Origin of the sequence: Citrobacter sp. XY323 (genome assembly GCF_025106035.1) — a bacterium.
GTDB classification, from domain to species: Bacteria; Pseudomonadota; Gammaproteobacteria; order Enterobacterales; family Enterobacteriaceae; genus Citrobacter; species Citrobacter braakii.
In genome coordinates, this window is sequence record NZ_JANYUK010000013.1 from 115,134 (window position 1) to 172,804 (window position 57,671).

49 protein-coding genes, 1 tRNA gene, 1 other RNA gene and 1 riboswitch (2 of these 52 cut by a window edge) are annotated in these 57,671 nt (G+C 51.8%); of the genes, 29 read left to right on the plus strand and 22 right to left on the minus strand.

Annotated features, from left to right (window positions below; genetic code table 11):
- From N0B36_RS17980 to N0B36_RS18030, 11 genes are all read left to right on the plus strand, one after another.
- On the plus strand, window positions 1–96 hold the 3' portion of the coding sequence (locus tag N0B36_RS17980; protein WP_016154906.1) for an MFS transporter. It extends 1,107 nt beyond the left edge of the window; 96 of the gene's 1,203 nt are visible here — the last part of the coding sequence; its start codon lies beyond the left edge, outside the window; it ends in the stop codon at window positions 94–96.
- A gap of 210 nt (window positions 97–306) precedes the next feature.
- A complete protein-coding gene (eptB, locus tag N0B36_RS17985) occupies window positions 307–2,001 on the plus strand; it encodes a kdo(2)-lipid A phosphoethanolamine 7''-transferase (protein ID WP_016157716.1) in 1,695 nt (564 codons plus the stop codon).
- A gap of 91 nt (window positions 2,002–2,092) precedes the next feature.
- Window positions 2,093–2,169, plus strand: a tRNA-Pro gene (locus N0B36_RS17990).
- A 33-nt stretch (window positions 2,170–2,202) separates the two neighbouring features.
- Window positions 2,203–2,335: non-coding RNA, RtT sRNA (locus N0B36_RS17995), on the plus strand.
- 419 nt (window positions 2,336–2,754) lie between these two features.
- Window positions 2,755–2,991, plus strand: a complete 237-nt coding sequence (locus N0B36_RS18000) for a hypothetical protein (protein WP_137398959.1) — start codon at window positions 2,755–2,757, stop codon at window positions 2,989–2,991.
- On the plus strand, window positions 2,906–4,513 hold the full coding sequence (dppA, locus tag N0B36_RS18005; protein ID WP_016154904.1) for a dipeptide ABC transporter periplasmic-binding protein DppA: 1,608 nt from the start codon (window positions 2,906–2,908) through the stop codon (window positions 4,511–4,513). The genes N0B36_RS18000 and dppA overlap by 86 nt, the downstream gene beginning before the upstream one ends.
- Window positions 4,514–4,674: 161 nt before the next feature.
- Complete coding sequence (dppB, locus tag N0B36_RS18010) at window positions 4,675–5,694, plus strand: dipeptide ABC transporter permease DppB (RefSeq protein WP_016154903.1); 1,020 nt, start codon at window positions 4,675–4,677, stop codon at window positions 5,692–5,694.
- A 9-nt stretch (window positions 5,695–5,703) separates the two neighbouring features.
- A complete protein-coding gene (gene dppC / locus N0B36_RS18015) occupies window positions 5,704–6,606 on the plus strand; it encodes a dipeptide ABC transporter permease DppC (RefSeq protein ID WP_016154902.1) in 903 nt (300 codons plus the stop codon).
- Between the two features lie 10 nt (window positions 6,607–6,616).
- A complete protein-coding gene (dppD, locus tag N0B36_RS18020) occupies window positions 6,617–7,600 on the plus strand; it encodes a dipeptide ABC transporter ATP-binding protein (protein WP_019078085.1) in 984 nt (327 codons plus the stop codon).
- Window positions 7,597–8,601 carry a dipeptide ABC transporter ATP-binding subunit DppF gene (gene dppF, locus N0B36_RS18025; RefSeq protein WP_003827418.1) on the plus strand — a complete coding sequence of 335 codons (1,005 nt, stop codon included), beginning with the start codon at window positions 7,597–7,599 and terminating at the stop codon, window positions 8,599–8,601. Before dppD ends, dppF begins: the two co-directional genes overlap by 4 nt.
- Window positions 8,602–8,777: 176 nt before the next feature.
- Window positions 8,778–9,980, plus strand: coding sequence for a sigma-54-dependent Fis family transcriptional regulator (locus N0B36_RS18030; protein ID WP_016154900.1), 1,203 nt, complete (start codon window positions 8,778–8,780; stop codon window positions 9,978–9,980).
- Between the two features lie 33 nt (window positions 9,981–10,013).
- On the opposite strand, the gene N0B36_RS18035 is transcribed toward N0B36_RS18030, so the two are convergent.
- The gene (locus N0B36_RS18035; protein ID WP_103283339.1) at window positions 10,014–11,312 is read right to left on the minus strand and encodes an amino acid permease; all 1,299 of its coding nucleotides are present in this window, start codon (window positions 11,310–11,312) and stop codon (window positions 10,014–10,016) included.
- Between the two features lie 117 nt (window positions 11,313–11,429).
- Entirely contained in the window at window positions 11,430–12,626 is a 1,197-nt protein-coding gene (gene megL / locus N0B36_RS18040) for a methionine gamma-lyase (protein ID WP_003023295.1), read from the minus strand.
- Window positions 12,627–13,051: 425 nt separating this feature from the next.
- Between megL and N0B36_RS18045 the strand changes: the two genes are divergently transcribed.
- The 4 genes from N0B36_RS18045 (at window position 13,052) to N0B36_RS18060 (ending at window position 18,552) form a co-directional block, all read left to right on the plus strand.
- Window positions 13,052–13,159 carry a type I toxin-antitoxin system toxin Ldr family protein gene (locus tag N0B36_RS18045; protein ID WP_016154898.1) on the plus strand — a complete coding sequence of 36 codons (108 nt, stop codon included), beginning with the start codon at window positions 13,052–13,054 and terminating at the stop codon, window positions 13,157–13,159.
- A 226-nt stretch (window positions 13,160–13,385) separates the two neighbouring features.
- Window positions 13,386–15,392 (plus strand): biofilm formation regulator HmsP, encoded by a 2,007-nt coding sequence (gene hmsP, locus N0B36_RS18050; protein ID WP_032931922.1) that lies wholly within the window; start codon window positions 13,386–13,388, stop codon window positions 15,390–15,392.
- 157 nt (window positions 15,393–15,549) lie between these two features.
- The gene (dctA, locus tag N0B36_RS18055) at window positions 15,550–16,836 is read left to right on the plus strand and encodes a C4-dicarboxylate transporter DctC (RefSeq protein ID WP_003023301.1); all 1,287 of its coding nucleotides are present in this window, start codon (window positions 15,550–15,552) and stop codon (window positions 16,834–16,836) included.
- A gap of 222 nt (window positions 16,837–17,058) precedes the next feature.
- Window positions 17,059–18,552 carry a pitrilysin family protein gene (locus tag N0B36_RS18060; RefSeq protein ID WP_259688776.1) on the plus strand — a complete coding sequence of 498 codons (1,494 nt, stop codon included), beginning with the start codon at window positions 17,059–17,061 and terminating at the stop codon, window positions 18,550–18,552.
- 64 nt (window positions 18,553–18,616) lie between these two features.
- Here N0B36_RS18060 and N0B36_RS18065 read toward each other — a convergent pair whose 3' ends face one another.
- On the minus strand, window positions 18,617–19,546 hold the full coding sequence (locus N0B36_RS18065) for a sugar kinase (protein ID WP_016157709.1): 930 nt from the start codon (window positions 19,544–19,546) through the stop codon (window positions 18,617–18,619).
- A gap of 230 nt (window positions 19,547–19,776) precedes the next feature.
- Here N0B36_RS18065 and pdeH point away from each other — a divergent pair, with 230 nt between their 5' ends.
- Both pdeH and N0B36_RS18075 read left to right on the plus strand, forming a co-directional pair.
- Window positions 19,777–20,544 carry a cyclic-guanylate-specific phosphodiesterase gene (gene pdeH, locus N0B36_RS18070; protein WP_047415877.1) on the plus strand — a complete coding sequence of 256 codons (768 nt, stop codon included), beginning with the start codon at window positions 19,777–19,779 and terminating at the stop codon, window positions 20,542–20,544.
- A 77-nt stretch (window positions 20,545–20,621) separates the two neighbouring features.
- Complete coding sequence (locus N0B36_RS18075; protein WP_181629636.1) at window positions 20,622–22,682, plus strand: AsmA family protein; 2,061 nt, start codon at window positions 20,622–20,624, stop codon at window positions 22,680–22,682.
- Between the two features lie 93 nt (window positions 22,683–22,775).
- Here the strand turns inward: N0B36_RS18075 and N0B36_RS18080 are convergent, their stop codons facing one another.
- The 3 genes from N0B36_RS18080 to N0B36_RS18090 form a co-directional block, all read right to left on the minus strand.
- Window positions 22,776–24,098 carry an MFS transporter gene (locus tag N0B36_RS18080; RefSeq protein ID WP_003023312.1) on the minus strand — a complete coding sequence of 441 codons (1,323 nt, stop codon included), beginning with the start codon at window positions 24,096–24,098 and terminating at the stop codon, window positions 22,776–22,778.
- A gap of 294 nt (window positions 24,099–24,392) precedes the next feature.
- Window positions 24,393–25,421: an inner membrane protein YhjD gene (gene yhjD / locus N0B36_RS18085; RefSeq protein ID WP_016154892.1), complete on the minus strand. Its 1,029-nt coding sequence runs from the start codon at window positions 25,419–25,421 to the stop codon at window positions 24,393–24,395.
- Between the two features lie 47 nt (window positions 25,422–25,468).
- Complete coding sequence (locus tag N0B36_RS18090) at window positions 25,469–26,368, minus strand: LysR family transcriptional regulator (protein ID WP_049283134.1); 900 nt, start codon at window positions 26,366–26,368, stop codon at window positions 25,469–25,471.
- A 119-nt stretch (window positions 26,369–26,487) separates the two neighbouring features.
- Here N0B36_RS18090 and N0B36_RS18095 point away from each other — a divergent pair, with 119 nt between their 5' ends.
- Window positions 26,488–27,246, plus strand: a complete 759-nt coding sequence (locus N0B36_RS18095) for an SDR family NAD(P)-dependent oxidoreductase (protein ID WP_259688777.1) — start codon at window positions 26,488–26,490, stop codon at window positions 27,244–27,246.
- A gap of 548 nt (window positions 27,247–27,794) precedes the next feature.
- The gene (locus N0B36_RS18100) at window positions 27,795–28,397 is read left to right on the plus strand and encodes a response regulator transcription factor (protein WP_016154889.1); all 603 of its coding nucleotides are present in this window, start codon (window positions 27,795–27,797) and stop codon (window positions 28,395–28,397) included.
- Between the two features lie 18 nt (window positions 28,398–28,415).
- Here N0B36_RS18100 and N0B36_RS18105 read toward each other — a convergent pair whose 3' ends face one another.
- Window positions 28,416–28,766 carry a glycoside hydrolase family protein gene (locus tag N0B36_RS18105; protein ID WP_259688778.1) on the minus strand — a complete coding sequence of 117 codons (351 nt, stop codon included), beginning with the start codon at window positions 28,764–28,766 and terminating at the stop codon, window positions 28,416–28,418.
- 71 nt (window positions 28,767–28,837) lie between these two features.
- Window positions 28,838–29,392, minus strand: coding sequence for a GNAT family N-acetyltransferase (locus N0B36_RS18110; protein ID WP_200052005.1), 555 nt, complete (start codon window positions 29,390–29,392; stop codon window positions 28,838–28,840).
- Between the two features lie 167 nt (window positions 29,393–29,559).
- Between N0B36_RS18110 and N0B36_RS18115 the strand changes: the two genes are divergently transcribed.
- Entirely contained in the window at window positions 29,560–31,149 is a 1,590-nt protein-coding gene (locus N0B36_RS18115; protein ID WP_259688779.1) for an STY4199 family HEPN domain-containing protein, read from the plus strand.
- A 27-nt stretch (window positions 31,150–31,176) separates the two neighbouring features.
- Here N0B36_RS18115 and N0B36_RS18120 read toward each other — a convergent pair whose 3' ends face one another.
- Entirely contained in the window at window positions 31,177–32,826 is a 1,650-nt protein-coding gene (locus tag N0B36_RS18120) for an alpha,alpha-trehalase (protein ID WP_016154885.1), read from the minus strand.
- Window positions 32,827–33,251: 425 nt separating this feature from the next.
- Here N0B36_RS18120 and N0B36_RS18125 point away from each other — a divergent pair, with 425 nt between their 5' ends.
- Together N0B36_RS18125 and dinQ are read left to right on the plus strand one after the other, a co-directional pair.
- Window positions 33,252–34,646 carry a cytochrome-c peroxidase gene (locus N0B36_RS18125; protein WP_016157700.1) on the plus strand — a complete coding sequence of 465 codons (1,395 nt, stop codon included), beginning with the start codon at window positions 33,252–33,254 and terminating at the stop codon, window positions 34,644–34,646.
- Between the two features lie 381 nt (window positions 34,647–35,027).
- Window positions 35,028–35,111, plus strand: coding sequence for a damage-inducible type I toxin DinQ (dinQ, locus tag N0B36_RS18130; RefSeq protein WP_003837776.1), 84 nt, complete (start codon window positions 35,028–35,030; stop codon window positions 35,109–35,111).
- Between the two features lie 66 nt (window positions 35,112–35,177).
- Here dinQ and gorA read toward each other — a convergent pair whose 3' ends face one another.
- Both gorA and N0B36_RS18140 read right to left on the minus strand, forming a co-directional pair.
- Entirely contained in the window at window positions 35,178–36,530 is a 1,353-nt protein-coding gene (gene gorA, locus N0B36_RS18135; protein ID WP_046274489.1) for a glutathione-disulfide reductase, read from the minus strand.
- Window positions 36,531–36,634: 104 nt separating this feature from the next.
- Window positions 36,635–37,477, minus strand: a complete 843-nt coding sequence (locus N0B36_RS18140; protein ID WP_016154881.1) for a 23S rRNA (adenine(2030)-N(6))-methyltransferase RlmJ — start codon at window positions 37,475–37,477, stop codon at window positions 36,635–36,637.
- Window positions 37,478–37,691: 214 nt separating this feature from the next.
- Here N0B36_RS18140 and prlC point away from each other — a divergent pair, with 214 nt between their 5' ends.
- Together prlC and rsmJ are read left to right on the plus strand one after the other, a co-directional pair.
- The gene (prlC, locus tag N0B36_RS18145) at window positions 37,692–39,734 is read left to right on the plus strand and encodes an oligopeptidase A (protein WP_046274490.1); all 2,043 of its coding nucleotides are present in this window, start codon (window positions 37,692–37,694) and stop codon (window positions 39,732–39,734) included.
- A gap of 8 nt (window positions 39,735–39,742) precedes the next feature.
- A complete protein-coding gene (gene rsmJ, locus N0B36_RS18150; protein WP_049042429.1) occupies window positions 39,743–40,495 on the plus strand; it encodes a 16S rRNA (guanine(1516)-N(2))-methyltransferase RsmJ in 753 nt (250 codons plus the stop codon).
- 98 nt (window positions 40,496–40,593) lie between these two features.
- Here rsmJ and N0B36_RS18155 read toward each other — a convergent pair whose 3' ends face one another.
- From N0B36_RS18155 to N0B36_RS18185, 7 genes are all read right to left on the minus strand, one after another.
- Window positions 40,594–40,881: an HPr family phosphocarrier protein gene (locus tag N0B36_RS18155; RefSeq protein ID WP_029139725.1), complete on the minus strand. Its 288-nt coding sequence runs from the start codon at window positions 40,879–40,881 to the stop codon at window positions 40,594–40,596.
- Between the two features lie 2 nt (window positions 40,882–40,883).
- A complete protein-coding gene (locus tag N0B36_RS18160) occupies window positions 40,884–42,056 on the minus strand; it encodes a mannitol dehydrogenase (protein ID WP_019078100.1) in 1,173 nt (390 codons plus the stop codon).
- Between the two features lie 17 nt (window positions 42,057–42,073).
- Window positions 42,074–42,772 (minus strand): DeoR/GlpR family DNA-binding transcription regulator, encoded by a 699-nt coding sequence (locus tag N0B36_RS18165; protein WP_049283126.1) that lies wholly within the window; start codon window positions 42,770–42,772, stop codon window positions 42,074–42,076.
- A 39-nt stretch (window positions 42,773–42,811) separates the two neighbouring features.
- Complete coding sequence (locus tag N0B36_RS18170) at window positions 42,812–43,240, minus strand: PTS sugar transporter subunit IIA (RefSeq protein WP_047501384.1); 429 nt, start codon at window positions 43,238–43,240, stop codon at window positions 42,812–42,814.
- Window positions 43,237–44,685, minus strand: coding sequence for a PTS mannitol transporter subunit IICB (locus N0B36_RS18175; RefSeq protein WP_016157692.1), 1,449 nt, complete (start codon window positions 44,683–44,685; stop codon window positions 43,237–43,239). Before N0B36_RS18175 ends, N0B36_RS18170 begins: the two co-directional genes overlap by 4 nt.
- Window positions 44,686–44,715: 30 nt before the next feature.
- Window positions 44,716–45,525, minus strand: a complete 810-nt coding sequence (locus N0B36_RS18180) for a sorbitol-6-phosphate dehydrogenase subunit (protein WP_016157691.1) — start codon at window positions 45,523–45,525, stop codon at window positions 44,716–44,718.
- A 451-nt stretch (window positions 45,526–45,976) separates the two neighbouring features.
- Complete coding sequence (locus N0B36_RS18185) at window positions 45,977–47,176, minus strand: NAD(P)/FAD-dependent oxidoreductase (RefSeq protein WP_047501388.1); 1,200 nt, start codon at window positions 47,174–47,176, stop codon at window positions 45,977–45,979.
- Window positions 47,177–47,408: 232 nt separating this feature from the next.
- On the opposite strand from N0B36_RS18185, the gene N0B36_RS18190 reads away from it, so the two are divergent.
- On the plus strand, window positions 47,409–47,912 hold the full coding sequence (locus tag N0B36_RS18190; RefSeq protein WP_016154877.1) for an Rrf2 family transcriptional regulator: 504 nt from the start codon (window positions 47,409–47,411) through the stop codon (window positions 47,910–47,912).
- Window positions 47,913–48,112: 200 nt separating this feature from the next.
- On the opposite strand, the gene dtpB is transcribed toward N0B36_RS18190, so the two are convergent.
- Entirely contained in the window at window positions 48,113–49,585 is a 1,473-nt protein-coding gene (gene dtpB / locus N0B36_RS18195) for a dipeptide/tripeptide permease DtpB (protein ID WP_016157689.1), read from the minus strand.
- Window positions 49,586–49,865: 280 nt separating this feature from the next.
- Window positions 49,866–50,303 carry a universal stress protein UspA gene (uspA, locus tag N0B36_RS18200; RefSeq protein WP_003023368.1) on the minus strand — a complete coding sequence of 146 codons (438 nt, stop codon included), beginning with the start codon at window positions 50,301–50,303 and terminating at the stop codon, window positions 49,866–49,868.
- A gap of 393 nt (window positions 50,304–50,696) precedes the next feature.
- On the opposite strand from uspA, the gene uspB reads away from it, so the two are divergent.
- Window positions 50,697–51,032, plus strand: a complete 336-nt coding sequence (gene uspB, locus N0B36_RS18205; protein ID WP_003023371.1) for a universal stress protein UspB — start codon at window positions 50,697–50,699, stop codon at window positions 51,030–51,032.
- Between the two features lie 64 nt (window positions 51,033–51,096).
- On the opposite strand, the gene pitA is transcribed toward uspB, so the two are convergent.
- Window positions 51,097–52,596 carry an inorganic phosphate transporter PitA gene (gene pitA / locus N0B36_RS18210; RefSeq protein WP_016154875.1) on the minus strand — a complete coding sequence of 500 codons (1,500 nt, stop codon included), beginning with the start codon at window positions 52,594–52,596 and terminating at the stop codon, window positions 51,097–51,099.
- Window positions 52,597–52,825: 229 nt separating this feature from the next.
- On the opposite strand from pitA, the gene N0B36_RS18215 reads away from it, so the two are divergent.
- Window positions 52,826–54,019, plus strand: coding sequence for an NAD(P)/FAD-dependent oxidoreductase (locus N0B36_RS18215; protein WP_047415901.1), 1,194 nt, complete (start codon window positions 52,826–52,828; stop codon window positions 54,017–54,019).
- A gap of 38 nt (window positions 54,020–54,057) precedes the next feature.
- Here the strand turns inward: N0B36_RS18215 and N0B36_RS18220 are convergent, their stop codons facing one another.
- Window positions 54,058–55,071 carry a magnesium transporter gene (locus N0B36_RS18220; protein ID WP_016154873.1) on the minus strand — a complete coding sequence of 338 codons (1,014 nt, stop codon included), beginning with the start codon at window positions 55,069–55,071 and terminating at the stop codon, window positions 54,058–54,060.
- Between the two features lie 55 nt (window positions 55,072–55,126).
- Window positions 55,127–55,310, minus strand: a riboswitch (M-box (ykoK) riboswitch).
- Between the two features lie 411 nt (window positions 55,311–55,721).
- On the opposite strand from N0B36_RS18220, the gene N0B36_RS18225 reads away from it, so the two are divergent.
- Window positions 55,722–56,789: an HlyD family secretion protein gene (locus N0B36_RS18225; RefSeq protein ID WP_259688780.1), complete on the plus strand. Its 1,068-nt coding sequence runs from the start codon at window positions 55,722–55,724 to the stop codon at window positions 56,787–56,789.
- On the plus strand, window positions 56,786–57,671 hold the start of the coding sequence (gene rbbA / locus N0B36_RS18230; RefSeq protein WP_259688781.1) for a ribosome-associated ATPase/putative transporter RbbA. The gene runs 1,862 nt beyond the window's last position; only the first 886 of its 2,748 coding nucleotides appear in the window; it begins with the start codon at window positions 56,786–56,788; its stop codon lies off the right edge, out of view. The genes N0B36_RS18225 and rbbA overlap by 4 nt, the downstream gene beginning before the upstream one ends.

Genomic DNA, 57,671 nt, shown 5'->3' on the forward strand with positions numbered 1-57,671 from the left:
TTCTGCGTTATCTTTGCGCTGTTAATCATTTCGCTGGCGCTTTCTACCACTATTCGTCAGCCACAACGTAGCGTCTATACCGAGGCGCACGCCTAAATCTATTAGTAGTATGATTAATACCTGGCGCATATATTTACAAAAATTTATGCGCCATTTTCATTCTCTATAAGCACTTTTGCTCCCTCCTGTGGTCTACTTACCCGCGCCCGTAGACATTTCACCTCTGCTGTTGTCGCATTTTTCCTCTGTCAGGTCTGATTGATCGCTGCTCAGGGTTTTTTATCCCGATTTCCAGGGTTTGTTTGCATGAGATACATTAAGTCGATGACGCAGCAGAAACTCAGTTTCTTGCTGGCAATCTATATCGGTTTGTTTATGAACTGTGCTGTATTTTTCCGTCGCTTTAGCGGATATGCGCACGATTTTACCGTCTGGAAAGGACTCTCCGCGGTTGTTGAATTGGCCGGCACTGTGCTGGTGACCTTCTTTTTACTACGCCTTCTCTCTTTGTTTGGCCGCCGCGCCTGGCGTGTCCTGGCAACCTGTTTGGTGCTGTGTTCTGCCGGCGCCAGTTATTATATGACCTTCCTGAACGTGGTAATTGGTTACGGTATTATCGCCTCCGTAATGACCACGGATATTGATTTATCGAAAGAAGTCGTCGGCTGGCATTTCATCGTGTGGCTGGTTTCGGTCAGTATTATTCCCTTGGTGCTGATTTGGAGTAACCGCTGCCGCTACACGTTGATGAGACAAATTCGTACGCCGGGCATGAGGTGGCGTAGCGTAGCGGTAGTTTTACTGGCCGGCCTGATGGTATGGGCGCCGATTCGCCTGCTGAGCATGCAACAGAGAAGCGTAGAGCGAGAAACAGGTATCGATTTACCCAGCTATGGCGGGGTTGTGGCAAACTCTTACTTGCCGTCAAACTGGCTCTCTGCGCTGGGTCTGTACGCCTGGGCACAGGTGGATGAATCCTCAGACAACAAATCGCTGATGAACCCGGCGAAGAAATTTACCTATGTTGAGCCTAAGAACCTCGACGACACCTATGTGGTCTTTATTATCGGCGAAACCACCCGCTGGGACCATATGGGGATTTTTGGCTATGAGCGAAATACCACGCCAAGGCTCGCCCAGGAGAAAAACCTGGCCGCGTTCCGTGGATATTCCTGTGACACGGCGACCAAACTTTCGCTGCGCTGTATGTTTGTGCGTGAAGGTGGGGCGGAAGAAAACCCGCAGCGTACCCTGAAAGAACAAAACGTCTTTTCCGTGCTCGGTCAGTTAGGGTTCAAGACAGACCTCTACGCGATGCAAAGCGAGATGTGGTTCTACAGCAATACCATGGCGGAGAACATCGCTTACCGAGAGCAGATTGGCGCAGAGCCGCGTAACCGTGGCAAGAACGTTGACGATATGCTGTTGATTACCGAAATGCAGCAGTCTCTGCAACCGACGGATGATGATGGCAAACGTCTGATTATTCTGCATACCAAAGGTTCGCATTTTAACTACACGCAGCGCTACACCCGCGAATATGCGCAGTGGAAGCCGGAGTGTGTCAATGTGGATAGCGGTTGCTCGAAAGCCGAGATGATTAACTCTTTTGATAACTCGGTAACCTATGTTGATCACTTTATTACCAAAGTGTTTGATCAACTGCGGGATAAGAAAGCGATAGTGTTCTACGCCGCCGATCACGGTGAGTCGATTAACGAGCGTGAGCACCTGCACGGTACGCCGCGTAAAATGGCTCCGCCAGAGCAGTTCCGCGTTCCAATGCTGGTGTGGATGTCAGACAAATATCTGGAAGACCCAGACCATGCGAAGGCGTTTGCACACCTGAAGCAAGAAGCGGATATGAAGGTGCCGCGTCGTCATGTGGAACTGTACGACACTATTTTGGGTTGCCTCGGTTATACCTCGCCAAATGGCGGTATTAACGAGAATAACAACTGGTGCCGTATCCCGGACGCGAAGAAGGTTACGGCTCAGTAATTGGGCTGCTGACTTTCTCGCCGATCAAATGGCATTTTGATACTAAGGGATTGACGGGGGCGCGGCTGAGCAGTAAGATGCGCCCCGCATTCGGTGATTGGCGCAGCCTGGTAGCGCACTTCGTTCGGGACGAAGGGGTCGGAGGTTCGAATCCTCTATCACCGACCAAATTCAAAACCCTGCTCAACGAGCAGGGTTTTTTGCATTTGAAACCCACGAGGATGAGAACCTCCGGGGGAAGAGGTTCGACTCGAGCGCAGCGAGAGAACGTTGCGTTAGCAACGGCCCGTAGGGCGAGCCACGTCAGTGGCGAGTAATCCTCTATCACCGACCAAAATTGACCTTCCTTTTATCTGCAAAAATTGTGCACCACTTCCCACTGACTGTTAACGATTCTGTGACATATTCCATTGCCTTTTTTTATATTTGCTTGAAACTTTTTTTGCGCTACTTATGGCTGAACCTGGCATTTTCCGCTGTGCGCTTTAGCGTTCATGGCATTAATCGCTCAGATATGCAGCATTAATTTAGAAAGTTTTAATAATTTGCATAAATGTTAATCACCAAATGTTGCGAAATATTAAGATGTTTATTCTGGCATAGTGCGCGTAGCACAAATTTCCCTGCTGAAAATGTCCTTCTGCACTTTTTTTAATCTTTGTTTGCGAATTCTCACCGTTGGTGTAAATCACGGTTACCTGTATTGACGTTTTCACATTCTGTTGACAGATTGTAGGGCATGAGGGGCATTTCATGGAGAATCCGCACTGCAACTCAGTCGCTTATGTGAACGGAATCCCTATCCTCTTAACGCCGACCCGGCCGGGTAAAAAACAAAAAAGGCCAGGCGGTGCAAACCCACTGCAAAGGGTAAAACAACAAACATCACATTTGGAGCAGAAGAATGAGTATTTCCTTGAAGAAGTCAGGGATGCTGAAGCTTGGTCTGAGCCTGGTGGCTATGACCTGCGCCGCAAGCGTACAGGCTAAAACTCTGGTTTATTGTTCAGAAGGATCTCCTGAAGGCTTTAACCCACAGCTTTTCACCTCTGGCACGACCTATGATGCCAGCTCCGTACCGATCTATAACCGCCTGGTCGAGTTCAAAACCGGTACAACTGAAGTGATCCCGGGCCTTGCTGAGAAGTGGGAAATCAGCGAAGACGGTAAAACCTATACCTTCCACCTGCGCCAGGGCGTGAAGTGGCAGGACAACAAAGATTTCAAACCGACGCGCGATTTAAACGCCGATGACGTGGTGTTCTCTTTCGATCGTCAGAAAAATGCCCAAAACCCGTACCACAAAGTCTCTGGCGGTAGCTATGAATACTTCGAAGGGATGGGTCTGCCAGATCTGATCTCCGAAGTGAAAAAAGTGGACGATAAAACAGTTCAGTTCGTGCTGACTCGCCCGGAAGCGCCTTTCCTGGCTGACCTGGCGATGGACTTCGCTTCTATTCTTTCCAAAGAATATGCAGACAACATGCTGAAAGCCGGTTCCCCGGAGAAAGTGGATCTGAACCCAATTGGGACCGGTCCGTTCCAGCTGCAGCAGTACCAGAAAGACTCCCGTATTCTGTATAAAGCATTCGAAGGTTACTGGGGCACCAAGCCACAGATTGACCGTCTGGTCTTCTCCATTACGCCTGACGCTTCCGTGCGTTACGCCAAACTGCAGAAGAACGAGTGCCAGGTGATGCCGTACCCGAACCCGGCAGATATCGCGCGCATGAAGCAGGATAAAAACATTAACCTGATGGAGCAGGCCGGTCTGAACGTTGGCTACCTCTCTTTCAACACCGAGAAGAAACCGTTTGATGACGTGAAAGTCCGTCAGGCGCTGACCTACGCGGTGAACAAAGAAGCCATCATTAAAGCGGTATATCAGGGCGCTGGCGTTGCCGCGAAAAACCTGATCCCACCGACCATGTGGGGCTATAACGACGACGTTAAAGACTACACCTACGATCCTGAAAAGGCTAAAGCGCTGCTGAAGGAAGCGGGTCAGGATAAAGGCTTTACCGTTGAGCTGTGGGCCATGCCGGTACAGCGTCCTTACAACCCGAACGCCCGCCGTATGGCGGAAATGGTTCAGGCTGACTGGGCGAAAATTGGCGTTCAGGCCAAGATTGTGACCTACGAGTGGGGCGAATATCTGAAACGCGCCAAAGCGGGTGAGCATCAGGCGGTGATGATGGGTTGGACCGGTGACAATGGGGATCCGGACAACTTCTTCGCCACCCTGTTCAGCTGTGCGGCAGCGAAAGACGGTTCCAACTACTCTCGCTGGTGCTACAAGCCGTTTGAAGATCTGATCCAGCCGGCGCGTGCGACCGACGATCACAACAAACGTATTGAACTGTACAAGCAAGCTCAGGTTGTTATGCACGATCAGGCCCCGGCTCTGATTGTTGCTCACTCCACCGTGTATGAACCAGTGCGTAAAGAAGTGAAAGGCTATGTGGTTGATCCATTAGGCAAACATCACTTCGAAAACGTCTCTGTCGAATAATTAAAAGCAAGCCAGGCAGCGCTACGGACCGTTAAGTCGGGTCACCGTAGCGCCACCTGACAGTAATGCTTTATCTCCCTCTCGCTGGAGGGGGAGATAAGATTTGTGAGCAATACAGATTCACGGTTCCAGGCCGTGCGTCATTAGAGAGAATCCGGGTTATGTTGCAGTTCATTCTCCGACGTTTGGGACTCGTCATCCCCACGTTTATCGGTATCACTCTTCTCACCTTTGCTTTCGTTCATATGATCCCCGGCGATCCGGTAATGATCATGGCGGGTGAGCGTGGAATTTCCCCTGAGCGTCATGCTCAACTGTTGGCTGAACTCGGTCTGGATAAACCGATGTGGCAGCAGTACCTCCATTATATCTGGGGGGTTATGCATGGTGATTTAGGTATCTCGCTGAAAAGCCGATTACCGGTGTGGGAAGAGTTCGTTCCTCGCTTTAAAGCAACGCTGGAACTTGGCGTCTGCGCGATGATTTTCGCCGTTGCGGTGGGTATTCCGGTGGGTGTACTTGCTGCCGTTAAGCGCGGCTCCATTTTCGATCACACTGCCGTTGGCCTGGCGCTGACGGGTTACTCCATGCCGATTTTCTGGTGGGGCATGATGCTGATCATGCTGGTTTCCGTGCAGTGGAACCTGACGCCAGTTTCCGGTCGGGTGAGCGACATGGTGTTCCTTGATGATTCCAATCCCCTGACCGGTTTTATGCTGATTGACACCGCCATTTGGGGTGAAGAGGGCAACTTTATCGATGCGCTGGCGCATATGATCCTGCCGGCAATGGTGCTTGGCACCATTCCTCTGGCGGTAATTGTGCGTATGACTCGTTCATCAATGCTGGAAGTACTGGGTGAAGATTACATTCGTACCGCACGCGCCAAAGGCCTGACCCGTATGCGCGTCATCATCATTCACGCTCTGCGTAACGCGATGCTGCCCGTTGTGACCGTTATCGGCCTGCAGGTCGGTACGTTATTGGCTGGGGCAATCCTGACCGAGACTATTTTCTCGTGGCCGGGACTGGGACGCTGGTTGATCGATGCGCTACAACGCCGTGATTATCCAGTGGTACAGGGCGGGGTACTGCTGGTCGCGACGATGATTATCCTCGTCAACCTGCTGGTAGACCTGCTGTACGGCGTGGTGAACCCGCGTATTCGGCATAGGAAGTAAGGGGCCATCATGTCACAGGTTACTGAAAATAAAGTTATTGCTGCACCGGTGCCCATGACCCCGCTGCAGGAGTTCTGGCACTATTTTAAACGCAACAAAGGTGCGGTTGTTGGGTTGGTGTACGTTGTAGTGATGATCCTGATTGCGGTCTTTGCCAACGTCCTCGCGCCGTACAACCCGGCAGAGCAGTTCCGCGATACGCTGCTGGCTCCTCCTGCGTGGCAGGAAGGCGGTACCATGGCGCATCTGTTTGGTACTGATGATGTGGGCCGCGATGTGCTGTCCCGCCTGATGTACGGTGCGCGTTTGTCTCTGTTGGTCGGCTGTCTGGTGGTGGTGCTCTCCCTGCTGATGGGCGTGATTCTCGGGCTGATTGCCGGTTACTTTGGCGGGATTGTCGATAACGTCATCATGCGTGTGGTCGATATCATGCTGGCACTGCCGAGCCTGTTACTGGCGCTGGTGCTGGTGGCGGTATTTGGGCCCTCGATTGGCAACGCCGCGCTGGCGCTGACGTTCGTGGCATTGCCGCACTATGTGCGTTTGACGCGCGCCGCCGTCCTGGTGGAGGTTAACCGCGACTACGTTACCGCATCCCGCGTGGCCGGAGCCGGTGCGATGCGCCAGATGTTCGTCAATATTCTTCCTAACTGTCTTGCGCCGCTGATTGTTCAGGCGTCGCTTGGCTTCTCTAACGCCATTCTCGATATGGCTGCCCTCGGCTTCCTGGGGATGGGCGCACAGCCGCCTACGCCGGAATGGGGCACCATGCTCTCTGACGTGTTGCAATTTGCCCAAAGCGCCTGGTGGGTCGTGACCTTCCCGGGGCTGGCAATCCTGCTGACGGTGCTGGCATTTAACCTGATGGGTGACGGTCTGCGTGACGCGCTCGATCCCAAACTGAAGCAGTAAGAGGTTCGAGATGGCGTTATTAAATGTAGATAAATTATCGGTGCACTTCGGCGATGTGGGGTCCGAATTCCGTGCCGTAGACCGCATTAGTTACAGCGTGAACCAGGGTGAAGTGGTTGGCATTGTAGGGGAGTCCGGCTCTGGTAAGTCCGTCAGCTCGCTGGCGATTATGGGACTGATTGACTACCCAGGCCGCGTTATGGCCGAAAATCTGGAGTTTAATGGCCGTGACCTGAAGCGCATCTCTGAGAAAGAGCGTCGCCAGTTAGTGGGCGCGGAAGTGGCGATGATCTTCCAGGACCCGATGACCAGCCTTAACCCGTGCTACACCGTCGGCTACCAGATTATGGAAGCCATTAAGGTGCACCAGGGCGGCAACAAAAAAACGCGTATTCAGCGGGCGATTGACCTGCTGACGCTGGTGGGGATCCCCGATCCGGCCTCGCGTCTGGATGTCTATCCGCACCAGTTGTCTGGTGGGATGAGCCAGCGCGTGATGATCGCGATGGCGATTGCCTGTCGTCCAAAGCTGTTGATTGCCGACGAACCGACAACGGCGCTGGATGTGACCATTCAGGCGCAGATCATCGAGCTACTGCTGGAATTGCAGCAAAAAGAGAACATGGCTCTGGTCTTAATCACGCACGACCTGGCGCTGGTGGCTGAAGCGGCGCACAAGATCATTGTGATGTACGCCGGGCAGGTCGTGGAAACCGGGGCCGCACAGGATATTTTCCGCGCGCCGCGTCATCCGTATACCCAGGCGTTGCTGCGCGCGTTGCCGGAGTTCGCTCAGGATAAAGCGCGTCTGGCTTCGTTGCCGGGCGTGGTGCCAGGTAAATATGACCGCCCGACCGGTTGTTTACTGAACCCGCGCTGCCCCTATGCGACCGACAAATGCCGCGCTGAAGAACCTGAACTGAACCTGCTGGAAGGCGGTCGTCAGTCGAAATGCCACTACCCACTTGATGATGCCGGGAGGCCTGGGCTATGAGTACGCAAAAGGCCGCTTTGCCACAGCCGCTGTTGCAGGCAATTGACCTGAAAAAACACTACCCGGTGAAGAAGGGGATGTTCGCCCCGGAACGCCTGGTGAAAGCGCTGGACGGTGTCTCCTTTACGCTGGAACGCGGCAAAACGCTGGCGGTGGTAGGCGAGTCGGGCTGTGGGAAATCCACCCTTGGTCGCCTGCTGACGATGATTGAAGTCCCGACCGGCGGCGAGCTGTATTACCAGGGGCAGGATCTGCTTAAGCACGACCCGCAGGCGCAGAAGCTGCGCCGGCAGAAAATCCAGATTGTGTTCCAGAACCCTTACGGTTCCCTGAACCCGCGCAAGAAAGTAGGGCAGATTCTGGAAGAACCGCTGCTGATCAACTCCACGCTAAGCAAAGAGGAGCGTCGTGAAAAAGCGCTGGCGATGATGGCGAAAGTGGGGCTGAAAACCGAGCACTATGACCGCTATCCGCACATGTTCTCCGGCGGTCAGCGTCAGCGTATTGCCATCGCTCGCGGGCTGATGCTTGATCCAGACGTGGTGATCGCCGACGAACCGGTCTCGGCGCTGGACGTTTCTGTTCGTGCGCAGGTGCTGAACCTGATGATGGACTTGCAGCAGGAACTGGGGCTGTCATACGTCTTTATCTCGCATGACCTGTCGGTGGTAGAGCACATTGCCGATGAAGTGATGGTGATGTATTTAGGCCGCTGCGTGGAAAAAGGAACGAAGGATCAGATCTTCAATAATCCGCGTCATCCGTATACGCAGGCGCTGCTCTCTGCGACGCCGCGCCTGAACCCGGACGATCGCCGCGAGCGTATCAAGCTGACCGGTGAGCTGCCAAGCCCGCTGAATCCACCGCCGGGCTGTGCGTTCAATGCCCGCTGCCGTCGGCGTTTTGGTCCGTGTACCCAGCTTCAGCCGCAGCTGAAGGATTACGGTGGACAACTCGTGGCCTGTTTCGCTGTTGACCAGGATGAAAATCCACAGCAATAAACGTGGGTTATGACCTGATAACCGGAGCCTTGTGCTCCGGTTTTTTTATATTTTGTTTTTACGTCCACAATGTGAGTCCTCTGGCAGAACATTATTCCACAGCGTCTAAAATGTAGTCAGATTTCCTCTCGTCACAGAAATATCTATTTCGCAGTTGCTAACTGTCAGGAGCAAATGTGGTCACGATACGCTGGGATATTAAAACAATTGATCGTCTGTCGATGGTTGAGGATGTCCTGAAGGAATTTTCCTGCTGCGATATCAATATCATCTCTATGAAAGTCACGCCTGGACGGATCCTGATTAAATCCTGGTGCCGCCAGTTACAGGATATTTCCTGCGTGCAATCCTGTTTAGGCCGGCGCGCCGATATTATTAACGTCGCTTACCTGTGTGAAGAGATAAGCGAACTGTCAACGCCTGAGCCGGAACGCCCGCGCTATTTCTCTGACATTATTTGTAGCAGCCAGAGCATGCACTCGCTTATCGAAAAGGCGATAAAAATTGCCGACAGCAAATATACCGTTTTGATCCGCGGCGATACGGGTACTGGCAAAGAACTGCTGGCCCGGGCTATCCATAATTCCGGGCAGCGACGTTTTTATCCGTTTATTCCGGTCAACTGCTCTGCGCTACCTGAGTCGTTGATGGAGAGTGAATTCTTTGGCTATGAGAAAGGAGCTTTTAGCGGTGCAGATTGTAAAGGCAAAAAAGGGCTGTTTGAAATGGCCGATAAAGGCACCCTTTTTCTCGATGAATTTGGTGAAATGTCGCTGAGCTTACAGGCTAAATTACTGCGCGTACTTCAGGATGGCGGGATCCGTCGCGTTGGCGGGGCGCAAATTATTCCGGTCAATGTGCGCATTATTGTGGCAACCAACGCCAATCTGGAAGAGATGGTGGAACAACGTCTGCTGCGTGCCGATCTCTATTACCGCATCAATGTACTTTCACTGACCATTCCGCCCCTGCGGGAGCGCCCGCAGGATATCAGCCTATTGATTCGCCACTTTGTGCAGAAATACGCGAAGGAATTCCAACGACGGATCATTCTGGATAAAGCCTGCTTTGATGCCCTGCATCATCACACCTGGCCGGGAAACGTTCGCGAACTGGAAAATACCATCATTCGCCTGATGCTGATGGCGGAATCCGACGTCATTACGCGGGAAGAATTAGGGATGGTGAATTTGCCTGCCGTTGAGCTGACGCCGACAGAGCGTCCTTTTAAAGAACAGGTTTTGTGTGCTGAACGCCAGCTTATTGAACAGATGGTGGAAGAGAATGTGTCGTCGCGGCATATCGCTAAAGCGCTGGGGGTGTCACATACCACGGTACTGAATAAAATTCGCAGCTATCAACTGGAGAGTGTGAGTTAAGCGCCGTCAGTGACTGACGGCGCTGTAAACGGATTAGTCAATCAGCTTCAATAATGGCGACAGGCACAGCAGGATCCCGTACAACAGGATTAGCCAGGTTTTCAGCCCGCGTAGTTTTTCCAGTTGCGTTACTTTATAGATCAGGAAAAACGGAATAATACAGGACACAATCCCGTAAAGTGGGCTACCCAACTGGAAGAACACCAGTACCGATACACGAAATGACACCCAGATCACCAGGGTGATAACAATAAAGGTGCAAATACCCAGCGTAAGCACCAGGGGATTAATTTTCTCCACATCAATAATACGGCTCAGAACATTAAGAATAATACCCTTAATCGCCTCGTGGAACCCCAGATAAATACCAAAGAATGCGGTTAATACGGCGAAGATATTTAGCACCGTTGAGGTGATATGAATAATTTGCCCAGGAATGACTTGCGCTGCCAGCGCCAGTGCGGAAATATTTTGTTCGAAGGCCGAAACGGCCTCTTCATGACTAATAGAAAAGGTAAAAGAGAATGAGAAAAACAGAATGACCGCAATCAGCGTAATGTAACTGATGCGATGCGTGCGTATTGCCATGCGGGTGGCCAGAACCCGGTCCGCTACCCGCTTGCGGTAGGCGATGTTCATTGGGTTCAACACCTGAATAAACACCGCCGAGAAGAAGCAGAACGGGATGGTCAGCAGCACGTCGCGAAAGAAGACCGATGCTTCAGGGAATGCGCTGATATTAGCGAAGTTCCAGTGCGGAACCATCGCAAAACCAAACACGATGATGATCCCCACTTTGACTACCACCATCGGGCCGGAGATTTTAAACAGCAGCTTTTCTCCCCCGGAAGCAATGGCCACCAGCACGGCAAAAATGGCCACTTTATAGATTATCGATTGTGAAAGATCGGCATCGGTTAAGCCGAAGGTTTTGATATATGAGGCACTGTCAAAAACCACGGATAAGGAATAGATAAATATGCCGTGAATAATCATCAAAAAATAGATGACGCCAAGAAATACACCCCAGTTTTTTCCCAGGTAATGACTGATAATATCGGTATAGTCATTACAAGTTTCACTTTCTGATAATGTTTTTAAATAAATATCCTGCACAATATAGGTTGCTGGATAGGCAATAATAAAGGCGACGATAAATACCCAAATGCCTGTTAAGCCTATTTGTACCGGCATCAGTACCGTTCCGGCACCAATTGCCATACCGATACACAGTAATACCCAGCCAAAGTCATATTTCGTAAACGGTATTTTCTTTGAGAATGGTACGGTGGTTGCTGTATTGTTGCTTAGTTGTAATGTGTCGTCCTGCATAGAACCCCCTGCCCAAAATACGCGCACTCCCCGAAACAGGATTGCGCGTATTACCAGACTGTTGTGCCTTGATTCTCAACAACCTGAACCGATCGGCGTCGGTTCAGGTCATAATGGTCAGAATGTTGCCTTTCTGATGGCGTGTTCAAGGTCGTTAATAATATCTTCTGGATCTTCAAGACCCACAGAAAGACGGATAAGCCCGTCGGTAATACCTGCTTTAAGCCGTTCCTCTGGCGCAACGGGCGAATGTGTCATAGACGCTGGGTGCTGAATGAGGGTTTCGGTATCACCGAGACTGACCGCGAGGAGGCACAATTCTACAGAATTGATCATCCGTCTGCCAGCCTCGAGGCCGCCGGCAATTTCGAAGCTGATAATTCCTCCTGGCAGGCTCATCTGCCGCTGGCCCAGCTCATACTGCGGGTGTGAAGACAAGCCAGGATAATAAACGCGGGTAATGGATGGATGCCCCTCGAGGAAGCGGGCGATTTTCAATGCGTTTTCACAGTGGCGTTCCATACGTATGCCCAGTGTTTTAACGCCGCGTAGCGTCAGCCACGCGTTGAAAGGACTCATGCAGCCGCCGGTGATATCTTTCAGACCAACAAACCGCGCCTGGTCAATAAACTCCTGCTTACCAACAATGATGCCGCCAATCACGTCTCCGTGACCGTTGATATATTTAGTGACGCTGTGCACCACAATATCCGCGCCTAACTGTAAAGGCTGCTGGCAGTACGGTGACATAAAGGTGTTATCCACCACCAGCAATGCGCCTTGTTGATGGGCGATACCGGCTACCGTTTCAATGTCGACCAGCGACAGCGTCGGGTTAGCGGGCGTTTCGATATACACTACTTTGGTTTCCGGGCGCATGGCGGCGCGGATTTCTTCAGGCTTTGCCGCATCGACGAAGCTGACGTTAATCCCAAACTTCGGCATGCTGTGCGACAAAAACGCGTGGGTGCAGCCGTAAATCGCGCTGGCGGAAACGATATGGTCGCCCTGTTGGCACAACGTCAGCAGCGTGGTGGTGATGGCAGAAATACCGGATGCGGTTGCCAGCCCGGCTTCACCTCTTTCCAGTACCGCCAGCTTTTTCTCCAGCGCATCGGTGGTGGGGTTACCCAAACGGGTGTAAATGTACCCGGACTCCTCGAGCGCAAAGCGGGCGGCACCTTGTTCGGCGCTGTCAAAAACAAACGTTGAAGTCTGGAAAATAGGCGTACTGAGCGCGCCAGTAGAAGGGTCGGGTTGTTGCCCCGCGTGAACGATCTGGGTGTTGAATCCGTAAGTACGACAGTCAGACATGATATCTCCTTTGATTCGGAACAGAACAGCTCACAGTCAAATAGCAATCGCTGTGCCAGAAAATGAAAGTATAGATATCAATGAGATATGTCTTTTTCTGTATTGAGGAGCGGCAGGAATGTTGCCAACTGGCAAGAATCTTTCCAGCGTAATGGTGCGAAAACAGGTGAAATGCGAGGCGCTACGCAGAGCCGCGTATTGCGCAGTGATATGGCAAGTGGGCTACCGTAGAATCAGCGGCAAGCCGGGAATTCCCGGTGAGGCGCAATGTTGCGGGGGCTTGATCCCCGGCGGCATCGGTTGCTGGAAAGAGAAAACCCCCGCACGTTGTTAGGTATAAACCAGGCAACAAGACGGGGGCTAACTTGACTCCAGACAAGTTAAGAATAGCCGCGAACAGTTGCCATTGCAACACAGGCGGCTATATGACGCTCGCACAGTTAGGCGTGGCCTTCTGGCACGATTTAGCGGCTCCGATCATCGCTGGCATTATTGCCAGCCTGATTGTGAGCTGGCTGCGTAACAGGAAGTAATGCACCTTGCGGGCGTCTGTCTGCCGTGATGGCAACATGCGCCCGAACCAGGCCGCAGGGGGAAACCTTGCGGCCTTTTTCGGCTTAAATGCGGATAAATCTCGTCGCCAGGTGCCTATCCTGTCGGGATAATGCATGCTGGGAAGTTTTCAGATACCGCCTCTCTTAATACCGCTACGATCGGGTATACTCTGACGGCAGTTTCGTCTATCCGTGGAGAGTCAGTTTGCGTGTCAGTCGCTCGTTAACAATTAAGCAGATGGCAATGGTTGCGGCCGTTGTCATGGTGTTTGTGTTTATTTTTTGCACCGTTTTGTTGTTCCATCTGGTCCAGCAGAATCGCTACAACACGGCTACGCAACTGGAAAGTATCGCTCGCTCCGTCCGTGAGCCTCTGTCGGGCACGATCCTGAAAGGGGATATTCCCGAAGCAGAAGCTATTTTAAGAAGTATTCGACCTGCAGGCGTGGTCAGTCGCGCCGATGTGGTGCTTCCCAATCAGTTTCAGGCGCTGCGGATGAGCTTTATTCCTGAACGCCCGGTTCCGGTTACGGTGACTCGCCTGTTTGAACTTCCGGTACAAATTTCGCTGCCGGTCTATTCTCTTGAGCGTTCAGCGAATCCGCAACCGCTGGCGTATCTGGTGCTGCAGGCGGATTCGTACCGTATGTACAAGTTCGTGATGAGTACGCTCTCCACGTTAGTGACCATTTACTTACTTCTCTCGTTAATACTCACGGTAGCCATCTCATGGTGTATTAACAGATTGATTTTGCATCCATTACGTAAAATAGCGCGTGAGCTGAACGACATTCCCCAGCAGGATCTGATTGGCTATCAGCTGGCATTGCCGCGTCTGCATCAGGACGACGAGATTGGCCTGCTGGTGCGTAGCTATAACCTCAATCAGCAACTGATTCAGCGCCGCAGTGAAGAGCAAAGCGACCATTCAATGCGGTTCCCGGTTTCTGAGCTGCCCAACAAGTCGTTTCTGATGGCGCTGCTGGAGCAGGTTGTGAACCGCCAGCAGACAACGGCGTTGATGATTGTCACCTGCGAAACCCTGCGTGATACCGCGGGTGTGTTATCCGAGACCCAGCGGGAAATCCTGCTGCTTACGCTGGTTGAAAAGCTGAAGTCAGTATTGGCCCCCAGAATGGTGCTTACCCAGGTGAGCGGCTATGACTTTGCCATCATCGCACATGGTGTGAAAGAACCCTGGCACGCTATTACGCTAGGTCAGCAAGTACTCACTATCGTTAACGAGCGATTACCGATTCAGGGCATTCAACTCCGTCCAACCTGCAACATTGGGGTGGCGATGTTTAATGGCGATTTGACCGCAGAACAGCTTTACCACCGCGCACTCTCAGCCGTGTTAACGTCGCGTCACAAGGGTAAAAACCGGATTCAGTTCTTTGACCCGTTGCAGATGGAAGAGGCGCAACAGCGTTTGACGGAAGAGAACGATATTCTTACCGCGCTGGATAACCATCAGTTTGCGCTCTGGATGCAGCCGCAGGTGGAGATGTCCAGCGGTAAGGTATTGAGCGCAGAAGCATTATTGCGAATGCAGCAGCCAGACGGAAGCTGGGAACTGCCAGAAGGGTTAATCGACAGGATTGAGTCCTGTGGCCTGATGGTGACGGTCGGTTACTGGGTGCTGGAGGAGACATGCCGCCAGCTGTCAGCCTGGCAGGAACGCGGCCTGATGCTGCCGCTCTCGGTGAACCTGTCTGCGCTACAGCTGATGCATCCGAGTATGGTGTCGGATCTGCTGGAGTTGCTAAACCGCTATCGCATCAAGCCTGGGACGTTGATTCTGGAAGTGACCGAAAGCCGGCATATTGATGATCCTAACGCCGCTGTGGCTATTTTACGCCCGCTGCGCAACGCGGGTGTGCGTATCGCGCTGGACGATTTTGGTATGGGCTATGCGGGTCTGCGGCAGCTGCAGCACATGAAGTCGCTCCCGGTGGATGTACTCAAAATCGATAAGATGTTTGTCGATGGCGTCCCTGAAGATTGCAGCATGATCTCCGCCATCATTCAGTTAGCACATAGCCTCAATTTGCAGATGATCGCTGAGGGCGTCGAAACCGAAGCGCAACGCGAATGGTTATCACAAGCGGGGGTAGAAGTGGCACAAGGGTTCCTGTTTGCCCGGCCGGTTCCGGCGAATATCTTCGAAGAACGTTATCTGACGCCGAAAAACGCTGATTACAAAAGTTAAAAAAGGTCTCGCTTGTGCGAGCCAGCTCAAAATTTTTAACATTTCTGTATCAATTATGATCCAGCCGCATTTCTGTCATGTTGTGTGGGTGTTACTTTAAGGCCGCAGGTTAAACAAAACCTTACAAGACCTGTGGTTTTTACTTTAAGGACACCCTATGAAAACCTCTATATTCAAAAGCCTTTACTTTCAGGTCCTGACAGCAATTGCCATAGGTATCCTCCTTGGCCATTACTACCCTGAATTAGGCGCCCAAATGAAGCCACTTGGTGATGCTTTCGTTAAGCTCATCAAAATGGTCATCGCACCTGTCATCTTCTGTACTGTCGTGACCGGCATTGCAGGCATGGAAAGTATGAAAGCCGTAGGCCGCACCGGTGCGGTTGCACTGCTTTATTTTGAAATTGTCAGTACGATTGCGCTGATCATCGGCCTTATCATCGTCAACGTGGTGCAACCCGGTGCCGGTATGAACGTCGATCCGGCGACGCTGGATGCCAAAGCGGTTGCGATTTACGCCGAACAGGCAAAAGACCAGGGGATCGTAGGCTTCCTGATGGATATTATCCCGGGTAGCGTCATTGGCGCGTTCGCCAGTGGTAACATCCTGCAGGTATTGCTGTTTGCGGTTATGTTTGGTTTTGCGCTGCATCGTTTAGGTAGCAAAGGCCAGATGATTTTCAACGTGATTGAAAGCTTCTCGCAGGTTATTTTTGGCATCATCAACATGATCATGCGCCTGGCGCCGATCGGTGCTTTCGGTGCCATGGCCTTTACCATCGGTAAATATGGCGTCGGGACGCTGGTGCAGTTGGGTCAGTTGATCATCTGTTTCTACATCACCTGTATTCTGTTTGTGGTTGTGGTGTTGGGCTCGATTGCGCGCGCAACCGGCTTCAGCATTTTCAAATTCATCCGCTATATCCGTGAAGAACTGCTGATCGTTCTGGGCACCTCTTCTTCCGAGTCCGCGCTGCCGCGTATGCTCGATAAGATGGAAAAACTGGGCTGTCGCAAGTCGGTTGTCGGGTTGGTTATACCCACGGGCTACTCGTTTAACCTTGATGGGACATCAATCTATCTGACGATGGCGGCGGTGTTTATCGCTCAGGCCACCAACAGCCATATGGATATCTTCCATCAGATAACCCTGCTGGTGGTGCTCCTGCTCTCTTCAAAAGGTGCTGCGGGTGTGACCGGGAGTGGCTTCATTGTTCTGGCCGCGACTATCTCCGCTGTGGGCCATTTACCGGTTGCTGGCCTGGCGCTGATTCTCGGTATTGACCGCTTTATGTCTGAAGCCCGTGCGCTGACTAACCTGGTCGGTAACGGTGTGGCAACTGTTGTAGTAGCGAAATGGGTGAAAGAACTGGACCATAAAAAGCTGGATGATGTGCTGAATAATCGTGCGCCGGATGGCAAAACGCACGAAATATCCTCTTAATCTCTCCACTTATGCCCGTAGTCCCTTCCAGGACTGCGGGCGTTTGCGCATAATTAACCCCTGTGCCTGAAACCGCCGATTCGGCGGCGTCGGGATTTTTTCACTTCCTCCGTGACATTTTTATGTTCTTGCGGTCTAACACGAAGTGTTTTTAACGTCATATTCAGAGAGTCCTCTCGCGGGCTGTCTTTTTATTTCCAGGATAGTTGATCAGGGGTTCACATGCAGGGCACAAAAATTCGACTTTTAGCGGGCGGCTTGCTGATGATGGCCACTGCCGGCTATGTGCAGGCAGATGCGCTCCAGCCTGACCCGGCGTGGCAACAGGGCACGCTGGCAAATGGGTTACAGTGGCAAGTCTTAGCCACTCCCCAGCGCCCCAGCGACCGTATTGAGGTTCGCCTGCTGGTCAATACCGGTTCACTCACCGAAAGTACACAACAGAGTGGTTTCAGCCATGCGATCCCGCGTATCGCGCTGACGCAAAGCGGTGGCCTCGATGCTACGCAAGCCCGTTCTCTGTGGCAGCAGGGGTTCGATCCCAGTCGTCCCATGCCGCCCGTTATCGTTTCCTATGATTCCACGCTATATAACCTCAGTCTGCCTAACAGCCGCAACGATCTGCTGAAAGAGTCACTTTCTTATCTGGCGAATATTTCCGGTAATCTGAGCATCACCCCTGAATTGGTCAATCATGCGCTGAGTAGCGAAGATATGGTTGCAACCTGGCCGTCAGATACCAAAGAGGGATGGTGGCGCTATCGTCTGAAGGGATCGACGCTGCTGGGTCACGATCCTGCCGATCCGCTGAAAACGCCTGTTGATGCGACGAAAATCCAGTCCTTCTACCAGAAATGGTATACCCCGGATGCGATGACGCTGATTATCGTCGGTAACGTAGATGCGCGCAGCGTGGCTGATCAAATCAATAAAACCTTTGGCGAATTAAAAGGTAAACGTGAAACGCCTGCGCCGGTACCCACGCTCTCTCCGCTGCGTGCAGAGGCCGTAAGCATAATGACCGATGCGGTACGTCAGGATCGCCTGTCTATTATGTGGGATACGCCGTGGCAGCCGATCCGTGAATCTGCCGCGCTGTTACGTTACTGGCGCGCTGATTTAGCCCGTGAAGCGTTGTTCTGGCACATTCAGCAGGAACTCACCAAAAACAATGCCAAAGACATTGGCCTTGGCTTTGACTGTCGGGTGCTGTTCCTGCGCGCGCAATGTGCCATTAACGTTGAATCACCGAACGGTAAGCTGAACGCGAACCTCAGCACGGTTGCGCGTGAGCTGGCCAAAGTGCGCGATAAGGGGCTGCCGGAAGAAGAGTTTAATGCGCTGGTGGCGCAAAAGAATCTGGAACTGCAGAAGCTGTTTGCCACCTATGGTCGCACCGATACCGATATTTTGATCAGCCAGCGTTTGCGCTCGCTGCAAAACCAGGTCGTAGATATTGCGCCTGAACAGTATCAGCGTTTACGTCAGAGCTTCTTGAACAACCTGAGTGTTGAGATGCTGAATCAGGACCTGCGTCAGCAACTGTCGCAAGATATGGCGTTAATTCTGTTGCAGCCGAAGGGTGAGCCTGAATTCAATATGAAGGATCTGCAGGCGACGTGGGATAGCATTATGGCGCCGGTTACCGCCGCGGCAACGTCGGTAGAAACGGATGAATCACATTCTGAAGTGACGGACATCCCGCCGGTACAATAAGGGAATCGTGACCTGCAGGCCGGACGCGACGTTAACGTCTAATCCGGCTTGCCAGAACGTCAGATTATTGCGGCATGGCGTCGCGAGGAATAATCGCCCCGCGATGCTGAATAACGGTGCTTGCCGTCAGGTGGCCGCGTTTTGCGGCATCAGCGGCATCGCCACCGGTCAGACGTACCGCCAGATACCCGGCGCTGAAGGAGTCTCCCGCAGCGGTCGTATCGATAACCTTCTCTTTCGGCAGTTTTACGGCCGGAACGTCGATGAGTTCTTCGCCTGCGATCGAAACCAGGCAAGAATCTGCACCGCGTTTCACAACCACTTCCTGTACGCCAGCCGCGTGAGTACGGGCAATCACCTCGGCAACCGGTTTTTCACCCCACAGCGCGTCTTCATCATCCAGCGTCAGGAACGCGATATCGGTGCATTCCAGCATCTGCTGATACACCTGCTGGGTCTCTTCTTTACTGCTCCACAGACGTGGGCGGTAGTTATTGTCAAAAATGACCTTTCCACCGTTGGCACGGCATTCTTGCAGCAGCGACAGCAGCTTGTCACGACTTGCCGGGCTTAAAATAGCCAGGCTGATTCCGCTCAGATACAGATAGTCAAATGTCGCCAGTTCTTCGCAAATAGCGGCGGACTGTTCGCTCTCAAGCCAGAATTTTGCGGCGGCTTCATTACGCCAGTAATAGAAGGTGCGCTCGCCGGTGCTATCGGTTTCAATGTAATAGAGGCCCGGCAGGCGGTTTTCCATGCGTTGGGTTAATGAGGTATCCACATTTTCGCTCTGCCAGGATTCCAGCATTTGTTGGCTAAAACTGTCGGTACCCAGCGCAGTCACATAGTGTACGGAAAGTGCCGCAGCATCGACCTGACGGGCGATATAAACGGATGTATTCAACGTGTCGCCACCGAATCCGCGCTGAACGTCAGCGCCTTTCTGTGACAGCTCAATCATGCATTCGCCAATCACGGCAATCTTTCTGGACATAGTCGTAACCTGCTCTGAAAAAAATTAGCGTTAGTGTGCGCTGTGGGTGTTAAGTGGTCAACTATATTAAAACATCGTTCCATTATTTTTTTGAGCCAGCACGTGTTCTGCGTCGTTTTTTGCCGCTTAGTTTCTATTTTGCGTAGGGCTGAACGTAAAGTTCTTCGCCTGAGCGCCGATAACCTTTGACGAGTCCGGTCAGTCACACTCTTATTTACAGGACATCTCAGATGATAAAGCAGGTTACCCAGCAGCTAATTACGCTCGATGCGAGTATTGAAAACTTGCAGGAGAGACGCTATTGGCTGCAGTGCGAGCGTGCTTACACATACCAGCCGATTTATCAGACCAACGGACGGCTGATGGCCGTTGAGCTGCTGACCGTCGTGAGCCATCCTGAAAACCCCTCCCAACGTATCGCGCCAGACCGCTATTTCGCCGAAGTGGCCGTACGACATCGTGTAGATGTGGTGAAAGAGCAGCTTGTACAGCTTGAACAAAAAGGGGCGTTTTTCAAAGCCAACGATCTGCTGGCATCCGTGAATGTCGACGGGCCAACGCTGATTGCAATGCGCCAGGATCCCGAAATCCTGAAAATCATCGAATGTCTGCCGTGGCTGCGCTTTGAACTGGTGGAGCATATCCGCTTGCCGAAGGGATCGTCGTTCGCCTCAATGTGCGAGTTTGGCCCGCTCTGGCTGGATGATTTTGGTACCGGAATGGCAAACTTCTCGGCTCTGAGCGAAGTGAGTTACGACTATATCAAAGTGGCGCGGGATCTGTTTGTCATGCTGCGCCAGACGCCGGAGGGCCGCAATCTCTTTACGCTGCTGTTACAGCTGATGAACCGCTATTGCCGCGGTGTGATTGTCGAAGGCGTTGAAACGCTGGAAGAGTGGCGTGATGTACAAAACTCACCGGCTTTCGCTGCGCAAGGCTATTTTCTCTCTCGTCCAGTGCCTCTGGATACCCTTGAAGACGTAATTCTGTCGCTTTGATAAGGATGTAGAACGCCTCCTTTCCCTCTGCTGGACTATCTTTAGGACAGGCAAGGAAGAAAGTAAGGAGGTTAAACATGACGAGAACAGGCAAAATAACCACTTCAGTAATAGGGGTTTTCTTGTTGTTGATCGTCGTACTCATCATCGTGATTGCGACATTTGACTGGAACCGGCTCAAACCGACCATCAACCAGAAAGTCTCTACAGAACTCAACCGTCCCTTCGCCATACGGGGTGACCTGGGCGTGGTTTGGGAACGCCAAAAACAGGAAACCGGCTGGCGTAGCTGGGTTCCGTGGCCGCATGTTCATGCTGAGGATATCATCCTCGGCAACCCGCCGGACATTCCTGACGTCACCATGGTGCATCTCCCGCGAGTTGAAGCCACGCTCGCCCCACTGGCATTGCTGACAAAAACCGTCTGGCTCCCGTGGATCAAGCTGGTAAAACCCGATGCGCGGCTTATCCGCCTGTCGGAGAAAAACAATAACTGGACCTTTAATCTGGCAGGGGATGAAAACCGCGATCCCAATGCGCCGCCATCAGCCTGGTCTTTCCGGCTGGATAACATTCTGTTCGACCAAGGTCGCATCGCCATTAACGATAAGGTGACGAAGTCAGAGATTGAGATCCTGGTCGATCCGCTGGGTAAGCCGTTGCCCTTTAGCGAAGTGACTGGCGCAAAAAGTAAAGAGAGCAACGCCCACATTGAGGACTACGTGTTTGGCCTGAAAGCGCAAGGCCGATATAACGGCGAACCGCTAAGCGGTAGCGGGAAAATAGGCGGAATGCTGGCGCTGCGCGGTGAAGGAACCCCTTTCCCGATTCAGGCTGATTTCCGTTCGGGTAATACGCGTGTGGCGTTTATCGGTACGATAAACGATCCGATGAATATGGGCGGGGCGGATCTGCGGCTTAAATTCTCGGGAGATTCGCTAGGGGATTTGTACGATTTGACCGGCGTGCTGCTCCCGGATACGCCGCCGTTTGAAACCGACGGACATCTGGTCGCGAAAATTGACCCGGAAAAATCCTCTGTTTTTGATTACCGCGATTTCAATGGCCGAATTGGCGACAGCGATATTCACGGAACGCTGGCCTATACCACCGGTAAGCCGCGCCCAATGCTGAAAGGGGATGTTGAGTCACGCCAACTGAGGCTGGCTGATTTGGGGCCGCTGATCGGTGTGGATTCAGGCAAAGGGGCCGAGCGGGCCAAACAATCTGAACAGCGCAAAGGTGAGAAGAGCGTCCAGCCCGCGGACAAGGTCTTGCCGTATGACCGTTTTGAAACCGACAAATGGAACGTGATGGACGCTGACGTACGTTTCAAAGGACGGCGTATTGAGCACGGCAGTAGCCTGCCAATCAGCGATCTCTCCACCCATATCATCCTGAAAAATGCCGACCTGCGCCTGCAGCCGCTGAAATTTGGCCTCGCGGGAGGCAGCATTGTCTCCAGCATCCATCTGGAAGGGGATAAAAAGCCGATGCGGGGGCAGGCGGACATCCAGGCTCGCCGCCTGAAGCTAAAAGCGCTGATGCCGGATGTGGAGCTGATGCAGAAAACGCTCGGTGAAATGAACGGTGACGCCAGGTTTAGCGGGAGCGGAAACTCGGTAGCGGCGCTGCTTGGTAACAGCAACGGCAACCTGAAGCTGCTGATGAACGACGGTTTGATCAGCCGGAATCTGATGGAAATTGTTGGCTTGAATCTGGGCAACTATCTTGTTGGACAGATATTTGGTGATGACGAGGTGCGGGTAAACTGCGCGGCGGCGAATCTGGATATTGTTAACGGCGTAGCCCGCCCGCAGATTTTTGCCTTCGACACGGAAAACGCGGTCATTAATGTCACTGGTACGGCGAGTTTTGCGTCGGAGCAACTGGATTTAACCATCGATCCGGAGAGCAAAGGCATTCGTATTATTACCCTGCGTTCGCCGCTGTATGTTCGCGGCACCTTTAAGAATCCGCAGGCCGGCGTGAAGGCTGGGCCGCTGATTGCGCGCGGTGCGGTTGCTGCCGCGCTGGCAACGTTGGTGACGCCCGCGGCGGCCTTGCTGGCGCTGATTTCACCTTCTGAAGGGGACGCTAATCAATGCCGGACCATTTTGTCGCAAATGAAGAAGTGATTTTTGCCGTTGTCGGATGGCGCTAACGCTTCACTTCTGCGGCCTACATTTCATGCTCAACGTAGGCCGCAGACGGTGGTTACAGCCAAAAAATCACAATGACTGATGGCGGGTTTCGTGGGTTAACAGCAGCGCAATCAGCGTTAACGCCGCCATTGATGCCAGATACGTACCGACCGCCGCCAGGCCGTAATTCGCCTGCAGCCATGCGGCAATGTAAGGGGCAACGGAAGCACCAAGAATCGACGAAACGTTGTACGAGAACGACGCCCCCGTGTAGCGCACTTCGGTCGGGAACAGCTCCGGCAGTAGCGCGCCCATCGGACCAAATGTCAAACCCATCAGGCTCAAACCAAGCAACAGGAAGGCGAACACCAGCACCGGATTGCCAGAGCCGAGCAGCGGTTTAAAGGCAAACAGCGCAAACAGAATAATAAGCGTGGTGATGATGAGCATGCTCTTGCGACGACCAAACGCATCGGCCAGCAGGCCCGCCACCGGCACCATGACGCCAAAGCCAATAACCGCCATCATCAGCATCCACAACACTTCATTACGCGGCAGGCCAAGCCCTACAGGCGCCGCGGCGGTGCTGAACGTCATGGAATAGACGGTCATGATATAGAACAGCGTATAGGTCGCCAGCATGATGAACGTGCCGAGGATCGTCACGCGGACATGTTTTGTCAGCAGGGTACCCAGCGGGATTTTCACCTGTTTTTTCGCCGCAGCCACTTTGGCAAAGACCGGGGATTCATGCAGCGAAACGCGAACGTACAGACCGATAATCACCAGCACCGCAGAGAAGATGAACGGTACGCGCCAGCCCCAGCTCATAAACTGTTCGTCGGTCAGCAGCCAGGAGAGCAGCAGGAAAGTGCCGTTGGCGAAGAAGAAGCCGATAGGTGCGCCCAACTGCGGGAATGATCCGTACAGCGCGCGTTTACGCGGCGGTGCGTTTTCCGTCGCCAGTAACGCCGCGCCGCCCCATTCACCGCCCAGTCCTAAACCCTGACCAAAACGCGCCAGCGCCAGCAGCAGCGGGGCGAAAATACCGATAGTTTCATAGCCCGGCAGCAGGCCAATGACAACCGTCGAGATCCCCATAGTGAGCAGTGAGGCAACCAGCGTGACTTTACGCCCTACGCGATCGCCAAAATGCCCGAACACAGCAGAACCGATAGGCCGTGCCACAAAGGCGATAGCAAAGGTGGCAAGGGACTGCAGCGTTGCCGCGGTCGGATCCCCCTGCGGGAAGAAGATATGGGGGAACACGATCACCGCGGCGGTGGCGTAGATATAGAAGTCGAAGAACTCAATGGCAGTGCCAATGAGTGAGGCGACGACAACTTTATTGCGCGAGTTGACCGGGGTGTGTTCCTGTTCGTTGTCGAGCGTTGTGGCTGTTGCTTGCATAATATTTTCTTATTTTTGGTCGAACGAAAGGTCATATTACGCACAGCAAAAGAGACATTTCAATCTGTAACAAACCTTTCGTTCGGTCAAAAACAGAGCAAAAAGGGGATAATTTTTAGGCTGGAGATTTCACTTCCATGAAATGCTTCACATAATTTAAAACTTGGATGATAAAACTGGTTTTTGGTTAAACAAAAGTTACGGGCTGGATTTTAATTCTGATAATGCGCAGAATTTCGACGTAAGCATTGGGTTGGCCGGATAAGCGCAGCGTTATCCGGCAGTTAACAAAGATTAGCGGTGGGTTTTCCCCGGCATACGCGGGTCGTCTTTGTATTCTGCTGTGGCAATCCAGGCAGCGCAAAACAGAGTCAGACGGGCGAAGAAGTAGAAGAACGCCATCAGTCCAAGTACGGAACCAAACGCCGCGCCTGACGGCGATTGCACCAGTGATGGCAGCGTGTACGTCATGATCATTTTGATGACTTCAAACCCCAGTGCTGCGATAAACGTGCCGCGAATGAGCGCTTTTTTGCGCGGTCGGTGACGCGGTAGCCGCCAGAAAATCCAGAAGAACAGCAAGTAGTTGGCGAAAATAGAGATGGTCAGGCCGATCAGCCGCCAGGCGGGCTTCAGCCATTCGATGCCGTCGAGATACAGCGCAGAGATAATCATCTGCTGGGCGGAACCGGCGATGGAGGTAATGGACAGCGTAACAATCAGCGCAATCAGTAAGCCAATCAATGAGACAAAATCACGCAGATATTTGACCCAAATTTTTTCCTGATCCTGTGGGGTCCGCTCCCAGACATCCCGCGACTGGGCACGAATAGCTTCGCGCAGGTTTCCCATCCAGTTAATTCCGGAATAGAGCGCGATGGCAAGACCCACCAGACCGACGGTGGTTCGTTGCTGAACGGCGGTATTGATGGTGTTTTTCAGCGTGGAGGCGAGCGTCGGATCGCTGACGTTGAGCAGGATTTTGCTGAAGATATCCTGCAACAGCGTAGGGTGCGAAGCGAGAATAAAACCCGCGGCGGCAAACGACACCATCAGGATAGGGATCATCGACAGAAACGAGAAGTAGGTAATGGCGGCGCCAAACTGATTTCCCATACGATCGTTAAATCTCTCCGCGGCGCGAATCAGATGGGCAATCATGGGCTGGCGTTGAATTTTATCGGCGAAGGTCAGGGCGGTTTTCAGCGCCTGGTTGGTCTTACCGTTGGTTTCTGTATTCTTACGCTCCAGGGTCTCAATTTTTGGGATTGGTGCGTGCTCAAGTTCCTGAATGGGGCGTTTAATCTCTTTTTCCTGCGTCATCAGGGCAGTAATCCTTGTTCTGTTCATTCTCAGGACAGTATAGCTTGTCAGTCCACATAGTCTTTCATCACGCCGGTCAGCCATTCCATAAACAGATGTACGCGGCGGGAGAGGTTACGGCGATGCGGATAGAGCAATGAAACCGGTAATGGTTCGGCGCGATATTGCGGCAATACTTCAATCAGCGTACCGGCGCGCAGGGCATCACGCACGCCCACGCGCGGTACCTGAATAATGCCCAGACCGGCAAGACATGCCGCATGATACGTTTCGGTACTGTTCACCGTCAGCATGCCGCCGGTTTTAACCCATTTAGCACCGTTGTCTGTCGCCACTTCAAAGCCTTGCGCACGCGTTCCCAAATTGACTGAGTAGTGCACCACCGCATGCGAGGCTAAATCCTCCAGGCTTTCCGGATAACCAAAGCGGGCGAGGTATTGCGGGCTGGCGCAGTTAATCTGCGTGAGTTTCCCCAGCGGGCGCGCAATCAGCCCTGAATCTTTCAGCGTTCCCACGCGTACCACACAGTCGAAGCCTTCGCGGATCAAGTCCACCAGGCGGTCGCTGCTGCTAAGTTCGAGCTCAAGCCCCGGATACTGATGCAAGAAGGCCGGTAAACGGGGCATCACCAGATTTCTCGCCACACCAACCGGCATATCGACGCGCAGCTTGCCGCTGATGCTGGTCGGGTCGTGATGGAATAGCCCATCCAGTTCATCGAGATTGCTCAACAAATCTTTCGCTCGTTCGTAATAGATCATGCCGTCTTGCGTGAGCTGAACGCGGCGGGTTGTGCGGTGCAACAACTGTGTGCCCAGATGATTTTCCAGGGCCTGGATCTGGCGCGATACGCTACCTTTAGGAAGTCCGAGGGTGTCTGCCGCGCGCGAAAAGCTCTCCAGTTCTGCGACGCGGATGAACAACTGCATTGCGTGAATTTTATCCATTCTCATGCCCTATTGTTGTTCTAAACGAAACAGTAATGCGCAGTAAGCGGTATTTATTGTTTTTCTACCACCTAATAAGCTTTGTCTCAATCTTCACAACACCTGAAATGAGGTTTCTTATGACGCAACGTATCGCATTGGTGACCGGCGGCGGCCGTGGACTCGGTAAAAACGCGGCGCTAAAGCTGGCGAGTAAAGGCATTGGTGTCATCCTGACGTGGAACAGCAATGAAAAAGAAGCGCAGCAGGTTGTGGATGAAATTCGCCAATCTGGCGGTAAAGCTGTAGCATTACCGTTGAACGTCGGAAATATTTCCACTTTCCCTCAGTTTGTCAAACAGGTGCAGGAAACCCTACAAACGCACTGGCAAAGCGACACCTTTGATTATTTATTGAACAATGCCGGAGTTGGCATTAACGCGCCTTATCCGGCGTTCACTGAAGCGCAATTTGACCAGCTTTTGGACATCCATTTTAAAGGACCTTTTTTCCTGACACAGAACCTGCTGGCGCTGATCAACAACGGCGGACGCATTCTTAATGTCTCGACCGGATTGTCGCGCTTTGCGCTACCGGGTTACAGCGCTTACGCTGCCATGAAAGGGGCGATGGAGGTGTTAACCCGTTACCAGGCGAAGGAGCTGGGAGAGCGCGGCATTACGGCGAATATTATTGCGCCTGGGGCAATCGAGACGGATTTTAGCGGCGGAAACGTGCGGGATAATGCGCAATTGAATGCCTACATTGCATCGCAGACGGCGCTGGGGCGTGTTGGGTTACCGGACGATATTGGCGACGCCATTGCTGCGTTGCTCAGCGATGAGCTGGCCTGGATGACGTCACAGCGTATCGAAGTCTCTGGCGGGATGTTCCTGTAATCGACAGCCTCTTACTTAGCCTTTTGAGTAATCGAAAACTGGCGCGCCATCAGAAGTCAAAATATAGCTGGTGGCGTTTGCCGGTATTATTTGGAATCTGATACCGCGATCAGCGGTGCTGAAAGAGATCGGGGATAAACGTTCTGAAGAGTTCATTCTTCTTCGGGAGTGGATTTGTTGCATCAGAAACCATGATCACCTCCCCATTCTCATGCCCGAATGATCATTTAATGCGATATTTTGTTTTGTAACATATTTGTCTGTTATCGTGAGTTCCTTATTTTTAGCTAAGAATATAAACTCCGGGTTATTAATATTAGTAATCCAGGTTTGAACATCAAACATTAAGGAATTTCTGAATATTTGACCCCGATTTTGATCCTTTGTGTGATTCTTTGGTTTCAGCTGTAACTATTTATAACGTCTGCTTCTTTCTTCTCCGTCTATCGGTAAAATGGCCTCCGCCAAATGGTGACTTCATATTTTGCCCCTCGGATAATACCCTTCCGCGTGTTAAGGCTAATATCTTATTCAGACGGAGATAAATAATGCAGTTAATAATGTTTGACAGGCAGTCAATATTTATTCATGGAATGAATGTAATTTTGCAAGAGCGTATTCCAGGAGTGAATGTTCAGGGTGTCAGTCAGGCAGATGATCTTTGGCGGACGCTGGAAGACAATCCTGATGCACTGGTAATGCTGGATGGAGATTTTGACGCTGAGTTCTGCCGTAGCTTGCTGCAACAGATAGCAGAGCGCTTTGCGAAGGTAAAAGTGCTGGTAACCGCAACGGACTGCCGTAAAAAATGGCTACAGGAAGTCACGCAATTAAACGTGCTGGCCATTGTTCCGCGCGATTCTGATGCGGAAACCTTCACGCTGGCACTCAATAGCGTCGCGATAGGTATGATGTTTATCCCCAGAGATTGCATCACAGCGACCGAATGTGGCGGGCAAAATATCAGATTGCTCAGCGCGCGTCAGCGGGAGATTCTGACGATGCTGGCCGCCGGGGAATCTAATAAACAAATTGGTCGATTATTAAATATCAGCACCGGAACGGTAAAAGCCCATCTTGAATCGCTGTATCAGCGCCTGGAGGTAAAAAACCGTACGCAGGCGGCAATGATGCTAAACGACACCCTATAATGGGAAAATATTTCACAGTCAGACTGTTTCTGGCTGTGAAATAGCCATCGGCCAGAATTCAGCAGTGCAAAACCGGCTAATCCCCACGCTGAGCATCCATGCAATTAACGCTTCCTGTTGAAACCGATCTTGTATTTGCGGCATTTCCTTATGGATGAATGCCTCGCAGATATTTATATCCGCGAGCAGCAATGTTTCGGCCTGCATCAGCATAATTGGGGCATCAAAGGATTCATCTGCGGTGATTTCGTGCCCGTAGCCAATGACCCAGATCCCCTTTTTGTCCTGATACTTTTCCAGCGACAGGCCCTGCCATTGCTTAATAAATGCGATACAGGCGGGCGTGAAAGGCGTCGAATGCAGCGGCATAATAATCTCTGTACAAAGAGACCTATTTTAAGAAACACACCCCGTTACGCCAGCCGCCATCCAGCCATTTTTTACAGCAAAACGCCTGATGGCGCGGGCGGCTGATATTCCTGTTTTAACAGGCCGAAAATCCAGTCATCATGCCAGGTTTGATGTAGCCAGTAGCTTTCTCGCAGCGTGCCTTCGAGAATGAACCCGACCTTTTCCAGTAGACGCCGTGAGGCATCGTTTCCTGCGGTGACGCAGGCCGTCAGTCGGCGTAGTCCTCCGGCGGTAAACGCATACTCGCAAACGGCATGCAGGGATTCAGCGCCATAACCTTTGCCCTGCGCCTCGGGAGTGAGCAGAAAGCCGACCTCGGCACATTCATTTTTATCCTGAATATATCCGGTTACCCCAAGCGGTACGCCCGATGCCTTATCGCACAGGACCAGGCACAGCCAGTGTGGACTGCCGGGAGACCATTCAGGCAAGCGGGAGTCAAAGACTGTCCGTATCTCCTCTTCGGTACGCGAGTCAGCGACAAAGCGCATCACATCTGCGTTCTTCTGTAACGTTAAGAAAAACGCCCAGTCGTCATGTGTGAGCGGGCGGCAGATCAAACGCGAGGTTTTCAGTACAGGCACAGGCTTATCTCCAGAATAATTTTCAATGATTGTGTGGAAGTCACTGTAAAACATATTTATTTGCTATATGAATGTGTTTTAGTCTGTGGCGGCACAGCGCTGCATTTAAAAAAGATAACTACACACCATTGTGAGGCCGCACTTTTTGGGTCCTTTTAGGGAAGATAATGACCAATAGCGCGTTACAGGCGACATGTACACCATTCGAACATTGTTTGGGGATAATCCGCCAGGCCTCGGTAGAAATTTTGCTGATGCTTGGCGTGCGCGTCGCAGAGGGTAAAGATCCACGCTGGTTTCTCGAGCAGCTTGACCAGGCGCGATTGAATCTGGGAGGTTGGGGCGTTGTCGCCAGGCGGTTGCAGATGAATGACGCGCAATTGAGTCAGTTCACGTTGCGGCTACGCCATCTTCAGCAGAGCGTGCCGCAATATGAAAATGGCCAGGACGTCAGTGAAAACCAGCTGATTTCTGCGCTGCGCTTTGTCGCTTCTCTGGAACAGTTGCGCCAGCAACAGCCCCTCCTGAAGTATCCAACCGAGATTGAACGTGCAGAGCCGGATGCGCAGATGCGGGCGCAGCGTCAGCTTCGCGCAATAGAATTAACCCTCAAATCCCTGATTGCGCGGGTATGGCCGGATCAACATCCGCTCAACAGCTTCCTGAAACAGCACTTTGGCGGTGAACGTCTGCGTCGCTGGTTAAAGCTGGGCGAAAGTCGGGACGCGCTGGACGGCATGATGTTTAGCGAACTGGCGCTGATGGTTGTCGATAAGAAGTTATTCGTTCGGCATTTTAGCGAGATTTTTAACGATACCTCGGTGCTCATGTCGTTTGTTGAGCCACGTATCACGCTGAGGATGTTCCTGGATGACTGCCGCGTGGCCCGTAACTGCGTTATCGCGCAGCAACCGCTAACCTCAGTACAACTGCTGTTGCTGGATTGCCAGTACCGACAGATTACTCACCCTGTGCAGCGGGCATTTGAAGAACGGCGTACGCGCATTAATCCTGCGTCGTATCTGGCGTCCGATGAGGCGACGGTTCGCCAGTTTTGGGAAAACGCAAAGCAAAAAGACGAGCAGGCAGGGGGCGATAAACAGGAAATCGCAGACAGTATCGATCCGCCGGAGAAGCGGGCCAGGCGCACGGCGGAAGAACGTGAACAGCTGATTTCCGGCATGTTGTGGGTAGCGGTCGGCGTGATGGTGCTGGTGATTTCGCTGGGCGCGTTCTGGTTATTCACTTCGCCAGCGCCACAAGCGTCTTCCGGGCTATCCGTTGAAATCGTGCAGGAGGAGCCACGGCGTGATGCCCCTGGTGCGCGGGAGTCGGTGACCCGAATGGGCATCACCTGGGATGCCTTTAACATGCGCGCGGCTATCGAGCGCAACGACACCCGTGTGACGTCACTTTTCCTGCAGGGCGGGATGGACTGGAAGCTGGCGTGGACGGAGCAGGCATTCTCGGCAGGCAATACCGAGGTGTTGAGGCTGCTGCTGCGTTACCCTTCGCAGATGAGTGAGAGTAAGCCATGTCGGCAGTTTATGACCACGGTCAGCCATGCGATGGCGAATGGGGCGTCACTCACATCGCTGCATAAAAGCTATCTGCAAAGTTTTTGTTCGGTGCCGGCGGTTGTCGCGCGTCAGCAGTATGACCTTGAACAGGCCGAGCTACGCGTTCGCGCGCAGCCAAGCCCAGAGAACAAGAAATGGCAAAAAATTCACGCAGAACTGTACGATGCGATTAACTGACGGTCTGATAATTCAGACCGTCAGTTGCTAGGGTTCGCCATACAGACCGATGAGTCGGCGCACCACGCCATTGGTCCAGCCAAAGCCGTCCTGCAACGGATATTCCCCGCCGCCGCCTTCGCGCGGCGCGGCGTCGGCGATGTGGTATTTTTCGATAAGCTTGTGGTGTTCCTGATAAAAGAGATTCACCGTTTTTAACCAGTTACGGGCGATTTCATCCCCAAGATGGTCGTCGCCGTAAAGTTTGAAACCCTGGATCGCCATCCACTGCAGCGGCGCCCAGCCGTTGGGTTTATCCCATTGCTCACCCGTTTCATGCTCCGTGGCTAAAATCCCTCCGGGGGTTAGCAGGCGACTGCGTACCGCATTAGCAAGTCGGTCGGCTTGTTCATGCGTTGCCATGCCGACATACAGCGGCACAATACTGGCGGCAGAGAACAGGGCCATTTGTTCGCGCCGCCAGTCGTAATCGCGATAGCAGCCGTTTTCATCGTCCCAGAGATAGCGATTCACCGCATCGCGGCGGTCATTGGCTTTCTGGCGAAACTGCGCTTCAGTTTCTTTGTCGCCTTTCAGTGCGGAAATATTGGCGATAGTGCTTTCCAGCTTGTAGAGGAACGCGTTCAGGTCAATAGGGATGAACTGAGTGGTGCGTATGCTGGCAAGACGGCCTGCATCGCGTAGCCAGCGCGAGGAGTAATCCCAGCCGGAGGCCGCGCCCGCGCGCAAATCCCGATACACTTCATTGGGTGGGCGACCCGAATGCTTGGCGGTCTCGACGTCTTCAAGCCACGACTCATCGCGTGGCGTATCACGATCGTCCCAATAGCGGTTGAGCAGGGAGCCGTCCGACATTCTGATCACGTGACGGTAGGCCTGGTTGAGTACCAGGGAATCTGCGCCATCCATCCAGAACGCGTACTCCATTTTTAGATGATCAAGGTAACGACGTGCGCCGCGTACGCCATCCTCTTCAAACAGTTCGACCATTAGCGCAAAGACCGGCGGCTGCGAGCGACTCAGGTAGTAAGTACGGTTACCGTTCGGGATGTGACCATAGTTTTCAATCATCCAGGCAAAGTTATCCGCCATACATTTCAGCAGATCTTCGCGACCGCTCTCCGCCAGACCCAGCATGGTGAAGTAGGAATCCCAGTAGTAGGTTTCACTAAAACGCCCGCCGGGCACAATATATGACTGCGGTAACGCCAGCAGCGAGGACCAGGGAATGTGATCCTGTGGTTCGCGCGTCAGCACCGGCCACAGTTGATCGATATGCTCTTTCAGCGAATTTGCCGGGTCAGAAACATATTCACTGGAGGGCGTTTCCGGGAGCCAGAAGTGGTTCTCGACGAAGCGTCGCAGATCAAAGTCGCGGTGGCGTTTAACCTTGCGATAGCGGATCAAAATATCCAGCGGATCCATTTTCGGCGCACAGTCGGGGAAGGTTTTGCTATCGGCAAACAGTTTCGACGACTGAACGTGTTCGAACAGCTCGAGGTAACGATCGGCGGGAGTTAACGCATCTGAGGCGGGTAACCCTTCAATCATCTCTGGTTCAGGCTCCGCCTCAATCATTTCATCCAGCTTTAACTCGCACGGATCCATTTCATAAAGCAGATCGATGTCGATCGTCATTTCTTCAGAAGGGGCGTGGGGTAGTTTCTGGTTGAGCATAATGCGAAAGACCTCCGATGGACGTTGAAAGATTAAGGCTATTGCCCGCTCGTCAATTAAGCGTAGACATTCGCTTCGGTATCTGGTGAGTAAAGCGTGCGGTCGATCACATTTTAGTGCTGCGCAATATCCAAAAAGTAAATCTATCCCAATGAAAATAATGCAGAATTCCGAATTCTGCACAACCTGAGGATATTCCATTTTCAGAACATTCGATTGCAACGAGGTGTGAACACAACCTGGTAACGTTTAACTCTATAATAGGCACAGGCTATTCTATCGATAGTTCTCCTCCATGTAATTGCTTGATACTTATCAAAATAGTAATCCCCTCATTTCCTATGATGGTCAGGTCTGACAAAGACTGTCTATTAATTATTCTAATTTTCTGGGTCACAATAACTCACAACTGTGAGGGTAAAATAATGAAAATCATTACCCGTCTTACCGTGATTGCCATAGCTGGCGTCGCGATTTGTTATTTTGGATTATCCGGTTATGTGTGGTATCACGATAATCAACGGAGTAAACAGGCTGATGTTCAGGCCTCTACGCTGGAAGAAAATAATAAAGTACTAGGGTTCTTACGTGAAAAAGGATGCGATTATTGTCACACTCCTTCGGCTGAATTACCTTTCTATTCTTCTTTTCCCGTCGCTAAGCAGTTGATGAATTACGATATTCAACTGGGATACAAATCATTCAATCTGGAGGCCGTTCGTGCGGCGCTGGTCGCGGATAAACCCGTTTCGCAAAGCGATCTGAATAAAATTGAGTGGGTGATGCAGTACGAGACCATGCCGCCGACGCGTTATACCGCACTGCACTGGGCTGGCAAAGTAAGCGATACGGAGCGAGCAGAGATCCTGGGCTGGATTGCGAAACAGCGTGAGCAGTACTACGCCAGTAACGATACTGCCACGCAGCATCGTAATGAACCTGTACAGCCGATACCGGAAAGCATCCCGACCGATGCCCGCAAAGTAGCGCTTGGTTTTACGCTTTACCATGACCCGCGTATTTCCGGCGACAGCACGATTTCTTGTGCGCACTGTCACGCCCTGAATGCGGGCGGCGTGGATGGCCGGAAAACGTCAATCGGTGTCGGCGGCGCGGTTGGCCCTATCAATGCGCCAACGGTATTTAACTCGGTCTTTAACGTTGAGCAATTCTGGGATGGCCGTGCGCCAACACTGCAGGCGCAGGCCGGTGGCCCACCGTTGAACCCTATCGAAATGGCGTCAAAATCCTGGGATGAAATTATCCAGAAACTGGACAAGGATCCGCAACTTAAGCAAGAGTTCATTGCCGTTTATCCGCAGGGATTCAGTGGGGATAATATTACCGATGCGATTGCTGAGTTTGAGAAAACGCTGATTACGCCAAATTCGCCGTTTGATAAATGGCTGCGTGGTGATGAAGCGGCCTTAACCGCTCAGCAAAAACATGGCTATCAGTTGTTTAAAGATAATAAGTGCGCGACCTGTCATGGCGGAATTATTTTAGGCGGACGTTCATTTGAGCCATTGGGTCTGAAAAAGGACTTTAATTTCGGCGAGGTCACTGCTGCAGATATTGGCCGCATGAACGTCACCAATGAATTACGTGACAAGCTGCGTCAGAAAGTCCCTGGATTGCGTAACGTTGCGCTGACTGCGCCTTATTTCCATCGCGGTGATGTGCCTACGCTCGACGGTGCGGTAAAACTGATGCTGCGTTATCAAGTGGGTAAAGAACTGCCTCAGGAAGATATCGACGATATCGTGGCATTCCTCGAAAGCCTTAATGGGGTATATACACCGTATATGCAGGGTAAATAATTTCTCTGTGGTCCAGATTCGGACGTAAAAAAACCGACTTCACGTCGGTTTTTTTACGCTTCAGCCCGAGTTGGTGGTTCTGGCCGAAGTGAGAGTTCCATCATCTAACGCTTCAATCGTATTACCTTACCGGTAGTATTGCAAGAATACGCTGGTTGTTTTGATTAAAACAACTGTATACTTATCCAGTTAGCTCTGAAGCATTTTCATTCCGGACGCGCGCTAAACGCTTTCTAAGTCCTGATCGGCTGTACGGGTGGTGCCGTTGGCCGATGCTCTGGCCGGAGTGAGAGTTCCATCATCTAACACTGGGACATGCGCCGTGACAGGCAATGGATGAGTAAGCGGATGCATTCTCACTCCATCTGATGGAGAAAACGGGTGATTGATAAAGCAATCATCGTTCTGGGAGCGTTAATCGCGTTGCTGGAGCTGATCCGCTATCTGCTGCAACTGCTGAACTGATAGCGGAAACGTAACTAAGGGCAAAGAGCTAACCCCTCTTTGCCCTTTAACATTCCTGAAGCGCGATTAACGCATGGTCACGAACTCTTCAGATGCCGTTGGGTGAATGGCAACGGTGTTATCAAAGTCTTTCTTGGTTGCGCCCATTTTCAGAGCGACCGCGAAGCCTTGCAGCATTTCATCCATCCCAAAACCAATGCCATGAATACCGACAATCTTCTCTTCCGGACCGACGCAAACCAGCTTCATGCGGCACGGCTGACGGTGGGTGGTGACAGCGGTATACATCGCGGTAAACGATGATTTATACACTTTCACCTGATCATCGCCGTGCTGTTCGCGAGCCTGCTGCTCGGTCAGGCCCACGGTACCAATAGGCGGATGGCTGAAGACCACGGTCGGGATGTTGCTGTAGTCCAGATGCTCGTCCGGCTTGTTGTTAAACAGACGCTCGGACAGACGGCGGCCCGCGGCAACGGCAACCGGCGTCAGCTCAACGGCCCCGGTGTTATCGCCGACGGCATAAATACCCGGCACGCTGGTGTTCTGGAATTTATCAACGACGATGTAGCCTTTTTCGTTGGTTTTCACGCCAGTAACCGCCAGGTTGAAGTTGTCGGTGGCAGGTTCACGACCGATCGCCCAAATCAGGCAATCTACCGTTTCGCTACGACCATCTTCCAGTTGCAGGGTCAGGCTGCCATCAGCGTTTTTAACGACCGCTTTTGGTATCGCGTGAGTATGCAGAGTCGGGCCTTCGGCGTTCATCACCTCAACCAGCGTGTCGACGATCATTGGGTCGAAGCTGCGCAGCGGCGCGTGTTTACGCACGAACAGATGCGTTTGTGCACCTAGACCGTTAATTACGCCCGCCAGTTCAACGGCGATGTAGCCTGCACCAACAACGGCCACGCGTTTTGGCAGCGCGGGCAGCTCAAAGAAACCGTCGGAGTCGATACCGTATTCCACACCCGGAATGCTTGGATGGCTCGGGCGACCACCGGTAGCAATCAAAATATGATCGGCAGTAATGGTTTCACCGTTCACTTCAATGGTTTTGGCATCCACAAAGCGGGCAAAGCCTTTAATCACATCGACATTATTTTTGCCCAGCACGTTGTCGTACGAGGTATGAATGCGATCAATATAAGCGGTACGCGTGGCGATCAGTTTATCCCAATCGAACTTATTGATGGTGGTGTCGAAACCGTAATCCGGCCCGTACATGTGGATTGCTTCGCGGACCTGTGCGGCATGCCACATCACTTTTTTCGGTACGCAGCCAACGTTAACGCAGGTGCCGCCTAGCTCTTTGGCTTCAATCAGCGCGCATTTCTGGCCGTACATTGCTGCACGGTTAATGGAGGCAATACCGCCGCTGCCGCCGCCAATAGCGATGTAATCATAGTGCTTGGTCATGACCGCTCCTTCATGTTCATTGTAGGGCGGAGAAGCGTTACGCCATCCGCCAAAATATTCGCGATTGTATACCTGAAATTAAAAGGTTCCACCGATGACTGCGATTACTCCGGCACGATCCAGCTTACCGACGTATGACCGGTTCCTGCCGGAACCAGTTTGCTGTGCAACCACGGCAGGACACTGTTCATCTGCTGCTCCAGCTTCCACGGCGGGTTTATTACAATCATACCGGACGCCGTCATGCCGCGCTGATCGCTGTCCGGACGCACCGCCAGCTCAATCTGCAGAATTTTGCGGATACCGGTGTCTTCCAGGTCGTGGATCATGCGTTTGATTTGCTGGCGCAGAACTACCGGATACCACAGCGCATAGGTGCCGGTTGCGAAACGCTTATAGCCTTCGTTAATACCGGTCACCACCGCCTGGTAGTCGCTTTTGATTTCGTAGGGGGGATCGATAAGGATCAGCCCGCGACGGGAAACCGGCGGTAATTTTGCTTTTAGCTGCTGATAACCATCGGCTTTGGCCACGCGTGCGCGCTCATCTTTCTGGAATTCGCCGCGCAGCAAAGGAAAGTCGCTCGGGTGCAGTTCCGTTAATTGCAGGCTATCCTGTTCTCGCAGCAGCTGGCGAGCAATTAATGGAGAGCCGGGGTAGTAGCGCAGTTGGCCGCTACGGTTGAAGTGCTTCACCACGCCAATGTAGGGTTCCAGTTCGGCAGGCAAATCGTCCTGCTGCCAGATACGGGCGATCCCTTCCAGATATTCACCGGTACGTTCGGCATGCTCACTGCTCAGCTGATAACGGCCTGCGCCAGCATGGGTATCCAGATAGAGAAACGGTTTTTCTTTCTCTTTAAGCGATTCGATGATCAGGCTCTGGACGGTGTGTTTAAGGACGTCGGCGTGGTTGCCAGCGTGATAACTGTGGCGATAACTCAGCATGGGTAAACGTGTTCCAGGTTATAAACGTAGGCCCGAAAACAGCGCAATATCGGGCGAAAATAAAGCGTATCGCCACAGTATACAGAAAAGTCGTCACTGCCGCGAAAGCGCAACGCCTGGCATTGAAATCCTCTACACTTAACCCCATTGTACAAATTAATATGCACAGCGCCGGATACGCGCTTCATTCACTCTTTTCAACAGGACCGCGCTAATGACCAATCCATTGCTGACCCCCTTCGAACTGCCGCCATTTTCTAAAATTCAGCCTGAGCACGTCGTGCCTGCCGTGACTAAGGCGCTGAACGATTGCCGCGAAAACGTTGAGCGAGTGGTTGCGCAGGGCGCGCCGTACACCTGGGAAAATCTTTGCCAGCCGTTGGCGGAAGTTGACGATGTGCTGGGGCGTATTTTCTCTCCGGTTAGCCACCTGAACTCGGTGAAAAACAGCCCGGAATTGCGCGAAGCCTACGAACAAACGCTGCCGCTGCTGTCTGAATACAGCACCTGGGTTGGACAACATGAAGGTCTGTACAAAGCGTACCGCGACCTGCGTGACGGCGATCATTACGCCACCCTGAACACTGCACAGAAAAAAGCGGTCGATAACGCGCTGCGCGATTTTGAGCTTTCTGGTATTGGTCTGCCGAAGGAAAAACAGCTGCGCTATGGTGAGATTGCCACCCGCCTGTCTGAGCTGGGCAATCTCTACAGCAATAACGTCCTCGATGCCACGATGGGCTGGACTAAGCTGGTGACTGATGAAGCGGAACTCTCCGGCATGCCGGAAAGCGCGCTGGCGGCTGCAAAAGCCCAGGCTGATGCTAAACAGCAGGAAGGCTACCTGTTAACGCTGGATATCCCAAGCTACCTGCCGGTGATGACCTACTGTGATAACCAGGGGCTGCGTGAGGAGATGTATCGCGCTTACTCCACTCGCGCGTCTGACCAGGGGCCAAACGCTGGTAAATGGGACAACAGCCCGATAATGGAAGAGATCCTCGCGCTGCGCCACGAGCTGGCACAGCTGCTGGGCTTTGAAAGCTACGCTTTTAAATCTCTGTCCACCAAAATGGCGGAAAACCCGCAGCAGGTACTCGACTTCCTGACGGACCTGGCGAAACGTGCCCGTCCTCAGGGCGAGAAAGAGCTGGCTCAACTGCGCGCCTTCGCGAAAGCAGAATTTGGTGTTGATGAGCTGCAGCCGTGGGATATCGCTTACTACAGCGAGAAACAAAAACAGCACCTCTATAGCATCAGCGATGAGCAGCTGCGTCCATACTTCCCGGAAAACAAAGCCGTTAACGGCCTGTTTGAAGTGGTTAAACGTATTTACGGCATTACCGCTAAAGAGCGCACTGATGTTGACGTCTGGCACCCGGAAGTACGTTTCTTCGAACTGTATGACGAAAACAACGAACTGCGCGGCAGTTTCTATCTTGACCTGTATGCCCGTGAACATAAACGTGGCGGGGCGTGGATGGACGACTGCGTCGGCCAGATGCGTAAAGCCGACGGTACGCTGCAAAAGCCTGTTGCCTACCTGACCTGTAACTTTAACCGCCCGGTGAACGGCAAACCCGCGCTGTTTACCCACGATGAAGTGATCACCCTGTTCCACGAGTTTGGCCACGGTCTGCACCATATGCTGACCCGTATCGAAACCGCCGGTGTTTCAGGTATCAATGGCGTGCCGTGGGATGCGGTCGAACTGCCGAGCCAGTTTATGGAGAACTGGTGCTGGGAGCCCGAAGCGCTGGCATTTATCTCTGGTCACTTTGAGACCGGTGAGCCGCTGCCCAAGGAGCTGCTGGATAAAATGCTGGCGGCGAAAAATTACCAGGCGGCGCTGTTTATTCTGCGTCAACTTGAGTTTGGCCTGTTTGATTTCCGTCTGCACGCGGAGTTTAACCCACAGCAAGGGGCGAAAATCCTCGAAACGCTGGCGGAAATTAAAAAGCAGGTCGCCGTGGTGCCGGGCCCAACGTGGGGCCGCTTCCCGCATGCCTTCAGCCACATTTTTGCTGGTGGCTATGCGGCGGGTTACTACAGCTACCTGTGGGCCGACGTGCTGGCGGCGGATGCATTCTCTCGCTTTGAAGATGAAGGGATTTTCAACCGTCAAACCGGACAATCGTTCCTCGATAACATTCTCACCCGTGGTGGTTCTGAAGAGCCGATGGAACTGTTCAAGCGCTTCCGTGGCCGTGAGCCGCAACTGGATGCAATGCTGGAGCATTACGGGATTAAAGGCTGATTATTCACGTGAAAATCTGCTTAGTAGATGAAACAGGCGCCGGAGACGGCGCCTTATCTGTTCTTGCCGTCCGCTGGAATCTTACGCACGATGAAGATAACCTGATGGCGCTGGTGATGACACCGGAACATCTGGAACTGCGTAAACGTGATGAGCCCAAACTCGGCGGTATCTTCGTGGATTTCGTTGGCGGTGCGATGGCCCATCGGCGCAAATTTGGCGGTGGTCGCGGCGAAGCGGTGGCGAAGGCGGTTGGCATTAAAGGCGATTACCTGCCGGATGTGGTTGATGCGACTGCAGGGCTGGGGCGCGATGCGTTTGTGCTGGCCTCAGTAGGCTGCCGCGTGCGAATGCTGGAACGTAACCCGGTCGTGGCGGCGCTGTTGGATGATGGCCTGGCGCGAGGGTATGCTGACCCGGAAATCGGTCCGTGGCTGCAGGAACGTTTACAACTGATCCACGCCTCAAGCCTGACGGCGTTAACCGATATCACCCCGCGTCCGCAGGTGGTGTACCTCGACCCGATGTTCCCGCATAAGCAGAAAAGTGCGCTGGTGAAAAAAGAGATGCGCGTGTTTCAGTCGTTGGTGGGGCCGGACCTGGATGCGGATGGGCTGCTGGAGCCTGCGCGTCAGTTAGCCACTAAACGTGTGGTAGTGAAGCGCCCGGATTACGCACCGCCGCTGGCGGATGTCGCCACGCCGAACGCGGTAGTTACGAAAGGGCATCGGTTTGATATTTACGCGGGGACTCCTGAATAGCCTTTCCACTTAACTCGATCATGGGTGGTGGTCATCATAATGCTCCCAAATCTTCGGATGTTGGCGCTTATTTAAAAATAAGCGCCAATGATATTAGCTTATTCACCTAAACCATTTTCGATTTCGGCGCTAAGTTTTTGTAATGCAATTTGGGCATCTTCACCCAGGAATACGATATTGACTTCATGGCCTTTTTTTATACCCAGGGACATGAGAGCCATTAGACTCTTTGCATTTACGTATTTATCACTTCTTGCAAGATTTGCGATCTTAACTTCACATTTAAAGGGTTTTAATGTCGCAACCAGGTTTGCTCCTGGACGAGCATGTAGACCATGCTCATTTTTTATGATGAAACGAGCATTGCAATTGGCATCAGGCATCATAATTAACACTGTGTCGTTGGAATTAAATTTTCAGCATCCAGCGCTAAATATTGCTGTGCAACATTAAGCGTCACAGGGTGATTTTTAGGTAAGCCAATGATTTCGGCAGCGGTAGTCAGCAATCCCATTCGTTGCATTTTCTGTTGCAGTTTGACAGAGGCTTGATCGTCTTCGGCATAATAAGCAAGGCCGCAAGCGATCGCTTTTGTGAGGGGGGTGTAATCGAGGTCGTGTTTAAGACAAAGTTGCACTACACCCATTAAGCGATCCTGATAAGCCAATTTCCGAATAGGATCATAGGCGACACGATGAATCGAATCCGGGAGTTCGTTTTTAGCTTTAGGTAAGTACTCCAGATCTTTTAATGCTTCACGCGTGATTTGTGGGTATTCGGTCATTACCGCAGTAATTGTGACATCGTGTACCGCATTGGCCAAATCTGAAACCTGAGGATCGGCTGAGGCATCAGGAATGGTTTTGTAACCTTTCAGATGTCCATACCAGGCGGTAGTAGCGTGAGGGCCATTAATGGTAAATACTTTGATGTCTTTGAGCATTTCCAGATGTTCGCGTGGCTCTAGCCATTCCACACCACTGATGTCGTTATAAAGAGGAGTTTGAATGATCAAAGAGGCAACGGCGGTGCTGTCTATCTGGGTTGCGTAGTGCGTTTTGGCATCGGTGGAGCGTCTGACAATTGAGTCGCGGATCGCTACGTGGGTGTCGAACCATTGACGCGCTTCAGCAGATGGGATTGCGTCACGGTACCAGCCTTCAATATCTTTAATAATATGATTTTTATTTGTCAGGCAAATTAATGACATTTTTTTGTTTGGGTCAATATGATATTGATGCTCAAAACATTTGCCAAGATACTGAGCGGATTCTGCAAAATCCTCTGGATAAAGTGGACACATAATGACAGAAGACTCAAGAAAGTCATTCATGACAGAATAGTTGTCATCGGTCAAAAAAGCATTAAAGTTGGTGATTTCGTGTAAAATGATGTCATCAGTACGAAAAACCTGAACGGTATATTTGTTTTCACGGTTCAGTTCATCAATAACTCGTTGGTCTTTATCCAGAAAGGTTATATCCCAGCCAGCATTGTCAAACGTTTCGCCCACAAAGCCTTTACCAAGGCGGCCAGCGCCTATAATTAATACGCGTTTCATTATAACTCCTCATATTATTAGATATCCTTGCTCGTGAATATATGATTTATATCCTTGAGTGAGGACACCACGAAATTAGATCTGGTCTCAAGTTTTTCTTCGGTTACAAGAATGGCAACTTCATTTGAGACTTCAGCCATTTTTTGTTTGGTATAACACTCATCCAGATCGGGAATAGTTACACCGACTTCACTGTCAACATGCGCAACACCCATAAAGTATATATCCGGGCGAATAGCATTTAATTCACGAATAGTTTCAGCACCAATTAAAACCAAAGAGTTTTTATAAAGCCTGCCCCCTAATCCTATAACCTCTACATTCTTGTAATCACTTAATAAATGCAGAATAGGGATGTTATTAGAAACAACAGTGCATTTTAAATCTTTGGGTATTAGCTTTATGAGTTCGTAGTTAGTTGTTCCTCCGTCAATTAAAATGACGCTATTTTCTTTAATTAAATGTACGGCTTTCTTTGCCAGCTTTACTTTCTCACTGGTGTTCAGATCCTGCCGGATATTAAACTCAGTGATGGCAGGCCCGACGCGTATTGCGCCACTATGAACACGATGAATTACTCCTTGATTCGCAAGCTCATTTAAGTCGCGTCTTATGGTGTCCTCAGAAACCTTAAGACGCTCACTTAATTTACTGACAACAATCTTTTTCTCTTTCTCAAGTATTTGAAGAATAATATCTTGTCTTGCCGCTTTCATCGTAATGACTCATTTTATTCAGAGAATAATGAGTATATCTTAGATGTTTAGCACTTGTAAAATATATTCTATGGAATTAGCGGTTCGTAATGCCTGAACATTCTTTTCTTCAATGCAAATTAAGGCGATTTTATTTAACAAGTCCATATGTTCGCCTTCTTTACCCGCGATACCTATGGTTATATAGGCAGTATTTCCATCACCAAAGTCTATACCGTCAGGAAACTGTACTAAAGAAATGCCTGACTTAATGATTTCGCAATCTGAACCATCGGTACCATGTGGTATTGCTAAACCATTGCCTAAATAAGTTGAAACAATCTCCTCTCTGAGTTTCATTCTCTGAACGTATTTATCTGTCACATAGCCATTCATTCTCAGAATATTTCCAGTAAGGGTTATAGCTTCAAATTTATCGTTGGCATGTGCATTAAGAATAATGTTCTCGGGGATAAAGATGTCACTCATGCTGGCACCTCTTCATGGTTTTCATGATTATGCGATTTTATAAACGCAACTGTTTCGTCATAATCACTCAACTTAATAAAGTTATTAACGGTCATAAACACAGTATCGGTGTTTTCACAGCTTAATTTTGCGCGCTCAAGGAGCCCAGATAAAGTAATTACCATATCGTAGTCTCTACCCACTCGGTTTGCTGAATCGTTAATAACCTTAATATAGCCGAGCCCTTCTTCTTGTAGTCGTTTACGTAGAACAGAAGCGCCCATTGCGCTAGAACCCATCCCGGAATCACATGCGACTAATATACGTTGCACCTTTTTTACGCTGGTATTGGATAAGCCCGGGACAAAATCAGCCACAGATTTAACCTGACGCCCGCCGACAGTCACTGGGCTTTCATCATCATCTTCTGAACCGGGGCTGATTTTAAGTATTAACCAGCCCAGCGCGCATGACACGATAAACCCCGCGCTGATGGACACCAGATTGGCAACGATGGCGCTTTTCGGCGTCATCATGGCGATAGCGATTAAACTGCCTGGAGATGCAACGCCGATCAACCCGCCTTCCATGATGACTTGTAAGAATAAGGAGACGGCAAGTCCTCCCATTGTGGCGAATACCAGTAATGGATTTGCCAGCACAAACGGAAAATAGACTTCACCGATCCCCGCTATACCTGCAATAAACATCGCCATCGGTGCTGTTTTCTTCGCGCGTCCACGTCCAAACAGGGCTATCGCCATTAATGTTCCGAGCAGTGGGCCATTATTGGTATCCACCAGGAACATGATTGATTTACCCAGTTCGGGAACCTGGGCGAAACCAATTGGTGCGAGAATGCCGTGGTTAACCACATTATTCAGGAACAGAACCTGAGCGGGCGCCATAAACACGGACAGTAAAGGGAGTAAATTATTGCTGGTACACCAGTTTACCCCTGACGTGATAATGACAATCAGCAGGCGGATAACCGGCCCAACGGTCATATAGGCGAAAATAGCGCATATCAGGCCAATAATTCCGAGACTGAAATTATTGACGAACATTTCAAATCCCGGCTTAATTTTGTCCTGCACTTTTTGGTCAAATTTCTTCAACAGCCAGGAAGAGAGTGGCCCCATGACCATCGCCCCACTGATCATCGTGATTTCTGACCCGACGATAACGCCCATTGTCGCGAATGCAGCAATGACCCCTCCACGTTGACCGTGGATGTTATATCCTGCGGTATAGCCAATCAGTAATGGAAAAAGGTAATTCAGGATTGGGCCAACCATTTCACCTAATTTTTCATTAGGGAACCAGCCATTAGGGATAAAGATGGCGGCCATTAAACCCCATCCCACAAACGCTCCCAGATTCGGCATAACCATGCCGCTCATAACTCCACCAAACTTTCTAATTTTTGCTAACGCAGGGCTATTGGCAATTCGACTGTTCCCCATGGTCGGCTCCATTCTTATATTGATGAGTGATTAATGATGCGATTTACCGCCGGTAATATTGATTACGGACCCGGTGATATAAGAAGAATGATCGGAAACCAGGAAAGAGATCAGGTCGGCAATCTCTTCAAGTTTCCCCGGACGACCAAGAGGAATAATGCCTTTATAGTCTTTATGAACATGATTTGGATCGGTTCCTCGTGTGTAAGCCAGCGCCCGGAAATTGGCTTCGCTGTTCATTGGCGTTGGTACATTGATGGCTGGCTCAACGCTAACAACGCGCACATTGTGGGGGCCCAACTCTTTCGCCCATGAAAATGTGAAGGCGTTAACGGCGGCTTTCGTTGCGGAATAGCAGCTCTGCCCGCGTGAACCCTGAACACCAGCTTCAGAAGTCATATTGATAATGACGCCTGATTCTTGTTCGACCATCTGGCGCCCAATGGACTGCGATACCAGAAAAACAGCTTTCTGGTTAACATTGACCATAAAGTCGAAATCATCTTCGCTCAGTTCATATTCTGGTTTTTCCTTAAATACATCGACTAACAGGCGTGGACGGCTGACACCAGCATTGTTGACTAAACCGTCTATATGACCAAACCTCTTTACCACTGAGGCCGTGAGCTGCTCAACTTCTGTTTTTTTGGTCACATCGCATTTGATAAAGATGATGTCGTCGAACTGGCTGAAGTTTTTATTGGGTGATAAATCGGCATAAACCACGGTTGCACCGTTGGCGTAGAGATTCTCAACCATTTTTTCACCCAGGCCCATACTGCCACCCGTCACGACCACGACTTTACCGGAAAGATCCAACCACTTTGTTGCTTGATCCATTTACGTTCTCCCATTTTTCACGATTGACTGACAGCAGCTGCCTGGGTATTTGACATTCGATGCCCGCAGCATATTGTTTACATGTTGATGCGGTTTTTTGCGTGTTTATAATCTATGCGCAGAAAAACGCATTGCCTACGAAGATCGTTGATTTTTGCGATGCTAATCACAGGATACATTTTAAATTCTTTTAATTCAGTTGGTTGCTTTGGTTTCTGGTGTTTTGCGTAAAGGATCGCATTTCTGGCGTGTACGATTGTTAATCGATTCATTAATGCGTTTATTTGCGCGTTTTCTTTTTTAATGCGTCTTTATGCGTGATTAAAATTGAGGGGAATAATTGATAAAGAAGCATGTATATAACTGATGGGGCATTGCTGGGGAGGTTGTATGGCACTGGCGACTTCCTGACAGAGTGATTGTCCGTCAGGAAGACTATGTTTACTGGAGGTTAGACAAACGGTGCGTATGGGTCAGCCATCTCAAATGCGACGGCTCTTTCCGCTTTCGGCGGATAAATCAGTTCACTGACAATCGATACTTTCAGTTTCTTCGCTTCTGCGCGAGTGAGTTTGACCTGCTGATCCCATCCTTCGGTATACACCGCCCCCCACGCGCCGAGATCCAGACAGGTGACGTACATCTCCTGACGGTACGGTGAAGGTTCTACTCCTAGCAGGCTTGCAGCGGCGTTATTACCGGCAAATTTACCCAACAAAATAGCGTGCTGGCAGGTCATTAACGCATGGTTGCCTTTGTCATCGGTGGCGGCGTAGGCCACATCGCCAGTGGCGTAGATATCATCATGACCCACGACCTGCAGATTGGCATTCACATGCAGGCGGCCCTGTCGATCGCGCGGGGCGTTAATCTGTGCTGTCAGGCTATTGGCCTGCACGCCGACGGTCCAGATAACTGTTTGAGAGGCAATAACCTGCCCATCTTTCAGCGTTACGCCGCCAGCATCCACGCTTTCTACTTCTGCATTTACCAACCATTCGATGCCCAGTTCAGCGGAGGCTTCGATTATCACGTCGCGTAATTCCTGGCTCCAGCGCCCGGCAGGCTGAGCACCGCGTTCAACTACGACCACTCTGGTCTTAGCATCGGCACCCAGAATCTCACGCAGACGACCAGGTAATTCCAGCGCCATCTCAATCCCGGTAAAGCCGCCGCCACAGACCACCACCGTATTGCGAGTCTCACTTTCCGGCTGTAATGCCAGGTCTGTAATGTGCTGCTCCAGTGCGGTGGCGCTCTCGAGCTGGTCGAGGTCAAACGCATGCTCGGCTGCACCGACAACGGCGTCGCGGTTAACGTGACTCCCGCTGGCGAGTACCAGGCGGTCGTAGCGGCGCAGATGAATTTCTCCGTTGGCATCTTTCCAGCTCACCTCTTTAGAGTCCGGGATGATCTGCTCGACGTGACCTTGCAGGAAGTTGACGCCGGTAACGTCAAACAAGGGTTGCAGTGGGGCGACCAGGGTTTGTACGGCGCGTTCATAAAAGCGTGGGCGGACACGCAGCTCAGGCTGTGGTGCAATTACTGTAATATCAATGGCCTGCTGATGTTTATCCGCCAGTCGTGCGGCGCTTAATGCTGCCCACATACCGGCAAAGCCGGCGCCCACGATCAGAATTCGTTTACGCATTGGGGGGTTCTCTCTGGTGACTACGAATAATTTACTCGGATTTTATTTGTCGTAGTTAAGAATTGCAATGCGATCAGGATCCTTTTTGTCCTGATGTCGTAGGGTGTTTGATTATATATTTGATAAATATATGATTAAAGTTTTTATATAAATATGGGTTGTGCTGCTGTCTGGAATGAATGAGACGAAAAAGCTACAATTAACTCAGATTCATTTTGGCTGAGATAAGAGAATGGCATTTTACAGTTCCGGGGTTGAGTACGGCATTCATAGCCTGATGTGTATGGTCGACAGCAAGGGCGACGCGCGGGATATGAGTGTGCGGGAAATTGCCGAGCTGCAAAGCGTGCCGTACGACTACCTGGCGAAAATTTTCACCCGTTTATCGAAAGCGGGCCTGGTGCGCAGTATTGAGGGAAAGGGCGGCGGTTTCCAGTTGGCTAAACCTGCTGAACACATTACGGTGCTGGACGTGGTGAATGCCATTGATGGCGATAAGCGCATCTTTGAGTGTCGTGAGATTCGCCAGCGGCTGGCGGTATTTGAGGAGCATCCGCCGGAGTGGGCCTGTGAAGGCATTTGTGGTGTGCGCTCGGTAATGGATATGGCTCAGCAGCGAATGGAAGAAGCGCTCGGTCAGCATACGATTCTGGATTTGGCGCGCAAAATGTACCGCAAAGCGCCGGACACTTTTGTGGTCGAAGTTCAGGAGTGGATTAACGCGCGCAAAGGGTAGCGATTGAAAATGCCCGGTGCTCATCCTCGGTGAGAAGCGCTTTCCGCTGGCGCGATAAGACCGAAGTCTTAATCAACGCAATATCGTTCATGGTCATGTCCATTCATGATGACCTGTTTGTATAAACTACGCTCTTACAATGCAGGACTTAAAAGGCAAAAAAAACCGCGATGTGACTCGCGGTTAATGTTAAAAAAAGCTTATTTACTGCTATCTGGCGTATTAATCATTCGGTTCAGCCAGGGCACCATAATCGCCATCACCACCGTGACAGCCAGGGTGACCAGGCCTATCTTACTGAAGACGTTGGTGTAAATAGGCAGCGTTTGCAGCGGGTCGGTGATGTTCTCCGGTACGGCAGTAAACGTGGCGACATACCCGCCCATCAGGAAGGCGGCGGCTTGCGTCAGGAACCACATCCCGAGAATAAAGCCCATCAGGTGCTGCGGCACGAGAGCGGCGACCATCGCCAGTCCCAGGGCACTAATCAGCAGTTCACCCAGGCTCTGGAACAGATATACCAGCACGATAAACCACGGCGACGTCAGCCCCTGCGCATCCGCAAACCACATCCCGGCAGCTGCGGCCGTCAGGAAGCCCAACGAGCACAGGAACATTCCGAGCGTAAATTTCATCGGCATAGTCAGGTCTTTGCCTTTGTTTCCCAGACGGGTATAGATCGCGGCCAGTACCGGACTTGCCAGCACCACCCAGAACGGGTTCAGCGCCTGGAAGCTCACTGGGTTAATGGCGAAACCGAGAATTTCATGGTGCACGTTATTGATAGCAAAGAAGTTCAGCGATGTCGGCATCTGCGCGTACAGCACGTAGAACACAACCGCTTCCAGCATCAGGATGAAGGCCACGAACATCTTGTTGCGCCCGGTTTTATCCAGTTTGAATGCCTGACGGAAGAAGATGATAGTCACGGCAATCGACAAGACGATCAGCACCAGGTTGGCAATCTGCACGTTGTGCATCAGCCAGGCGCAGACAAATACCATCACTACCGTACCGGCCAGCACGTACAGCAGATTACGGAAATTCAGCGGCTTATGGTCTGGCTCAGAACCGATATTTTTTACCATCCCACGGCAGGCAAAGTAGACCAGCAGCGCGACGATAAGCCCGGCCCCGCACAGGTTGTAGGTCACCGCGTAGCCAAACTTATCGGCAATCACCGGCGCCAGCGACAGCGACAGCAACGAACCGATGTTAATCGACATATAAAACAGGGTGAAAGCACCGTCCAGACGGGCGTCTTTTGGTGGATAGCATTTTGACAACAGGCTTGCCGGGTTGGCTTTAAACAGCCCGTTACCGACGGCAATGGTACCCAAAGCAATAAAGATCAGATCGGGCTTGAGCAGCGACATCCCGGTCATGAAGTAGCCGATTGCCAGCACAATGGCACCGAGAACCAGCGTGCGCTTGGTGCCTAACAGGTGGTCGCCGACGTAGCCGCCGATCGAGATCAGGCCGTAGACCAGCGCAGCAAAGGCACCAAAGGTGACAAATGCCTGTTCCTGTGAAAATCCTAGCTGCTTAACAAAGAATACCGCCAGGATGCCCTGAACGCCGTAATAGCCAAATCGTTCCCATAATTCTACAAAGAAGATCATGAAGAACGGACGAGGTTGCTGCAGCAAGCCCGTAGGTGCAGTTTTATTCATATTCCATCGCCTTTCAAAGCCATCCCGAAAAGTATGAACGCGTATGCTTAAACGCGCCGAAAAAGTCTTATTTTGTTATAGACTGCGGCTATTGGCCGCGAGAGTAGAGTATTATAGAGATGGTTTTCGATCCAATTAGTTGATCACACTAATTATGATTTGTTTGTTGGATTGATGTACTAATTGTGTCCGAATGATAAAAACAAAAACGCCCGCACAGCGGGCGTTTACAGGCTTAACTACTTGCAGCAGGCCGGGCTATTTCCCGGCGGCAAGCATTTTATGCTTCTTCGTCGTCACGCAGCGGAACAATCAACATGTCGACGTGGACGGTGTTGATCAGTTGGCGCGCGGAGGACATCAGTTTGCTCCAGAAATCCTGGTGGTGACCACAAACGACCAGGTCCATGTCGTATTTTTTGATGGCATCAACCAGAACCTGACCCAGGTCGCCGCTACCGCTCAGGGTTTCGGTGATAGGGTAGCCTGCATTGGTGGACAGCTCGGTTAACGCGTGGTGGGTTTCTTCAGAAATGCGTTTCTGCATGTCGCCCAGATTCACGTCGATAAGGCCGGTGTACAGGTCGGAATAGTTTACGTCAACGTGGATAAGGGAAACTTTAGCATTGTAAGGCCGCGCCATAGAGACCGCTTTTTCAACCAGAACTTTGCTTTCCGGAGAAAGATCAACCGCGATAAGAATGTGTTTATAAGCCATAGTGTTACTCCTTCCATAAGTTGTCGATGACTAGCCTGCTGGCGTTTCTCTGCCGCCGCGTCATCCGCGTCCTGCGAACCTTGTGCGCGGGGCTAGCCCAGTCGTAAAAACGTACCATATAAGGACTATCCTTACATTATAGCGACCAGAATAATCCGTCAATCCGCCTTGCTTGCCAAGCAGTTAAACAAATTTTTTAGTTAATTGCATTGATAGCGATTAACCTTCTGGCAAAAAAATTAACTAATCTCCTACACTATCTAGAGGGGCGTTCGAATGCGTGATACTAATACGAACGGTTTCTTCAGTACTCTTCACTGAATGGTTTGGCAGGGTATCGGGGAGCGGTAGTCCCGGAAAGGAGTTCCGTGGGCGGGTCGCCGGGGAGGGGGTATGATAAGCACCATTGCATTGTTCTGGGCTTTATGTGTCGTTTGCATTGTTAATATGGCGCGCTATTTTTCTTCGCTACGCGCACTGCTAGTGGTACTTCGTGGTTGCGATCCATTGCTTTACCAGTATGTAGATGGAGGGGGCTTTTTTACCTCGCATGGGCAACCGAACAAGCAGATGCGTCTGGTGTGGTATATCTACGCTCAGCGTTACCGCGATCATCATGATGATGAATTTATTCGCCGCTGTGAGCGGGTTCGCGGTCAGTTCATTCTCACCAGCGCGCTATGCGGCCTGGTGCTAATCAGCATGGTTGCGCTGATTATCTGGCACTGATTCCAACGACAGATACAAAAAAAGCGGGCCAGTTTCCTGACCCGCTTTTTTACCGCGCATTCGCTTAGATAAGCTTCAGGGAGAGCCAGTACAGCCCGCCGGAAAGAAGAATTGCTGCTGGCAGGGTGAAGACCCAGGCCATCAGAATGCTGGTCACCGTTTTACGCTGCAAACCGCCGCCATCAACAACCATCGTTCCCGCAACGGAAGAGGAGAGAACGTGTGTGGTGGAAACGGGCATACCGGTGTAGCTGGCAAGACCGATAGATACTGCGGCGGTCATCTGCGCCGACATCCCCTGGGCATAGGTCATGCCTTTCTTACCGATTTTCTCACCGATAGTGGTTGCCACGCGACGCCAGCCAATCATCGTACCAATACCCAGCGCCAGTGCGACGGCCATAATGATCCAGATAGGCGCGTACTCAATGGTGCTCAGCATGTCAGATTTCAGTTTCTTCAGCAGACGCTGATCGTCAGCGCTTACGCCAGGCAGCTTAACCACTTTATCGGTGGTATCAGAGATGCACAGCATAATACGGCGCAACTGGCCACGCTGTTCGACGCTTAACTTGTCGTAGGTTTCCAGATTCGCCAGCATACCTTTAGCACGTTCCAGCGCGTTGATGGTATTCGCCGGGTGGCAATGGAACTCGGTCGGCGTCGCTGGTGCCGCGTCCGTCGGGGACGGAATCAGCTGGTCTACGCCTGTGGCCTGTTTAAGCAGGTCAGGGCGCTGCTGGAAGAAGACTTCGACGTTATTGATTGCATCGCGGGTACGGGTAATTTCGTAACCGGAAGCATTCATATTCACCACGAAACCTGCTGGCGCTACGCCAATCAGCACTAGCATCACCAGACCAATGCCTTTCTGACCATCGTTCGCGCCGTGGGAGAACGCCACGCCGATAGCGGAGAGGATCAGTGCAATACGCGTCCAGAACGGCGGCTTTTTCTTTCCGTCTTTCTTTTCACGTTCTGCCGGCGTCAGGTGGATACGGGCACGTTTTTTCGTACCGCTCCAGTAGCGACGCAGAATGAAAATAAGACCACCTGCAACCACCAGACCGACAATGGGTGAGATGATAAGCGAGGCAAAAATACCGATAACTTTCGGGATGTTAAGTGCATCCACCACCGAGGTGCCGTTCATCAGCGCATTGGTTAAACCAATACCGATAATGGCGCCAATCAGCGTATGGGAGCTGGATGCAGGCAGACCAAAGTACCAGGTACCCAGGTTCCAGATAATTGCCGCCAACAACATGGAGAACACCATGGCGAGGCCATGTGACGATCCCATATTAAGCAGCAGATCCGTTGGTAACATATGCACGATGGCATACGCCACGCTGAGACCGCCCAGCAAAACACCAAAGAAGTTGAACACCGCAGCCATGACTACCGCCAATTGCGAACGCATTGCACGGGTATAGATCACAGTTGCGACAGCATTGGCTGTATCATGGAAGCCATTAATTGCTTCGTAGAACAGCACGAAAGCCAGAGCAAGCAATAGTAAAAGCCCGGTATGTAAATCCAGGCCAGCAAACAAATGTAGCATAGGACGTTACGCCATTTTGAGGACATGAACGCGGCGCATTATCAGTGACTTTGGCGGCGCGGGCAAAGTGAAATATAGAGTTTTTTTGATTTGTCTCCTGCTTTGTTTTACACCACTAAAGAATTATCCTATATATTTCAGATAAATACCCTTTATCGGTAGTTTGGTGCTGGTGCGACCACTGAGGAATCTTTACAATTCACTCCCGCTTTTTAGAGAGGATCGCAACGTGGAAAGGTTTGATACCGTTATTATAGGCGCTGGCGCAGCGGGTATGTTTTGTGCCGCGCAGGCAGGACAGGCAGGTAGTCGCGTACTGCTGATTGATAATGGTAAAAAGCCCGGGCGCAAGATTCTCATGTCTGGCGGGGGCCGCTGCAACTTTACCAACCTTTATGTCGAGCCGGCTGCGTATTTGAGTCAAAACCCGCATTTTTGCAAATCGGCGCTGGCGCGTTATACACAGTGGGATTTTATCGATCTGGTGGGTAAGCACGGTATTGCCTGGCATGAAAAAACGCTAGGCCAGCTTTTCTGCGATGATTCCGCCCAGCAAATTGTCGATATGCTGGTGGATGAGTGTGAAAAAGGTAACGTAACTATGCGGTTACGTAGCGAAATCCTGAGCGTTGAGCGAGATGGTGACGATTTTATCCTGGAATTGAATGGGATGAGTGTCGGCACGAAAAAGCTGGTTATTGCCTCCGGTGGTCTCTCTATGCCGGGTCTGGGCGCGACGCCGTTTGGTTATAAAATTGCGGAACAGTTCGGCCTGAACGTTTTGCCTACGCGCGCAGGTCTGGTGCCTTTCACCTTACATAAGCCGCTACTGGAGCAGCTTCAGGTGCTCTCTGGCGTATCCGTCTCTTCCGTTATCACCGCCGAGGACGGCACCGTATTTCGTGAAAACCTGCTCTTTACGCACCGCGGGCTTTCTGGTCCGGCCGTGCTGCAAATTTCCAGTTTTTGGCAGCCAGGTGAATTTGTCAGCATTAATTTGTTGCCGGATGTTGACCTCGCGAGCTTCCTCGATGACCAACGTAGCGCACACCCTAATCAAAGCTTAAAGAACACCCTGGCAATGCAGTTGCCAAAGCGTCTGGTGGAATGTTTACAGCAGTTAGGGCAAATCCCGGATGTCTCGCTGAAGCAGCTTAATGTGCGCGATCAGCAAACGCTGGTTGAGACGCTGACCGAGTGGCGGGTACAGCCGAACGGTACGGAAGGGTATCGTACCGCTGAAGTCACGTTGGGTGGCGTCGATACCAACGAGCTGTCATCGCGTACGATGGAAGCGCGCAAAGTGCCGGGACTCTACTTTATCGGCGAAGTCATGGACGTCACCGGCTGGCTGGGCGGCTATAACTTCCAGTGGGCGTGGTCGAGCGCCTGGGCATGCGCGCAGGATTTGGCGCCTGCCTGACCGTGGTGCCCGACAACCTGGGCTGCCGGGCGTTATCATTAGTTCAGACCAAGAAAATACTGGGCGATTTTAAAGTAGATAATCAACCCGGTACCGTCGATAAGCGTGGCGATAAACGGGGCAGAAACCACGGCGGGATCAATGCCGATACGCTTGAGCACCATGGGGATCACTGATGACACCACGGCGCTCCACAGCGTAATGCAAACCAGCGTCAGGCTGACGATTAGCGTGATTTCCACTCCGATACCCATCATCCACGCGCGCAAGCAGCCTGCCAGACCCAGCGTTAGGGCAATCAGCAGCGAAGTTGAAACTTCTTTGCGGATCACCCGACCCATATCGCGCAGCCGCACTTCTCCCAGCGCCATTGAACGTACCAGCGTTGAGGTGATCTGCGTACCGCTGTTGCCGCCAGTACCAATTAATAGTGGAATAAAAAAGGCCAGTGCAATAGCAGATTCCAGCGCCTCTTCAAAATGTTGAAGAACGCTGCTGGTATAGGCCTCTGCGACAAAAAGTAGCAGGAGCCAGACAGAACGTTTTTTCCACAATGTCCACGGGCTAATCTCCAGGTAGGGTTTTTCCAGCGGCAACGTTGCCCCCTGAAGCTGAACATCTTCGGTAACATCATCTTCCTGTAGATGAGCGATCTCTTTTTCCATCAGACAACCGACCAGCTCACCTTTCTCAACGACAGCCACCAGATCGAGTTCGCGTTCGGCTAACTCGGCAACGACCTGTGCCCGTTCATCATCTGGCTTTACATGAAATAAACAACTGTCCGTAAGATGGTTGATGTTCAGCGATGTATCTTTTTCCTGCAATAAGCGCTTGATGGATAACACCCCGCGCAGCGCTTTTCCAGCTACAACAAAGACCTGGCCTGGAATATCATCCGTTGTGAGCTGGGAGACAAAGTATTCACGAGCGCCGTTCACGCTGAGATGATCCGGCAGGGTAATAAAATCGGTGCGCATATATTGCGCGATAGCATCGCCATTGAAATCCGGCATAGGATGATGGGCGGCGCAGAGTGGCATAGATGACATGGTGTAATTCCCTATAAAAATCTCTCATAGGGGCGAACAAGACAGGGTTAGCGCAGGCGGATCCCTACGTCCTGGTTTTAGCACTGAACAACGTATCTGCCCGATGGTGAAATCGTCAGAAGTTACCTTGGCAACACCTTGATTCGATGGATGCCTGTATTTCCCTGAGTGGCCTCTCTCGATACCAGCAGGGCGGTAACTTGTATTTGTACAGGAGCCTCGCCATAACGAGATCGGTAAATGAGCCACTATTATAGCGATGTCTAATTATTGATTATGTTTATAGTTGTGAATGTTTATCAATCGTTGATATACGAAATATTCCCTGTGCCAGAGCGCGATAGGGCTGAAGTGGAAACTACAACCGAATAGACATATTGAATCCAGGTGTTAGTATTCAATAGACAGCAGTTATGAGTATGCGTGTTTCATTTCCGGCCAGGAACGCTGATGATGACAACATTACTACCCGATTTCACAGCATTTTCGTCATTCACTTCCTGCGCGGCGCAGGTTGCCTTAGCGCCTGTCCGCTCTCTGGCCATAGTTTCTTATTCCTTCTCATCCCGGATGGAATCTCCCGCTGAATAGCTATTCAGTGGGCTTTGTGACACGCATCGTTTGATAACAGGGATTACGGCGGGTCGAATATGGATAAGTTTAAGCGTCATGTGATGTGGTGGGGGGCGGGCATCCTGGTCGTGGTGGCTGCGATAGCATGGTGGATGCTCCGTCCTGCCGGAATACCGGAGGGGTTCGCAGCCAGCAACGGCAGAATTGAAGCCACCGAAGTGGATATTGCTACCAAGATTGCCGGGCGAATTGACACGATCCTTGTGTCGGAAGGGCAGTTCGTTCGTCAGGGCGAGGTGTTGGCGAAAATGGATACTCGCGTGCTGCAGGAGCAGCGGCTGGAAGCGATCGCGCAAATCAAAGAGGCCGAAAGCGCGGTGGCGGCGGCGCGAGCGCTGCTGGAACAGCGGCAAAGTGAAATGCGCGCCGCGCAGTCGGTAGTAAAACAGCGCGAGGCGGAGCTGCAGTCGGTTTCTAAACGCCACGTGCGTTCCCGTTCGCTATCCCAGCGTGGGGCCGTGTCTGAGCAACAACTGGATGACGATCGGGCCGCGGCAGAAAGCGCACGTGCGGCGCTGGAATCTGCAAAGGCGCAGGTCTCAGCGGCAAAAGCCGCAATTGAAGCCGCTCGCACCAGCATCATTCAGGCGCAAACCCGCGTAGAAGCCGCGCAGGCCACCGAACGTCGTATTGTGGCTGATATTGATGACAGTGAGCTGAAAGCCCCGCGCGATGGTCGCGTGCAGTACCGTGTTGCTGAACCGGGTGAGGTGCTTTCTGCGGGCGGGCGCGTCCTGAATATGGTCGATCTCAGCGATGTCTACATGACGTTCTTCTTGCCTACCGAACAGGCTGGCTTACTGAAGATTGGCGGCGAAGCGCGCCTGGTGCTGGATGCCGCACCGGATCTGCGTGTTCCGGCGACCATCAGCTTTGTGGCAAGCGTCGCGCAGTTCACACCGAAAACGGTCGAAACCAGCGATGAGCGGCTGAAGCTGATGTTCCGCGTTAAAGCGCGTATCCCGCCAGAGCTGTTGCAGCAGCATCTCGAGTACGTGAAAACCGGTCTGCCGGGCATGGCGTGGGTGCGTATCGATGAAAATCGAGCCTGGCCTGACGACCTGATGGTGAGGTTGCCGCAATGACGCATCTGGCGCTGGTTCCCGTTCCTCCCGTGGCGCACCTTGACGGCGTGAGTCAGCATTACGGGAAAACGGTAGCGCTGAACAATATCACGCTGGATATCCCCGCCCGCTGTATGGTGGGGCTGATTGGCCCGGATGGCGTCGGAAAATCAAGCCTGCTGTCGCTCATCTCCGGCGCGCGAGTCATTGAACACGGTAACGTGATGGTGCTGGGCGGCGATATGCGCGACCCGAAACATCGCCGGGATGTCTGCCCGCGCATTGCCTGGATGCCGCAGGGGCTGGGGAAAAACCTGTACCACACGCTGTCGGTGTATGAGAACGTCGATTTCTTTGCCCGGCTGTTTGGCCATGACAAAGCGGAGCGCGAAGCGCGGATTACCGAGCTGCTGAACAGCACCGGACTGGCGCCGTTTCGCGATCGTCCGGCCGGGAAACTCTCGGGTGGGATGAAGCAAAAGCTGGGGCTGTGCTGCGCGTTGATCCATGACCCAGAACTGTTAATTCTCGATGAACCTACCACCGGGGTCGACCCGCTGTCCCGCGCCCAGTTCTGGGATCTGATTAACAGCATTCGCCAGCGGCAGACCAACATGAGCGTGCTGGTTGCGACCGCCTACATGGAAGAAGCCGAGCGCTTTGACTGGCTGGTGGCGATGAACGCCGGGGAGGTGCTGGCCACCGGGAGCGCGCAGCAGCTACGCGAAAAAACCAACTCCGACACGCTGGAGCAGGCGTTTATCGCGCTGTTACCCGAAGCCCAGCGCCAGGCGCATAAACCAGTGGTGATCCCGCCGTATCACGCTGAGCAGGAAGAGATTGCCATCGAGGCGAAAGATCTGACCATGCGCTTCGGCAAGTTCGTGGCCGTTGACCACGTTA

Coding starts and splice junctions, on each gene's coding strand:
- dppF (WP_003827418.1), top strand. CDS start 7,597: ATGAGTACGCAAAAGGCCGCTTTGCCACAGCCGCTGTTGCAGGCAATT.
- dppC (WP_016154902.1), top strand. CDS start 5,704: ATGTCACAGGTTACTGAAAATAAAGTTATTGCTGCACCGGTGCCCATG.
- N0B36_RS18120 (WP_016154885.1), bottom strand. CDS start 32,826: ATGCTCAACCAGAAACTACCCCACGCCCCTTCTGAAGAAATGACGATC.
- dppB (WP_016154903.1), top strand. CDS start 4,675: ATGTTGCAGTTCATTCTCCGACGTTTGGGACTCGTCATCCCCACGTTT.
- N0B36_RS18105 (WP_259688778.1), bottom strand. CDS start 28,766: ATGCCGCTGCATTCGACGCCTTTCACGCCCGCCTGTATCGCATTTATT.
- N0B36_RS18190 (WP_016154877.1), top strand. CDS start 47,409: ATGGCATTTTACAGTTCCGGGGTTGAGTACGGCATTCATAGCCTGATG.
- uspA (WP_003023368.1), bottom strand. CDS start 50,303: ATGGCTTATAAACACATTCTTATCGCGGTTGATCTTTCTCCGGAAAGC.
- N0B36_RS18100 (WP_016154889.1), top strand. CDS start 27,795: ATGCAGTTAATAATGTTTGACAGGCAGTCAATATTTATTCATGGAATG.
- N0B36_RS18035 (WP_103283339.1), bottom strand. CDS start 11,312: ATGCAGGACGACACATTACAACTAAGCAACAATACAGCAACCACCGTA.
- N0B36_RS18225 (WP_259688780.1), top strand. CDS start 55,722: ATGGATAAGTTTAAGCGTCATGTGATGTGGTGGGGGGCGGGCATCCTG.
- prlC (WP_046274490.1), top strand. CDS start 37,692: ATGACCAATCCATTGCTGACCCCCTTCGAACTGCCGCCATTTTCTAAA.
- N0B36_RS18065 (WP_016157709.1), bottom strand. CDS start 19,546: ATGTCCAGAAAGATTGCCGTGATTGGCGAATGCATGATTGAGCTGTCA.
- pdeH (WP_047415877.1), top strand. CDS start 19,777: ATGATAAAGCAGGTTACCCAGCAGCTAATTACGCTCGATGCGAGTATT.
- N0B36_RS18180 (WP_016157691.1), bottom strand. CDS start 45,525: ATGGATCAAGCAACAAAGTGGTTGGATCTTTCCGGTAAAGTCGTGGTC.
- N0B36_RS18075 (WP_181629636.1), top strand. CDS start 20,622: ATGACGAGAACAGGCAAAATAACCACTTCAGTAATAGGGGTTTTCTTG.
- N0B36_RS18000 (WP_137398959.1), top strand. CDS start 2,755: ATGGAGAATCCGCACTGCAACTCAGTCGCTTATGTGAACGGAATCCCT.
- N0B36_RS18185 (WP_047501388.1), bottom strand. CDS start 47,176: ATGCGTAAACGAATTCTGATCGTGGGCGCCGGCTTTGCCGGTATGTGG.
- N0B36_RS18045 (WP_016154898.1), top strand. CDS start 13,052: ATGACGCTCGCACAGTTAGGCGTGGCCTTCTGGCACGATTTAGCGGCT.
- dppA (WP_016154904.1), top strand. CDS start 2,906: ATGAGTATTTCCTTGAAGAAGTCAGGGATGCTGAAGCTTGGTCTGAGC.
- pitA (WP_016154875.1), bottom strand. CDS start 52,596: ATGCTACATTTGTTTGCTGGCCTGGATTTACATACCGGGCTTTTACTA.
- N0B36_RS18165 (WP_049283126.1), bottom strand. CDS start 42,772: ATGAAAGCGGCAAGACAAGATATTATTCTTCAAATACTTGAGAAAGAG.
- uspB (WP_003023371.1), top strand. CDS start 50,697: ATGATAAGCACCATTGCATTGTTCTGGGCTTTATGTGTCGTTTGCATT.
- N0B36_RS18095 (WP_259688777.1), top strand. CDS start 26,488: ATGACGCAACGTATCGCATTGGTGACCGGCGGCGGCCGTGGACTCGGT.
- dppD (WP_019078085.1), top strand. CDS start 6,617: ATGGCGTTATTAAATGTAGATAAATTATCGGTGCACTTCGGCGATGTG.
- megL (WP_003023295.1), bottom strand. CDS start 12,626: ATGTCTGACTGTCGTACTTACGGATTCAACACCCAGATCGTTCACGCG.
- N0B36_RS18160 (WP_019078100.1), bottom strand. CDS start 42,056: ATGAAACGCGTATTAATTATAGGCGCTGGCCGCCTTGGTAAAGGCTTT.
- N0B36_RS18155 (WP_029139725.1), bottom strand. CDS start 40,881: ATGATGCCTGATGCCAATTGCAATGCTCGTTTCATCATAAAAAATGAG.
- dctA (WP_003023301.1), top strand. CDS start 15,550: ATGAAAACCTCTATATTCAAAAGCCTTTACTTTCAGGTCCTGACAGCA.
- N0B36_RS18125 (WP_016157700.1), top strand. CDS start 33,252: ATGAAAATCATTACCCGTCTTACCGTGATTGCCATAGCTGGCGTCGCG.
- eptB (WP_016157716.1), top strand. CDS start 307: ATGAGATACATTAAGTCGATGACGCAGCAGAAACTCAGTTTCTTGCTG.
- gorA (WP_046274489.1), bottom strand. CDS start 36,530: ATGACCAAGCACTATGATTACATCGCTATTGGCGGCGGCAGCGGCGGT.
- N0B36_RS18220 (WP_016154873.1), bottom strand. CDS start 55,071: ATGTCATCTATGCCACTCTGCGCCGCCCATCATCCTATGCCGGATTTC.
- N0B36_RS18175 (WP_016157692.1), bottom strand. CDS start 44,685: ATGGGGAACAGTCGAATTGCCAATAGCCCTGCGTTAGCAAAAATTAGA.
- N0B36_RS18115 (WP_259688779.1), top strand. CDS start 29,560: ATGACCAATAGCGCGTTACAGGCGACATGTACACCATTCGAACATTGT.
- yhjD (WP_016154892.1), bottom strand. CDS start 25,421: ATGACGCAGGAAAAAGAGATTAAACGCCCCATTCAGGAACTTGAGCAC.
- N0B36_RS18170 (WP_047501384.1), bottom strand. CDS start 43,240: ATGAGTGACATCTTTATCCCCGAGAACATTATTCTTAATGCACATGCC.
- N0B36_RS18080 (WP_003023312.1), bottom strand. CDS start 24,098: ATGCAAGCAACAGCCACAACGCTCGACAACGAACAGGAACACACCCCG.
- dtpB (WP_016157689.1), bottom strand. CDS start 49,585: ATGAATAAAACTGCACCTACGGGCTTGCTGCAGCAACCTCGTCCGTTC.
- N0B36_RS18090 (WP_049283134.1), bottom strand. CDS start 26,368: ATGGATAAAATTCACGCAATGCAGTTGTTCATCCGCGTCGCAGAACTG.
- N0B36_RS18060 (WP_259688776.1), top strand. CDS start 17,059: ATGCAGGGCACAAAAATTCGACTTTTAGCGGGCGGCTTGCTGATGATG.
- N0B36_RS18140 (WP_016154881.1), bottom strand. CDS start 37,477: ATGCTGAGTTATCGCCACAGTTATCACGCTGGCAACCACGCCGACGTC.